46 protein-coding genes and 1 riboswitch are annotated in these 50635 nt (G+C 50.5%); of the genes, 31 read left to right on the top strand and 15 right to left on the bottom strand.

What is annotated here, in order from left to right; all coding sequences use genetic code 11:
- Positions 1-579 precede the first annotated feature (579 nt).
- Positions 580-1521: a polysaccharide deacetylase family protein gene (locus OEV59_08900; protein MDH4227845.1), complete on the top strand. Its 942-nt coding sequence runs from the start codon at positions 580-582 to the stop codon at positions 1519-1521.
- Positions 1518-2312: a formyltransferase family protein gene (locus OEV59_08895; GenBank protein ID MDH4227844.1), complete on the top strand. Its 795-nt coding sequence runs from the start codon at positions 1518-1520 to the stop codon at positions 2310-2312. The genes OEV59_08900 and OEV59_08895 overlap by 4 nt, the downstream gene beginning before the upstream one ends.
- Before the next feature lie 229 nt (positions 2313-2541).
- Here the strand turns inward: OEV59_08895 and OEV59_08890 are convergent, their stop codons facing one another.
- The 3 genes from OEV59_08890 to OEV59_08880 all read right to left on the bottom strand — a co-directional run bounded on the left by OEV59_08890 (position 2542) and on the right by OEV59_08880 (position 5301).
- Complete coding sequence (locus tag OEV59_08890) at positions 2542-3093, bottom strand: hypothetical protein (GenBank protein MDH4227843.1); 552 nt, start codon at positions 3091-3093, stop codon at positions 2542-2544.
- Positions 3090-4532, bottom strand: a complete 1443-nt coding sequence (locus OEV59_08885) for a hypothetical protein (protein MDH4227842.1) — start codon at positions 4530-4532, stop codon at positions 3090-3092. Before OEV59_08885 ends, OEV59_08890 begins: the two co-directional genes overlap by 4 nt.
- A 94-nt stretch (positions 4533-4626) precedes the next feature.
- The gene (locus OEV59_08880) at positions 4627-5301 is read right to left on the bottom strand and encodes a M15 family metallopeptidase (protein MDH4227841.1); all 675 of its coding nucleotides are present in this window, start codon (positions 5299-5301) and stop codon (positions 4627-4629) included.
- A 202-nt stretch (positions 5302-5503) separates the two neighbouring features.
- Positions 5504-5583, top strand: a riboswitch (cyclic di-GMP riboswitch).
- A 118-nt stretch (positions 5584-5701) separates the two neighbouring features.
- Between OEV59_08880 and OEV59_08875 the strand changes: the two genes are divergently transcribed.
- The 4 genes from OEV59_08875 (at position 5702) to OEV59_08860 (ending at position 18033) form a co-directional block, all read left to right on the top strand.
- Positions 5702-8311, top strand: a complete 2610-nt coding sequence (locus tag OEV59_08875; GenBank protein ID MDH4227840.1) for a putative metal-binding motif-containing protein — start codon at positions 5702-5704, stop codon at positions 8309-8311.
- A 370-nt stretch (positions 8312-8681) separates the two neighbouring features.
- Positions 8682-9266 carry a hypothetical protein gene (locus OEV59_08870; GenBank protein ID MDH4227839.1) on the top strand — a complete coding sequence of 195 codons (585 nt, stop codon included), beginning with the start codon at positions 8682-8684 and terminating at the stop codon, positions 9264-9266.
- 312 nt (positions 9267-9578) lie between these two features.
- Positions 9579-11090, top strand: coding sequence for a hypothetical protein (locus tag OEV59_08865; GenBank protein ID MDH4227838.1), 1512 nt, complete (start codon positions 9579-9581; stop codon positions 11088-11090).
- A 208-nt stretch (positions 11091-11298) separates the two neighbouring features.
- Entirely contained in the window at positions 11299-18033 is a 6735-nt protein-coding gene (locus OEV59_08860) for a FecR family protein (protein MDH4227837.1), read from the top strand.
- Positions 18034-18160: 127 nt separating this feature from the next.
- Here the strand turns inward: OEV59_08860 and OEV59_08855 are convergent, their stop codons facing one another.
- Positions 18161-18811, bottom strand: coding sequence for a porin family protein (locus OEV59_08855; GenBank protein MDH4227836.1), 651 nt, complete (start codon positions 18809-18811; stop codon positions 18161-18163).
- Between the two features lie 162 nt (positions 18812-18973).
- On the opposite strand from OEV59_08855, the gene OEV59_08850 reads away from it, so the two are divergent.
- The 3 genes from OEV59_08850 to OEV59_08840 are packed head-to-tail and all read left to right on the top strand — an operon-like array spanning position 18974 to position 21031.
- Complete coding sequence (locus tag OEV59_08850; protein MDH4227835.1) at positions 18974-19273, top strand: cupin domain-containing protein; 300 nt, start codon at positions 18974-18976, stop codon at positions 19271-19273.
- A gap of 17 nt (positions 19274-19290) precedes the next feature.
- Complete coding sequence (locus tag OEV59_08845; protein ID MDH4227834.1) at positions 19291-20013, top strand: DUF1571 domain-containing protein; 723 nt, start codon at positions 19291-19293, stop codon at positions 20011-20013.
- A 34-nt stretch (positions 20014-20047) separates the two neighbouring features.
- A complete protein-coding gene (locus tag OEV59_08840; GenBank protein ID MDH4227833.1) occupies positions 20048-21031 on the top strand; it encodes a diguanylate cyclase in 984 nt (327 codons plus the stop codon).
- 2 nt (positions 21032-21033) lie between these two features.
- On the opposite strand, the gene OEV59_08835 is transcribed toward OEV59_08840, so the two are convergent.
- The 7 genes from OEV59_08835 to OEV59_08805 form a co-directional block, all read right to left on the bottom strand.
- Positions 21034-21954, bottom strand: coding sequence for a DMT family transporter (locus OEV59_08835; GenBank protein MDH4227832.1), 921 nt, complete (start codon positions 21952-21954; stop codon positions 21034-21036).
- 103 nt (positions 21955-22057) lie between these two features.
- Positions 22058-22387 (bottom strand): hypothetical protein, encoded by a 330-nt coding sequence (locus tag OEV59_08830; protein ID MDH4227831.1) that lies wholly within the window; start codon positions 22385-22387, stop codon positions 22058-22060.
- Between the two features lie 27 nt (positions 22388-22414).
- Positions 22415-23341, bottom strand: coding sequence for an NAD(P)H-binding protein (locus OEV59_08825; protein MDH4227830.1), 927 nt, complete (start codon positions 23339-23341; stop codon positions 22415-22417).
- 24 nt (positions 23342-23365) lie between these two features.
- On the bottom strand, positions 23366-24286 hold the full coding sequence (locus tag OEV59_08820) for an NAD(P)H-binding protein (GenBank protein ID MDH4227829.1): 921 nt from the start codon (positions 24284-24286) through the stop codon (positions 23366-23368).
- A 103-nt stretch (positions 24287-24389) separates the two neighbouring features.
- Complete coding sequence (locus tag OEV59_08815; GenBank protein ID MDH4227828.1) at positions 24390-24911, bottom strand: MarR family transcriptional regulator; 522 nt, start codon at positions 24909-24911, stop codon at positions 24390-24392.
- A 188-nt stretch (positions 24912-25099) separates the two neighbouring features.
- A complete protein-coding gene (locus OEV59_08810; protein ID MDH4227827.1) occupies positions 25100-26161 on the bottom strand; it encodes a hypothetical protein in 1062 nt (353 codons plus the stop codon).
- A gap of 106 nt (positions 26162-26267) precedes the next feature.
- Positions 26268-27290: a hypothetical protein gene (locus OEV59_08805; protein ID MDH4227826.1), complete on the bottom strand. Its 1023-nt coding sequence runs from the start codon at positions 27288-27290 to the stop codon at positions 26268-26270.
- Between the two features lie 185 nt (positions 27291-27475).
- On the opposite strand from OEV59_08805, the gene OEV59_08800 reads away from it, so the two are divergent.
- From OEV59_08800 to OEV59_08770, 7 genes are all read left to right on the top strand, one after another.
- Entirely contained in the window at positions 27476-27805 is a 330-nt protein-coding gene (locus OEV59_08800) for a DMT family protein (GenBank protein MDH4227825.1), read from the top strand.
- A gap of 88 nt (positions 27806-27893) precedes the next feature.
- Positions 27894-28133 carry a UXV-star family (seleno)protein gene (locus OEV59_08795; protein ID MDH4227824.1) on the top strand — a complete coding sequence of 80 codons (240 nt, stop codon included), beginning with the start codon at positions 27894-27896 and terminating at the stop codon, positions 28131-28133.
- A gap of 97 nt (positions 28134-28230) precedes the next feature.
- Positions 28231-28650, top strand: coding sequence for a nucleoside-diphosphate kinase (gene ndk / locus OEV59_08790; protein ID MDH4227823.1), 420 nt, complete (start codon positions 28231-28233; stop codon positions 28648-28650).
- A 17-nt stretch (positions 28651-28667) separates the two neighbouring features.
- Complete coding sequence (locus OEV59_08785; GenBank protein MDH4227822.1) at positions 28668-29555, top strand: protoglobin domain-containing protein; 888 nt, start codon at positions 28668-28670, stop codon at positions 29553-29555.
- Between the two features lie 34 nt (positions 29556-29589).
- A complete protein-coding gene (gene rlmN, locus OEV59_08780; protein ID MDH4227821.1) occupies positions 29590-30657 on the top strand; it encodes a 23S rRNA (adenine(2503)-C(2))-methyltransferase RlmN in 1068 nt (355 codons plus the stop codon).
- An 80-nt stretch (positions 30658-30737) separates the two neighbouring features.
- The gene (locus OEV59_08775) at positions 30738-32801 is read left to right on the top strand and encodes an ankyrin repeat domain-containing protein (protein ID MDH4227820.1); all 2064 of its coding nucleotides are present in this window, start codon (positions 30738-30740) and stop codon (positions 32799-32801) included.
- A 136-nt stretch (positions 32802-32937) separates the two neighbouring features.
- The gene (locus OEV59_08770; GenBank protein MDH4227819.1) at positions 32938-33618 is read left to right on the top strand and encodes an ankyrin repeat domain-containing protein; all 681 of its coding nucleotides are present in this window, start codon (positions 32938-32940) and stop codon (positions 33616-33618) included.
- A 5-nt stretch (positions 33619-33623) separates the two neighbouring features.
- On the opposite strand, the gene OEV59_08765 is transcribed toward OEV59_08770, so the two are convergent.
- Positions 33624-34352, bottom strand: a complete 729-nt coding sequence (locus tag OEV59_08765; protein MDH4227818.1) for a 16S rRNA (uracil(1498)-N(3))-methyltransferase — start codon at positions 34350-34352, stop codon at positions 33624-33626.
- 78 nt (positions 34353-34430) lie between these two features.
- Between OEV59_08765 and dinB the strand changes: the two genes are divergently transcribed.
- Together dinB and OEV59_08755 are read left to right on the top strand one after the other, a co-directional pair.
- On the top strand, positions 34431-35483 hold the full coding sequence (gene dinB / locus OEV59_08760; protein ID MDH4227817.1) for a DNA polymerase IV: 1053 nt from the start codon (positions 34431-34433) through the stop codon (positions 35481-35483).
- 264 nt (positions 35484-35747) lie between these two features.
- Positions 35748-36104 (top strand): helix-turn-helix domain-containing protein, encoded by a 357-nt coding sequence (locus OEV59_08755; protein MDH4227816.1) that lies wholly within the window; start codon positions 35748-35750, stop codon positions 36102-36104.
- A 17-nt stretch (positions 36105-36121) separates the two neighbouring features.
- Here OEV59_08755 and OEV59_08750 read toward each other — a convergent pair whose 3' ends face one another.
- From OEV59_08750 to hflX, 3 genes are all read right to left on the bottom strand, one after another.
- Positions 36122-36484 carry a response regulator gene (locus tag OEV59_08750; GenBank protein ID MDH4227815.1) on the bottom strand — a complete coding sequence of 121 codons (363 nt, stop codon included), beginning with the start codon at positions 36482-36484 and terminating at the stop codon, positions 36122-36124.
- Between the two features lie 278 nt (positions 36485-36762).
- Positions 36763-37116: a response regulator gene (locus OEV59_08745; protein MDH4227814.1), complete on the bottom strand. Its 354-nt coding sequence runs from the start codon at positions 37114-37116 to the stop codon at positions 36763-36765.
- Positions 37117-37353: 237 nt separating this feature from the next.
- Positions 37354-39099: a GTPase HflX gene (gene hflX, locus OEV59_08740; GenBank protein ID MDH4227813.1), complete on the bottom strand. Its 1746-nt coding sequence runs from the start codon at positions 39097-39099 to the stop codon at positions 37354-37356.
- A gap of 767 nt (positions 39100-39866) precedes the next feature.
- Between hflX and OEV59_08735 the strand changes: the two genes are divergently transcribed.
- From OEV59_08735 to OEV59_08675, 13 genes are all read left to right on the top strand, one after another.
- Positions 39867-41285 (top strand): aldehyde dehydrogenase family protein, encoded by a 1419-nt coding sequence (locus OEV59_08735; protein ID MDH4227812.1) that lies wholly within the window; start codon positions 39867-39869, stop codon positions 41283-41285.
- A 313-nt stretch (positions 41286-41598) separates the two neighbouring features.
- Complete coding sequence (locus OEV59_08730) at positions 41599-42150, top strand: hypothetical protein (protein ID MDH4227811.1); 552 nt, start codon at positions 41599-41601, stop codon at positions 42148-42150.
- Between the two features lie 42 nt (positions 42151-42192).
- Complete coding sequence (locus tag OEV59_08725; GenBank protein MDH4227810.1) at positions 42193-42468, top strand: hypothetical protein; 276 nt, start codon at positions 42193-42195, stop codon at positions 42466-42468.
- 35 nt (positions 42469-42503) lie between these two features.
- Positions 42504-43322, top strand: coding sequence for a DUF4846 domain-containing protein (locus tag OEV59_08720; protein MDH4227809.1), 819 nt, complete (start codon positions 42504-42506; stop codon positions 43320-43322).
- 42 nt (positions 43323-43364) lie between these two features.
- Complete coding sequence (locus tag OEV59_08715; protein ID MDH4227808.1) at positions 43365-44306, top strand: ankyrin repeat domain-containing protein; 942 nt, start codon at positions 43365-43367, stop codon at positions 44304-44306.
- Positions 44307-44365: 59 nt separating this feature from the next.
- The gene (locus OEV59_08710) at positions 44366-45220 is read left to right on the top strand and encodes a hypothetical protein (protein ID MDH4227807.1); all 855 of its coding nucleotides are present in this window, start codon (positions 44366-44368) and stop codon (positions 45218-45220) included.
- Positions 45221-45274: 54 nt separating this feature from the next.
- On the top strand, positions 45275-46087 hold the full coding sequence (locus OEV59_08705) for a hypothetical protein (protein MDH4227806.1): 813 nt from the start codon (positions 45275-45277) through the stop codon (positions 46085-46087).
- Between the two features lie 162 nt (positions 46088-46249).
- Complete coding sequence (locus OEV59_08700) at positions 46250-46684, top strand: cytochrome c (protein ID MDH4227805.1); 435 nt, start codon at positions 46250-46252, stop codon at positions 46682-46684.
- 181 nt (positions 46685-46865) lie between these two features.
- The gene (locus OEV59_08695) at positions 46866-47420 is read left to right on the top strand and encodes a transposase (protein ID MDH4227804.1); all 555 of its coding nucleotides are present in this window, start codon (positions 46866-46868) and stop codon (positions 47418-47420) included.
- Positions 47421-47762: 342 nt separating this feature from the next.
- On the top strand, positions 47763-48584 hold the full coding sequence (locus tag OEV59_08690; protein ID MDH4227803.1) for a hypothetical protein: 822 nt from the start codon (positions 47763-47765) through the stop codon (positions 48582-48584).
- Between the two features lie 140 nt (positions 48585-48724).
- The gene (locus OEV59_08685) at positions 48725-48853 is read left to right on the top strand and encodes a hypothetical protein (protein ID MDH4227802.1); all 129 of its coding nucleotides are present in this window, start codon (positions 48725-48727) and stop codon (positions 48851-48853) included.
- A 223-nt stretch (positions 48854-49076) separates the two neighbouring features.
- Complete coding sequence (locus OEV59_08680; protein ID MDH4227801.1) at positions 49077-49943, top strand: hypothetical protein; 867 nt, start codon at positions 49077-49079, stop codon at positions 49941-49943.
- 41 nt (positions 49944-49984) lie between these two features.
- Positions 49985-50635 (top strand): hypothetical protein (locus tag OEV59_08675; GenBank protein ID MDH4227800.1); only part of this gene is annotated, 651 nt, incomplete at its 3' end.

The following is a 50635-nucleotide window of genomic DNA, read 5'->3' as shown; positions in this document are numbered from 1 at the left end:
TGCTTTTGATGGGTGATAGATAGTAAAACGTGAAGTAAACCGACACAATGTATATGACGAATGCGGAAAAAGAGGTTTACGAATTATTTGCTTGTTACGGCATTATTCCTGCTTCCGGCAGTTGCCGCAGGTTTTGCAATCGAGGTCAGCGGGTAGGTCGGGTTAGCGAAGCGTAATCAGACGGAAAAATCCACGGAGCTTACGAAATGCAAAACAAGCCCGGTGTCCCTCTCCCTTTCTCCCTCTCCCCGTTGCAATTGGGGAGAGGGAGTTTTATTTGAGCACTAGTAGTTATTCTCGACCTCTGGCATTGGCAGTTTCCTCAAAATTCTCTCCCCAATTGTATTGGGGAGAGGATTAAGGTGAGGGGTTACGGCGCTTGTTGTAGGCGGTTTTTGTGTTAGAATAATTTGGCGTGAAGCACGGTGCAGTGTCAATCTGCGGACTTGAACAGCAAAGGTTCGTTCTCTTTTGCAGGGGGAAAATGCTTGAAAAACCGACCGTATACTGTAAAATAAAGCGAGTGTAATATATCCGGCATCGCTTCGCACCGGAATGGTGTTACTGGCATAAAAACGCATGTCGAATAACGGCAGATATACGCACTCGGTGATGTTCCACCATTTTCATGACTCCGTACATCCCGAGGGGCAAGGTTCTCTTTCGGCAAACGATCTTGAGGAAATGCTCGACTGGCTGTCGAGGGAGCATCAAATATTAAATGCCGGGGAATACCTGTTCCGCCTCGAAAAAAACACGCTGGAAAGCCATCAGATATGCCTGAGTTTCGATGACGCGTTATGCTGCCAGGTGGATGTGGCGCTACCTGTTCTGGATGGCCGGAAGATCGAGGCGTTCTTTTTCGTTTATTCATCGCCATTTTGCGGCGACCCCGACCTTTTGGAAATTTATCGATATTTCAGAACGACAAAATTCGCCCGAATGGACGACTTCTATAAAGAGTTTTTTTCCAAAGCCAAATCCCTTCACGAACAAATATATTCGAATGCCCTGAAGAGCTATGATGAAAGCAGTTATCTCCTGGCATGTCCTTTTTATACGAAAAACGATAAATGGTTCAGGTTTTTGAGGGACCAGGTTCTTGGAAAGCTTGAGTATGAAAAAATCATGGAGCAGATGATGTCCAGGCATGGATTTGACAAGGAGGCTGCTTCAAGAAATCTTTGGATGAACGACCAGGATATCCGAGAGTTGCACGGAAGCGGGCATATCGTCGGGATGCATTCGTACTCGCATCCGACCGTCATGCATAAGTTGACCGCAGCGCAGCAGCAACTCGAGTACGAAAAAAACTTCGAGCATCTTCGCTCGGTACTGGCCTCGGACCCGATTGCGATGTCGCATCCTTGCGGTAATTATAACGAGGACACCTTGAACATACTGAAAAAATTGGGAATAAGAATAGGGTTTAGGAGCAATAACAGCATAACCGGCATCAGGTCCAGGCTGGAGGTCCCGAGGAATAATCACGCCAACGTATATAGAGAGATGAAGAAATGAAAATTACCGTGTTTACGAGTAATCAGCCGAGACATCTGGCCCTGGTGAACAGGCTTGCTGACGTTTCCAGCACAACGTATGCCGTTTTGGAGTGCAGTACTGTTTTTCCGGGGAAGGTGGAAGATTCATACAAGAAGACGGATGTCATGCGGCGCTACTTCGAAAAAGTAATCGCCGCCGAAAATGCGTTATACGGAAATATTTCCTTTTCGAAGTCCAATGTCAGGACACTGGCGATAAAAAAAGGCGATCTGAGCATGCTTGGCAACGAGCATTTAAAGGAGGCATTATGTTCGGACCTCTATGTGGTGTTCGGCGCCAGCTACATCAAGGGGTGGCTTATCGATTATCTGGTAAGCAAGAAGGCCATCAATATTCATATGGGTGTGTCTCCGTACTACCGGGGCAGTGCGTGCAACTTTTGGGCTCTTTACGATAATAAACCCGAATACGTCGGCGCAACAGTGCATCTTTTGTCGAAAGGGCTCGATAGCGGGCCGGTGCTTTATCACGCACTGCCTGTCTTGAAGGGCGATACCCCGTTTGAGTTCACCATGAGAGCCGTAGAGGCGGCGCAGGAATCGCTGGTAGAGAGGATTTCGAGCAATCAGATTTTTGATTTTCAGCCGCAAGAGCAGGATAGGTCGCAAGAAATCAGATATGCAAAAAAGTCGGATTTTACCGATGAGGTGGCCGACGAATTCCTAAAACGGAATTTAGACGGCGGCAATCTGGCTTCGCTGCTCGATAAAGCCGTTAAACCGCAATTGATCGCACCTTTCTATCGTTAATCGGCCATTCTTTCAGTAGAGAGGTTCTTCATTGATGGTTAGCCTGTTGCGGCGTGCCTATCGTATTGCAAGCCAGGCGGTGTTTCTTCGTTGCGGCCGGTTTTTTTGAAGAACGTCGAATTCCGATTCGGCGCATTTCCGAAGTAACAATCTTTTATATTCCGGTGTAGGCCTTACGGCCTGTGAGATTGCTTCTACATCAGGTTGCAGGCGTCACGCCCGCTAACCCCTAATCGTGTCCCTCGTGCTCTCCGCCGCCGTGCGAGGCGCCAAAGGCCTTTGCCCGTTCCTTGTCTATGGCGATGATGGTGTGCGTTATGGCGATCTCTTCGCCGACAAAATCCTTTGATAGCTTGAACTCAACGACTCTGTACCATGTCTCCCCGGACTTCGCAAGAAATGAATTGTTTACGCAAAGGCACTTGAACTTGAACCCGAGAGAGTGCTCGACCGGGTTTACGGTGTGCGGGCCGGAGAAGAAGTAGATGTCGTTTGGGGTCGTGTTCTTTGTAGCGAGCACAAAGCGCTTTGTCTCGCCGGGCTTTAGCGTAAATGACGAGCCTTCTATGTGCGCGCCAAGCGGTGCGCTTTCGTTCTTGACGCTTTTCGTATCCCAGAGCTTTGCCTTGCCCTTTAGCTCATAGAGCTCGATAGCTGCCGGAAAGTCCTTATACTCCCATGCGATGTTGATTTTTACCTTGCCGGGTCCTGCAAGGGCGGCATGCGCGGTTATGAGCGCGAGGGCCGCTATCAGTACGGCAATGTATTGTTTTTTTGTCATTCGCTGTCGTCCTCGCGCGAGAATGTAAGCTTCTTGAACTTCAAATTGTCCGACTTGCCGGTATTCGTTATCTCGAAGGTGCTTTCCTTCGAGGCCTTTATCGAAAGTGTTGTCGAGAATATCTTGTACTCGGTAAAGCCGTCGGGCGGCGCGCTTGAGTTGCAGTCCCTGCCGCAGCCGTTACAGTCGCCGATTATTTCGTCCTCGTACTCGTAGTAAAGTCCGCCGATACGAAGCCTCAGGTCGTTTGGCGACGCCTCGAGCACCTCGTAGTTGCCTATGACAAAGCTTTGGTAGCTCATGCCTTCTTCATCTTCGCTTGCGCTGCCGGAGGAGCCGGATATGTACGCGCTGCCGTCGGCGCGAAGCCTTATGGTCGAGGATATCCAATAGGGAGGCTTATCGAGCTCCATGCTCCCAGTGAATGAGTCGTTTAGCATGGCCAGCGCGCCCGACTTCTCGAAGGCGTCCCGGTTTGCCTTGATGGCCTCTCTCATGGTCTTATCAGGGTCTATAAGGAACCACGACTTGCCGTCGAAAAATCTTAGTTCGCTTAGGACAAGGTCCTCGAATTTTTTGCCCTTATATGAATCGGTTATCTCGAATACGAGCCTTTTGCCTGTAAAGGGCTTTGGCAGCTCTATCGTTTGTGAGCCCATTGCGTCCTTTATATCTACGATGGCGAGGTAGTTGCCGTCGCCTGTGATGCGGATTTTTTTCACCCTGCCGTTTGAGTAGCAGTGCGTTGCCGACCTCTGGTAGCCGTTCCAGACGCGGATTTTTTCAATCCTTTTTTCCGTGTTAAAGCCGAAGCTAAGTGTCGGATTGGTGTCCCCGTCGGTTGCGTACGCGTACTCGAAGCGCGAATCGAATAGAAAGTACGGCGTGTACGCGGCCCTGGGGCTAAGCACGCTCGAAGCCACCACCGAGCCGCGCTCGATGTCCGGAGTTCTTATTTTATACGGTTTGTCTGCCTCGTCCTTGATTGTCAGGCCGCAGAGCTTGAAGCCTTTGTTATTTTCGAAGTTTATGGTGATTGAGCGCACATCTATGGGCTCGTCGAACCCGGAGAGCGTTAGCGTGTCGTCTTTTGTGTCGGTGTAGCGCGGGTAGGGCTTGGATTCGGCGTATTCGGGGTCGAGGAACACGACCCAGTCGTTGAAGTTGAAGAACACGGGGATGGAGCCGGTTATTGGCTTGCCGCAGCTTTTTATCTCGAGCTCTTTGACTTTTATCGCCTCATCGAAGTACATGTGGAGCTTTACAAATCTTGCCTCAGGGTTTGGCGCCCACGAGCCTTTTGAGAAGAGCGAGAACGGGTGCTCTTCTCCGAGCGCGTTCGTGTGTACCATGGAGAGGAAGGCGTCCTTTGCGTGGGCTGTGGCGGATGTAGCGATTATTGCAAGTGTAACGGCTGCTGCGATAAGGTGTTTACGCATCTTGTTCCTCCGTGTGTTGGTTGTTGGTGCGGCCGCGCTACGCCATGTATTTTCCGACAATCAATGGCTGCTGTCAACGGGGATTTTTCGCGCCTTATTCGAATATCTCGTAACTGCTCTTGATGTCTTTTTTCAGCATTGCGTCGTAGTGCCACCACTCAAGGGGCTGCTGGATAAAGCCGGCCTTTGTCATCGCGTTTCTAAGTATTTTTCTGTTTGCGATCTGCGCGGCGCTTAGGCGGCCGTTCTTTAGAAAGCCGTCTTCCTTTTGCGGCTCGGAAAGAGGGCTAAAGTCGTCGAAGCCAGTGCCCATGTCTATTTCCCTTGAGTCCGGGCCGATGACGGTCAAGTCAACCGCAAGGCCGTAGTTATGCACCGAGCCCTTGTCAGGGTCTGCGACGTAGGGCTGCATGGCGCTGCCTTTTACGTGCGCGTAGAGGGCGCGCTGCACGGACCTTGGCCGAAGGGCGTCGAGTATCAGGAGCTTATGGCCCGGGTGCGATGCGCCGAGGTTCTCTGAGGCCTTGAGCAGTTTTAGCGCCGCGTCTTTATGAAGGTATGCCTTGTTGAACTCGCCGTAGAGGTTCGTTTTAGTAAAGTTGTTTGTGGAGGCGTAGCGCAGGTCTATTGCGATTTGCCCGCCTGGCTGTATCTCTATGAAGTCTTTTGATTGGGCAAGGTTACGCATGGATTCGGTTATAGTGGCTGCTGCTGCGAGCGAGGCCGTAAGTATACATAGCGCCGTCAGTGCGAACAGCCGCTTTCCCATGATGCGTATTTTCCGATAATACGGGGCCGTTGTCAATTGGGGAGTTTGGCAGGGGGCCTGGATATGGAGATAGTCCGCGGAAATTCACGAGAATTTCAGGTTACGCAAATTCGTAAACAGGTATTTTACAGTAAACATCAAAAAATAGTTGACAGGGGGGTAGCGTGTGCTATAAGAGCAATAACAGTTGAATAGCGAGTTTCACCGATAAGGGCAAAGCATGGGTAACCATGCGACGCAAAGCCACCTGTCCTGAATAAAAAGGATAGAGGGGCTGTCGAAGTGAAGTTAGCATCAAAGGGCCAATGCGTAAGCCCGCCGATTTATCGGCGGGCTTTTTGTTTTGATAGCGGGATTTTAGAATTTAACGGTCGTGATTTTAGACGGAGGGTTTGCCATCATGAGAGAGCAGCGTAGCGCCAAAGAAATTGTAAAAATACTTTTTGAACGGGTTTTTTCGAACATGCGAAGGCTGCTTACAGGGCGCATAGGCATGGTCGTGAAGATGGCGGCCGTGGTCGCGGCAATATGGGCATTAAGTACACCTGGCAGAGCGGAAGCTGGTATAACATTTACTCCGGATAGGTTGGACTATACACTCGTGCAGGACACGTATGCATGGAAGCTGGTAGACATTAAATTTACCGATGGGACTGTTCGAATAATTAAGGTTATTAGTGCTCCAAAGTGGGTTTATATAGGGTCGATATGGTGTCATCCTTGTTATATGTTGCTTCAAATTGAAGCAATAGACGAATATTCCGGTGCTTATTCTGGAGACATTGTGTTGGAGACCGAGCGTTCCATAAAGCAATCTGATGGCAGTTATGTGTCGGTTCTGGAGCAGGTTAGTTATTCGATTACAATGACTGTGGTGAACCCTGTAATAAAGTATAACAAAAGCGAAGTGCATCTCGCATCTGACAGCTCATGTCCTGGCGGACAAAATAAAACAGAGCAATCTTTTGTGACAGCGGAACTCGTCAATCCGATGCAAGAGGATTCAAATACGTACACGGAGATATTTCTTTTTGGAGACGGACAGGCTGGGCTAGGAGCGTATTGGCACGATCATCAATATTCGCCTGCTGTTTTCACGTTGAGCCGTAATCGTGTTTATAATATAGTGGTAAAGTGGCCTAATGTTTCGACTGTGTCAGGAGCTTATGCCGGAGCAGTTTATTTTAAAACAAAACCGGCTAGCTATTCCCATACCATCCCCGTCACCTACACAGTCAACCAAAAGCCAAAGGTAACGTATTCAAACGGCGCGTTTGACGGATGCGATAAGTACAAAATAAACGCCACTGTCCAGCCTAACACTTCCTGCTCTTCGAGTTATAAGATTTATTTTGGCATGAGCCCCGAACCTACCACCATGACCGAGGTTTCCTCGTACCCTGACGGCAACGCAAAGACCGGAGCAGAGCCGTATACGGTTACGCATACGTTACCGGGTCTCGCCGCAAATATGGATTACTACTACCGCGTGGACGCGATAAACGGCCATGGCACGACAACAGGAGAGGTGCAGCATATAAATAAAGAAGGGTTCCCTGTTGAGTGCACCCCTTGTATTGACAAGGACGGTGATGGGGTGTATGCGGTTGCGCCGCTTTGCTACGCCGGGTATGATTGTGATGACAATAATAGGGCAGTAGCAGAGAAATCATGGTGGTATAAGGACGTTGACCAGGATAAGTACGCTTTTAAGAGCGCAAGCGGCGGTTATGACAGCACATACGCCTGCAATAAGCCAGATGATTACACTTCCGCAGACCTCGTCTATAGAGACAGCGAGAAAAATGTTGTCTATGACTGTGACGATGGAGATATGGCTGTAAAGGATACGAAAACGTGGTATAAGGATTATGACGGCGATGATTATGTGGATTTTGTTACCGATGCTGCCGGAAATAAAAAGGCTGCTTCGATAGAGGCGTGCGATCAGCCCGAGGGATACAAGGCCGCGGATTATGCCGGGTTTAAGAAGGACGGCGCTAATTTTATCTTCGATTGCATGGATGGTTCGACAATTGACGAACAAATATCCAAAGATTCCTATCCCGGCGCCGAGGAAAAATGTGACGGCGAGGACAACAACTGCAACGGCAAAAAGGACGAAACGTGCTGTGAGCCGACGATTAAGATAGTGAAGGATTCGATATGGCCAAAAATTCCGACAACACAGTTGTTGGTTACTTCGCATTATGCCGTGACGGAGGTTAAGGTTGGCTTGACGAAGCCTGCGCCGCCGCAGAAGTGCAAAATAAAGTTGAGGGAAGAGCAGGAAGCAGACAGCGGTGGTCATTTTCATAATGAGAAAAGGCCTCTGGGTACGTTGTCTGCATCAGAAGTGATATTTGCGTATGGCGAGAACGAGTCGAAGATAGTAAAATATACCGGTTCCGAGGCGTCGGGCGTGGACAGGATATACGCGACAACCGAGATGAACGGTGAAAAGAAAGAGGTTTTTGACAGTGTGACGGTGATGGTGCCGGATTTACAGCCGCTGGCAAGCGGGCCTGATTATAAACTCAAGTGCGATTTGTTCCCGACTATCGACCGGTGTGATGCGCGGTATCAACATAAGAATTTTTATAGCGTTCGCGAGGAGGTTGGGCGGGCAATGGTAGCAATTAGCTGCATGTATAATAATCTCTTCTCTAAGTCTAAGACGTTTTTGCTTATGGTAAATGACGCAAGCCTTGAATCTGGGGGATTGTATGACGTGAATAAAAACTGGAAAACGCCTCACACGACACACAGACTCGGAACGGATGTGGATATAAGGAGTTGGCCACTTACAGTCAGGATGAATGGAGAGAATGTTGAAGTAGGTATCCCGAAGGAGAATCGCTGGATGTTTAACAGGATTGTTTGTGCTGCCGGAGGGTATCCGAAGTTAGAGCACGAAAATATAGAAGGTGAAGAACATTATCATCTATATTTTTATTTATATAGTAATGACAAGAAGGACTTGTGTAGTAAATCTACGAATAAAAAGTAGGAGGTTCTATATGTTGCGGTGTCTATGGCTTTTCTTGATGGGGATTGGTTTGTTGATGGCGTTTGAACCGAGAATGGTTAATGCTCAAGACAAATCTGCTTATGTCAATATTTACTATGATGCCAAAAACCAGTGGTTCGTGTACGAGTGGGAAAACGAAGGTGAAATAGTCAGGGGCGGCTATGATCCGCCAAACAAAGTTAAACCGTTTGTAAAGGCGACAGTTGTTTTCGATGGACGTGATACATATAGCTATAGATATGAGGTTGGGAATCAGGAAGGCGCGGTGCAGGTTTTGGAGGATATTTTTATCAGTCATAAATCTCCGGTGTTTGATGCTACCGCGCCTTTTCCGGAAAAGGATTGGTTTATGGGAGAATATCGGGATTATAACGAGTGGGAGTGGGCTAAGGAAAGTGCTTTGCCTGCAGGAGAGGTTGCGAAGGGTTTTTCTTTTAGTAGCAAAGGATTGCCTGCTGTAGTAGAAGCTTCTTTTTATGGAGCGCAACGGGTTAGAACCAATATGCCAGGAGACTATGATTCTTTGGAGGTAAATGATGCTTTTAGCGAGTTATATGACAAGATAGAAGAGCAATATGCTGATAAATTCAAAGATGTTGTTGTGAAGGTTGTCGGCCCTGGCGAGGTTCCAAAGGACTTCAATGCGCTTACCTTCGTCGACTCCATCATCAAGATGAAGCACGAGGCAGCGGATTTGGGTTGGATTACCAATGACGGCATAGTCAAGAGCCTTGACGCGAAGCTCGACAGCGCGAAAAAGGCCATACAGGGCGGCAATATGACCACAGCCAAGAATGTGCTCGAGGCTTTTATAAAAGAGGTCGAGGCGCAGGGCTGCGAGTCTTACGATTCCTGCAACAAAGGCAAACACATCAAGCCCGAGGCATGGGCTCTGCTCAAGTTCAATGCAGAGTACCTGCTCTCAAAGCTGTAGCCGCGCTCGGCGCGTTTCGGTGATGTTCTCCGTGCGTTTCGCCGATGCTGTGTGTGCTCCGCGCCGATGTTTCCTTTCTCCCCGCTTCCCCCGCCCCCCTCGCCCGTTTGGGTTGAGGGGGTTTTTGTTTTGAGCGGCAACTGTAATGGCGCAGATTTTGCCCTCCTTCCATCGTAACATTCTATGCGCTGGGTGCGCGGACAGGGTTACTTCAGCGTAATTGACTTTTTCAAGCCGCCGTGGTAATCTCGACTTATTCCTTTCAAATATCATCGGTCAGGCGGCCTTGCTGCCGCAGGGGAGGTTCGTTAGATGAAGCGTCATGCCGTTGTGTTTGCCGTTTTACTTGTGCCCGTATTTATCCTTCTTTGTCCGCCAAAGGCCTTTTCAGAAGAGAGCTCGAATACGCTCACTGAACAGGGCATAAAGTTCTACAGGGCCGAGGAGTATGAAGAGGCCATAACCGTGCTAACCAGGGCGCGTTCCATGAATGCAAATAACACTGTCGCGGCCTTTTATCTCGGGCTCGCGTATAAGCAAAGCATAGAGCTCGATAAGGCCGCCGAGAGCTTCAAGGACGCCTTTTACTCGACCCCGAGGATAAACGACGCGGGGCTCGAGCTTGTCGAGGTTTATTATCTCCAGGGCAAGTGGCAGGAGTGTGTTGACGCGGCAACGGACGCAGAGAAGATAAACTTCAAGCCAGGGCACGTTGCCATGTACAAGGGGCTCGCGCTCTCGAAGCTTGGCAGGCACGACGAGGCCGTAACATCGTTTGAGCTTGCGCGTAACCTAGACCCAACGCTTGGGCAGACAGCGCTCTTTCATATAGCGAGCGTTACCGCGGCAAAGGGGGATCTAAAGACCGCGAGAAGCCGCTTCGAGGACCTGCTTTTGCAGAACCCAGGAGCATCGCTTGCCGAGGCTGCAAGAAAGCACGTCGAGATGATAGAGGACAGGATCGACACGCTTCGCCCCATACACCTTACCCTCGACGTCAACTACGAGTACGACGACAACGTCGTGCTAAAACCAAACGACAACATCGCGTCCGCCGGTGTAGCCGACGACAACGACGACCGCCTGACTACCTCGCTATCCGTCGACTACGCGGCCAAGACCTCCGGGGCCTTCGGCTTCAGGGCCAATTACTTCTTTTTCTTTAGCGACCACGAGGAGTTGGATACCTACGACATCCTTAGCCACAGCATAGTGCTCATGCCAAGCTACGCAACCAACAAGACCATTACGACATTTACTCTTGGCTATAACCACACCGATGTGGATTTTTATAACTATATGGATATGTACTTTGCCGCGCCAAGCATAATGTATGTAAAGAGCGCGTCTTTTCTCTTGAACTTCGGCTTAAGGTACCAGCATAAGGAGATAAGGGCGCCGCTTATCGTGTGGGAGGACAGGGACGCCGAGAACTACGCGGCATCTATTTCTCTTAGCGGCTATCTCTCGGTGCCGGGGCGTTATTATAACGTAAAGTACGAGTATGAGAGAGAGGACACGCAGGGCAAGCACTGGCCCTTCGAGGCCAACCGCTTGAGCCTTGTGTTCACGACCCCGCTTTTCTGGAAGCTGGGGGTAAGCTTGTCGGGCGATGCGTACTACCAGAACTTCCTTAACAAGAACACCTTTGCCAGCAAGACGAGGGAGGATTTTACCGTCACCGGCACCGGGGTGCTCAGCTTGAAGCTTACGAAGCGGTTTGAGCTTAGCACAAGGTATACGCAGATACGCGCTGATTCGAACCTTGCCCAGTACGATTATAACAAGTACATATTCGGCGCCGGGTTCGAGTTCAAGTACTAAGTATCTCTTGATGCCGCTTTGCGCCGCCCTAAATATAGGGTCTTATGTTACGTCGGCGCGTAAAAGCTTCGGGTGTTGATTTTTATATTAAATTGGTGTATAATCAGTTCGCTATCCAAATTGGCAGTTTAGCCTGTTGCATCGTTATTATGATTCAAATGGGCCGGTAATCCGCCGGCCAATGTGCTCATACCTGGGGAGGTATATTATGCAGAGACTGTCTTTGGCGCTTGGTGCGGCGTTATTTCTTTTTCTTTCGATTGTAATCATTCAAACTCGAGACTCTTATGCAGCCAGTACGAGCCTGAAGGCCGTTGGCAAGGTTACCTCTGTTTCCGGAAAGGCCGATATAGTGAAGAATTCCGGCGCCGAGTCATCGACGCCGCTAAGACGTGGCACACTTGTTTACGAAAAAGACATTATACGTACGGCGTCAGGGGCAAAGGCCGAGGTAACGTTTAACGACGGCAGCGTAATAAGCGTAGCCCCGGAAAGTAAGATTGAGGTAAGCCAGTACGTCTTTGGCGCGGACAATACCACGAGGAAAAAAGGTGTTGTAAAGGTATACCGCGGCAAGATGAGGTCGATAGTCAGCACCTCCAAGGGGCTACTTAGCCTGGCCAAACTTTCCTCCGGCGATAGTACATTCGAGACCAGGACCCCGGTTGCAATAGCGGGAGTTAAGGGCACGGACTACGTGACGTCGTACGGACTAAACGGTGCGGCGTTTTTCGTTAACAACGGAACCGTTGTGGTAACCAACCCCAACTTCCCTGATAAAGTCATTGTTCTTGGCGCCGGTAAGGTGACATATGTTGTTAGTGAAAAAACCCCTCCAAGCAAGGCCAAGGACGCAAGCTCAAGCGAGAATGCGGCGTTTAATAAGGACACCGACGGCGGCGACGACGGCAGTGACGACGGCACCGACGAAGGTAATAAGGATGAAGGCGGCGGTGACGAAGGTAATAAGGATGAAGGCGGCGGCGACGAAGGTACAGGGGGCGATAACAATTTTTCAGAAAACGGCGGTGATGGCGACGGCACAGGCGACGGCACAGGCGGCACCGGCGATAATAATAAAGACCTATTCTATAACGGCAACTTCATGCCGTTTGACGATACCCCTCCGACGATAACTTATACAGGGTTGCCGGCGATATTTAGTAACCAGAACACTGCTACGATAACCGTTGGTGTTAACGAGCAAAGTGATGTCACATATACATTTGACGGCGGCGCAGCGATTACGCTTGGTTCGGGACAGACGTTTAGTATAGTGCTGTCTCCGGCCGATCTTACCGAGGCCGTGCATACGCTTACCGTAACGGCCGTTGATGCGGGCAAGAACACCACGATATCGACGTATTCATGGGTGAGCGACTATACGCCGCCTTCGTTAAGTGTTACGACAGGCACGCCTCTTTTGACGAATGTCAAGACCGCGTCCTTTGACATGACAGGCTCGACCGATTTTTCTCCTGTCACGTTCGATATCACCCTGAACAGCCCGACAGGAACAACAACGTATTCGACCTCGTCACTTGGCTATACGCTTTCAATACCCGAGGGGGCAAATACCGTTACCATAGTGGCAATCGATGCGGCAGGAAACGTTTCTGCGCCTGCAGCTCCGGCGTATACATTCTCATGGACGACTGACTACACGCCGCCGACGGCGACAGAGACCAGCTCTCTGCCAGCGCTGATTGTCAGCACAGCGGGCATTAACTTTGGCGTTACGCCTTCTGAGACAGTGACGTATAATGCCATAAGCACCACAGGCACTTCCGGCGCGTTTGCAGGGCCGGTGCTGAATTACGTGCCCACTGCCGAAGGCTATCAGAACTTCCAGATAGAGATTACAGACCTTGCCGGCAACACGACGCTGCTCTATCCGTACCAGTGGTTTTACGGAGCGGATGCAAGGGGTCTTAGCGGACAGTTCTACGGCACAGGCGGCCTTGCCGGTATAACAGGAATTGCCGGCGGAGAGATTGACCTCCTTAGCACAGGCGGCATGGGCAATTACCTGCTTTATACAAGCGGCGCGTACGCGGGTGCCGGGCCAAGCGGGGCCTGGAGCGTTTATAGCGGCGGCCAGGGCACTACAATGATAGGTTTTGACGGTTACTGGCTCTCCAGCGCATCCGGCACCGGGTCTTCTGCAGGGTATGCCTCCGGCACGACGCAGTTTAAGTACCTCTCTCTCAATGAATACATAACAGGCACTAACGGATGGTACGGAAGCGTTTCAACAGGCGCAGTACTTAGCGGAAGCGAGGACAGCTATTATAGCCCGCTTACCTCGACGCCTCTTGTTGCAAGCGGCACGGCCGCTAATCCGTCGTGGGCCTTTGGTTTCTGGGATTATAACATGGGCATTGAAGTGAAGAGTGGTTCTCTATCTGGAACGGCCGGTTCGACCGCTGATATATTTGCCGGTAGCGGCCAGGTCGTATCCATAGGTGAGTTCTCAAACCCGAATTTCGCCTTTGTCTGGGGCGGAGACCTTGATATGACGACAGCTGCGGGCTCGGTATTTAGCGGCGGCATGGGCGGCGTGACAACGGCAAGCGGTGTCTCCGACGCCATGATGGGCGGTATGTTTATAAATCCTGACGGTTCTACAGGCTATCTGTTCGCTAAGCCGTCGAGCGCGACAGTGGATTTCTATTCGCCAACAGACATGTTCTCGACGTGGGGCATGTATGATTTCAGCGCTAACGTAACGCCGGTTGTCATGGGCACGACACTCGTACAGCCCGTTAACCTTGGTCTGGCCACTATTTATACCCAGGCACTTGGCAGTATCGTCGGAACAAACGCGCTTAGCGGCAATACCCTTATGGAGTATACCCGCATAGGTGATCAGAATTGGGGCACTGAGTTCGTGCGCATGGGCGGCACGTATGACAATACGACTGGTATGCCGCAGAAGTGGACTGCGAGCGCAGGAGGCCTGGTATCGGACGGGTTTGGCACGATAGGTTATACGCTCCTTGCCTTTAACGGCTCAAGCTGGACAAACGGCATGTTTGACGGCACAATGACCGACATAACGCTTACCCGCGATACCCTCTCAACACTTGTCGATTCGACGTTCATAGGCGTGTATGACCATACGATGCCGGGCGTGTGGGAGGGCTTTGGCTACGGCGCCTATACCTCGGCGCCCATTACCGCCGCGACGCTGGCCGGCGCAGGCTCCTTTGAGACATCGAGGAGCCTCTACGGGGAATATGCTTATCCAACTTCTCCGGACAGCTACGGTTACAGGTACGAGATATATACGAACCCGAATGATGTCATGCTGTATGGTCATGTGGCCAAGACCGCTGTCTGCGCGTGGGGCTGTGAAGGAGTATTAGAGGTGACATTTTATTACGCCGACGGAACAACGATGACGAACGTCGCGGATCCCGCCACATGGGTTGTCACCACCACCTACGGCACGTGGGACCCGGCAACATTCGATCTTATGAGCCTTACAAATCCGCCGTTGGCGTATGATGGCTATGTTGTGGACCCTCAGCCGCTTTGGTACTCTGATACGGCGAATACGTTATGGGAGAATTACTGGGTGGATTACATAGTCGGAACGCCGGATTCGCTTTGGGATACCACCGTCAATCCGGCAGGTCTTACGTATCTTGGCAATGTGTGGGGCGCTACACCGGGGAAACCTTTTAGCGCGTTCTTTATCGATCAATGGTTTGTGCCGGTGTATGATCCTGTGGCAATGGCAAACACCACCAATGACGGCGGCTCGTACAACGGGGCTCTGATGGTTTCAGTGGTCGACGGGGTGGCCAAGGGAATTGGCATAGCGCTCTACGTGGATAACGGGGCAACAGGCTCGTACCAGGCAGGGTATCTCGATATGACGCTTTCCGGCAATTATTATGCCGATACGATGATGATATCCATGACAGGCACCTCTACGCCGACAATAAAGAATGGTGCAACACAAGTGCTCCCGGCGGACCTTTCCTTGGTAATCGGCAATGATGTGTTTAACACAAGGATGTTCGGCGCCTTTGGCACAGGCGGCGATTTTTACGCCGACAGCAATGCTTTTAACGGCGGCACCGCGTGGATACCGGGCGAGAACTGGGGCATACTCGGCGCCGGCCTTAATGCCTCTCTTGGCACTGTAAGCGGAGCCTGGAGCGGTACTGCGGCAGGCGCGGGTTCGTTTGGCGTGTATACAGATGTATTGTTGGCGCAGGCGTCTGATAATGGTTTCTATGTCGCCTCCGCAAGCGGCGGGTATTCAAACGGGTTTATCACAGGCACGTTTAACGGAAACTATATTACGATGACATCGATGGGTACGCTCGGCGGCGATGTGCTCCTTGGCATGGAGGATTATAATGTCACGGCTACGGGAGGTGTTGTCGGCGTGTGGGAGCAGACGAATTTGCTCTCGTATTCCGCAGCGGCAAACACGGCGCAATGGAGTAACGGCGTATTTAACGCATACAGTGTGGACGCAGGCACATATCTTTATCTCTCCGGCGCGACTTACGACTATAATATCTACGATTCGCCAAGTGTTGCCATAGCGGCAAATACGCTTCTTACGAGGGCTGATTTGACTACGCTCGAGACACGGTATTACCTCGACGGCACGAAGATAGTGTGCGATTCGGCAACGGGCGTTTGCACTGCATCCACATGGAACCCGGCTGTATTTTCGCTCTGGGACTTGACCGCGCCCATAACGCTTGCAGGAGATACGGTAACGGGTTTTTGGCCTCCTGAGTGGAGCGGCACGTCGGTTTCCGAGTATATGACAATGAGCGCGATACTTGGAGGCGTTGGTTCTCTCTGGGCGTTAACACCGGCAGATATCACGGTCATGGGCCAGATGGGGACAACGGGCGGCGCTATGCCGGAGGATTTCGGTTTCATTGTGCCGATAGTAAGCTTGAACCCGTACACGTCTGAAAATATCACTCTGGAAAATATTGACTTCGGCGCGTTCAAAGGTTATTTAGGCGGCGCGGCAGCAAACGGCATAATGAAGGGCGGGGTCATGGCTATTTATATGGCTCCGGACGGCGGTGTCGGCGTTTTGAGGGCCGGGCTTGACGGTACGTATTATCCGGAAATCATGTCCTTTGACATGACAGGTTCAACGGTAAAATACCAGAAGGGCACGATCGGGGCTTACGGGCCCGCGGCGCTTTCCGCCGATGTTTTAACGTCCTCGAACGGATGGCTCGGCATAGGCGCCACTGCCGGAGCTTCCGGGTGGTTAAGCGGCGGTACGAATTTTATAGGGGATACGCAGACAAGCTGGATAACAGGCGCTGATTGGGGCATATTCGTGGCAAGGGTGGTTGGAGGCGCGTATCTTGTCGGCGACGGCTCGTGGACAGCTGATCTTGGCGGTAGCGCCACCTTTGGTTCGTATATGGCCGATAACGACGGTTATTATTTAGCGCAAGTGACCACCGGCGTTTCAAACGGCGGCGTGCTTACCGGGCAGGCCCTTGGCGATATAATGACATACCTGTATCTTGGTACTATCGATGCCGATATATTCTTTGCCGAGAACCAGACAGGTACTAGCTTCGAGGGCTCGGTGCTTGGCATGTGGGAGGCGGTAACTCCGCTTAATCATTCGGCCAAGATGACGATGTATGAGACAGTAAGCCAATTTCAAACAGGTTATGAGGCCGTGTTTGGCGGTATAGATTCTATATGGGACGGTCTTGCGCATAATGTTACAAGCCTTGGCGCTTACTACGGCACAGGGTATTGGGGAACCCAGTACCCGAAGGCGTTGTTATCTAACGGGTACTTGTCGTCCTATACCTATAGCTTCAATGCCCTTGACGGCACGCAGACCACCAACGACGGCGGGGCCTACAGGCTTATGTTCGCAGGCATCGACCTTTACGGCAGCGTAACTCTTATGGGCAAAGGTATTTATATAGACCCAACTGGCACCAAGATAGGTATACTGACGACAGTCACCGACCTTACCGGAACGGCCGTGAGTACGTATGACGATACCGAGGGCATGCTAACCCTAAACGGCACGATGAAGGCAGTTGAGATAGCGACGATAGCTACAACTTTGCCGTCATCGTTTGGCACGATTTCCGGTTACAGCCCACCCATGTATGTGGCATCGGGCGCAGGTTCGTTCGGGGCAGGCGGCACCATAAGTGTGAACGCGACGAACAGCTATGTTGTCAGTGTCGATATGCCGTCCTTTGGCGTGTGGGGCGCGACTATAAACGGCGATTATAGCGGCTCTACATCGGCCAACTGGGCGCTTAATCTTACTATGTCCGATGCAACCGTCATCCTTATAGACGGCACATCATGGAATGGAACGACATTTGCGGGCACGGCGCGCGGATATTGGGACGATACTGTATCAGGCGACACGGGAATCATGATAGGCGAGGTGGTTGGTGTTGCCGACGCCGGAACGATAGGGGCAATCGAGGCTGCTGCCATAGGCACGGGCTTCACTACGCAGCAGTACCTTATGATGGTAGCAAGCGGCGCAGGACAGACGGCGCTTGCGGCCCTGAATGTCCCGTTTGCAGAGGTCGGCGTGGATACGCTTAGCGGCGGCAACGGCAACATTAACATGACGCTTACTGACGTTAAGTTCTTTGCTTATCAGAGCGGCGCTAAGCCGCTTATCTGGGCAACAGATAGCGTATCCGGCACCTATGCAACGACGCCTACCGGAGGCAATACCGTCAGCCTTGCAGGCTCGCAGATCACGACAGCGACGTTTACCGTGAACACGTGGGATAACGTCGTTAATAACACGTGGTCAGGAAGCATAACGGGCGGCATGGGTACGCTAAGCGGCATCGCCTATACCGGCCCGGTAGGTTTCGAGGGCGCTGCTGCAGGAACGATAGACACGGCAACAACCTTCTCAGGCACTGCAGCAGGTATCGTGCATTAATAGCGGCGTCTTACGTATAGTAAGCATCAAAGCCCCTGCCTCTAAAGAGGCAGGGGCTTTTTATTTGTCTGGAGGTTGAGTGGGATATGCTGCCGGGCCGTGTTCTCGATGCTCTTATCGGTTCTTCTTAGAACCGAAGGTTCACGCCGCCATATATCTGCGTTGACTTGTATTCCATGTCTATCCACCAATCTCCCTGGAACTCGAAGTCAGCGGAGCTTCTCTTTATCTCGAAGAACATGGAGGCAATCTCCGTTAGCTCGATATCGATGCCGAGGAAAAGCTGCGTTATGGAGGAGGTGTCGTCATCCCCGGTCATGTATATGGGCACGCCGATGACCGTTACGTAGCCGTCGTCTATGACAGCTGAGGCGAAACCGAAGCCAATGCCCGCGTAGGGTTTTACCTTGCCCTCGGGAAGCCTCAGTGCGGCATTGGCCGTGAATGAGGCCACGACAAAGCCCGCTTCCGCAGGAAACGTGATAGCCGGGTATTTTACCGCGCTGATGTTCGATACCCGGATGTCATAGTCGAGCAGGAGCCCTAAGTATGGAAGGTTTTGTTTGTCGAACCACATGCCTCCGTGAAGGCCAAGCCCGATGCCAGGGTCCATGTCAAGGGATGCGGTTGGCGCGCCAAAGCCGCTTATGTCGGCTGCGTCCGCGTCGTCTGGAAGGTTAAAGCCAAGATAGGCGCCTACAAACCCCTCCGAGCGCGCAATGGACGGTGTGAGCACGAATGCCGCTGTAATGAGCGCCAGTACGAATGCTTTTTTCATGGAATTCCTCCTTGGGCGCGGCTCTGCAATGCCCTTTTTTTAAAATAGCACTGAATCCGGCTATTGTCAATGGCGCCAAGGAAGCCCTCAAAAGCGGTTGCTTATCATGTCTTGTTTTGATATCTTTAATAAAGGTCTGACCACCGGAGGGGAGTTTTTTTCATGGAAATAATCGATGTAAACGCCAAGACCGGATTTTCAGAAACCTTTATCCCGAGGATTTTAAGGGTAAAGCCCGAGTATAAGATTCCTCTAATCTGCATGGAGCCCGGGCAGCAGATTGCCCCGCATCCGGGCGGGGTGGGCATATTCTACGTGCTTAGCGGCAAGGCCGTGATGACAGTCGAAGGCAAAGACTACGAAGCTACGGCCGGGATGATGCTCATAGTGGATAAGGGCGAGACACGGGGCATAAGGGCAATCGAGAGGTTTGTTGCCTTTGCCGTGCACATGACGGCATGATGCGTAGCGCTAGAGGGATGAAGAGATTTCTTTTACATATCACTGCTCTGTTGCTTGGCGTCTTGCTCCTGCCAGGCGCCCCTGTTGCAGCGGATAAGCAGCGCGACTTCGGCAGCGCCCTCGAGGCAGCGGAGAAGGCGTATGCGGCGGTAAACGATTATACCTCCGTCATCCGCAAAAAGGTCGTGGTCAAAGGCACGCTTAAGGAAGAGCGCAATACGATATATAAGTTCATGAAGCCCGGGTCTTTTTATCTTAAGTGGACAGAGGGCAAAAGGGCCGGCACCGAGGTCATATATGTCGAGGGCGCCAACAATAATAAGATACGCGCGCATACCGGTGGCATGCTGAGCTTCATGAATACCTCCCTGGACCCGAAGGGCTCCCTGGCCATGAAGGACAATTTGCATCCCATATACGACTCCGGGTTCGGTTTCATGCTAAAGGTGCTGAGAAACGATTATAACCGTCATCTGAAAAACCGCGATGCCGTGATAACATACGAGGGCCTCTCCGACGACGGCAGAGAGATATACAAGGGCGTATTCCCGGCGGCAAAGGGTTACTACGGCCACATCGTGGTCGTTTATATTGCCGAGGATACGCGGATTCCGACAGGCATAGCGGTTTACGGATGGAACGACGAATTTATCGAAGAGTATCATTTCGAGAAGGTTAAACTGAATGCCGGGCTTACTGCCTTTGATTTCGATCCGAAAAATCCGGCCTACGGGTATTGATATGGCAAGGGGTATGTTCTAAGGGGGATTGGACGTGAGCGTACTTGTGATAGACGCATCAAAAGAATTTTGCACGATAGTTGAGCGGGCCCTTGCCTCGCAGCGCGTGCACACCGTGCTCTTTGCCGCGAGCGCAGAAGAGGCCTTTGATGTCGCGGGATTTAATTCGAAGGCAGGGATAAGAAAGAACATAGACCTTGTGGTCGTAGATACCGCGCTTCCGGACATAAGCGGCATAGAGGTGTGCAGGAGGTTCAAGGCCGTGTCCCACTTCGTGGATACGCCGTTTATCGTGGTTGCTTCCGTCGACGACGTAAACGTCTTAAAGGAGGCCTTTGATGCCGGGGCCCACGACTTTATCGCAAAACCCGTAAGTGAAATAGAGCTTTTGGCAAGGATAAGGGCGGCTCTCTCGCTTAAAAAGGAAATAGACAGGAGAAACGAGCAGGCCGATGAGCTTTTGCGCATAGGCATAGAGCTTAGCGAGGCAAATGAAAAGTTAAAGCACCTGTCTTTATTGGACGGCCTCACAGGCATATCCAACAGGCGTGGGTTCGATGAGGCAATCGAGGTCCTTTTCGCCCACAGTATCAGGGCGAAAAAGCCCATCTCAATGATACTTATCGACATCGATTACTTTAAGCTCTATAACGACACGCACGGCCACCTTGCGGGGGACGACTGCCTAAGGATGGTCGCGAAGACCATAAGGGCAACGGTCAGGCGTAAAAGCGATATGGTAGCGAGGTACGGCGGCGAGGAGTTCGTGGTTGTTATGCCCGATACAGGCGTCGATAACGCAACGTCCGCTGCCGAAGACATAAGGGCTGCCGTGGAGGGCAAAAAACTTCCGCACGGAAGCTCGCGCGCAAGCGATTATGTCACCATAAGTTCCGGCGTTGCCTCTATACTGCCGGCCCCGAAGGACAGCGCGGACGCGCTCTTTGCCCTTGCAGACGAGGCCCTCTACGACGCAAAGCACAACGGAAGAAACAGGGTCGAAACTATCGAGAGGTAGCCCTAAAGGGCCGCGTCGAGGGCTTTGCGCTTTTTGCGTTCTGCTATTGCCAGTAGTTCAAGCATAATAATCCCGCCTATAACCACAAGCATCCCGATTATCTGTGTAGCGGACAATGTCTCAGAGAGCGCAAAGTACGCCCATGTTGCAGTAAATACCGGGCCAAGCGAGCTTATGAGCGCTGTTTTTGCCGCGCCAAGCTCCTTTAGGCCAAACTGGAATGCGAGCATCGAGAGAAACCCGCACACGCTTCCGAGTATAAGAGCTATGGCCCAGAGCCCCGAGTCCAGCGGGTATGTCCTGATGCCGAGGATAACCGTCAGGAACACCGTAAGCATCAGCATGTTCATGGAGAGGACTTTTAATGGCGCGCTCTTTTTCATCGCCTGTTCGCAGTATATGTGGTAAAGAGCGAAAAGAAAGGCCGCGGTAAGCGCAAGAAGGATGCCTGTCCTGTTTATGGGGTGCCCGGAGCCTCCGACGTTAAGGACAAGCAGCAATCCGATAAAGACGATGAACGCGGCAATGAACTTCGTTGCCGACCCCTTTTCCTTGAAGAAAAAAGTGCCAAGCGCTACCGTCATGGCAGGGTAGGTGAATATAAGTACCGTTGAGACGGATGCGCCGACGAACTCGACGGAGTGAAAGGCAAAAAGCATCGAGAGGCCGCCGCACACCGCGCCAAGGAAGGCGTAGAATGCCAGTTCCTTTAGTGTTATCTTGAAGACGTTTGAGCCCTCGGTCGTAGCAAGCGCTATGGCAAAGAACGGCAACGCAACGTACGTGCGCATCAGCGCAAGGGTAGTGGGGTCTACGCTGTAGCGTGTGTAGGCAAAGGACGCCAGCACCGGGATAAACGAGAATCCGAGAGATGACAGTATCACAAGCGCGTAGCCTTTTATGGATGCGTTGTCGCTATGCATGGTTTTTCAGTAAAAAACGCCGCGGGCCTTTCTTTCCCCCGCGGCGTTTGAATCATCTGCTTTTATTATATCGCCCGCATGTCAGGTGTGTCAAAGGAAATGCTTACTCTCTTTTCGGTGTGAAGCTTACGAGAATCATGCCCATCACAAATACCGCTACAAGAAGCGCGAATACGCCGAACTTGAACTGCGCCATGATTTCCATAAAGGCGTTTGTATCGGGCTTATTGTCCGGCGTGCGGCAAAGAGTTATGAAGAGGGGCGTAAGTACCAGCATTATACTCGTAAATGTCGTCCAGAAAGACGCCTTCTCGTGAGTGCCGCAAAGATCTGAGAGTAGGCTCGTAAGAGGCTTTTTCATGTACCATATCACGATAAGGCTTGCCGCCATCGTTATGCCGGTTCCAATCAGAAACATCTCCGTTGAGCCCATATCCGTATCCTCCTTTTGCAGTTTTATTTATTTAAAATGCCGTTCGAGTTCCGATGAGTACTTTACGCCTACACTACCGCCGTTTGCCCGTATCCACTCGCTAAAGCGCGTGGAACATAGAGGAGGGTGCCTGGAGACGAGCCGCTCCTCCATAAGGCGTGTTACCTCGCCCCAGATGAGCACGACGTCCTTTACAAGCGGGTCGAGCATTCTGGAGCAAAGATACGCCGCAATGCGAGGGGCCTTTAATACGATTGCGCGGCCACCCGTATGCTTCTTGATAGAGTGCACGAGCTCTCTGAAGGAATATATCTCCGGCCCTACGGCGTCGCATACGACGTTATCTTTACTTTCCGAGAGCTCCACCGCAAGCCTTGCAACGTCCTCTATATACACGGGCTGCACCCTGTAGGAGCCGTCCCCCGGCACTGCGAAGAACGGAAAGCGGCGTAGAAAGTACGCGATGTTGTTTATGAGGATGTCCTCAGGGCCATATATCAGTGTCGGCCGTATTATCGCGTAATCGAGCCCTGACTCCTTTAGCGCGTTCTCCATCACCCATTTCCCCGTATAGTAGTCGAGGGAGCCGGGCTCTGGCTCCACTGGGTTTGCGATGCTTATGTGCACGAACTTCTTTACCTTTGCCTCCACTGCCGCGCGTATCAGGTTCTCGACGTTGGCAACGGCCTGGCCGTAGCTTGTTCTGCCGTAGTTGAACCTCACCCAGTAGGTGTTGTACACGGTGTGGGCGCCCCGCATTGCTTCTACCATTTTTCCTGGCTCATCGAAGTTATACGGGAAGACCTCGACCGGGCTTCCAAACGGATTTGGCTTATTTGGGTGGTTCGTTAGCGTGCGCACCCTGATGCCTTTCTCGAGGAGGAGCCTTGTGATGTATCTTCCGGTAAAACCGAACGAGCCTGTTACTATGTCGAAACGTCCGTTATCTTCCATTTTGGCTTCCTCCTTTCGCAGTGTCTATTTGAAGTGCATTTTTATTTCCGAGAAGTATTTCCTGCCGACGATATCGCTATTCTCCAGCAGCCATTCACTAAGCCTCGTCTTGCACCTTGGCGCCGAGAATGAAGACAGGCAATCCAGCGCGATTTTGTCGACCTCTGTTTTGTGTATCACTATGTCGCCGACAAGCGGGTTTATAAGTGTTGATAGATAGTACGCGATCTTCGGGTGCGTACGGAATACGACGGTGCGGCTCCCGACCGCCTTTTTTATCAGGTTTACGAGCCCTGTAAACGAGTACGTCTCCGGGCCTACGGCGTCGGTTATGATGTTTTCCGTTTTTTCGCCAAGCGCTACTGCAAGTTTTGCAACATCCATCGCGTGCACGGGCTGTATCCTGTATTCGCCGCTTCCGGGTATTGCGAATACGGGGCACCTTCTAAGGAGCCACGCGATGTTGTTTATGAGTATGCCCTTATCTCCAAAGAGCACCGTTGGCCTAAGTATTGCGTACGAGAGCCCTGACTCTATCAATGTTCTCTCCATCAGCGCCTTGCCGCGAAAATACCCTGACGGCGAGTTCTTATCCGGGTTCACGATACTAAGGTGCACGAACCTCTTTACCCCGGCCTCTATTGCCGCGCGTATGAGGTTTTGCGCGTTCGCAACCCCCTGGCCAAAGGTGGCGTCCTTGTGGTTGTACCTTACCCAGTAGGTGTTGTACACGGTGTGGGCGCCCCGCATTGCCTCGACCATCTTTCCGGGGCTGTCGAAGCTGTAGGGAAATACCTCGACAGTGTTCCCGAACGGATTGGGCCTTTTTGGGTGGTTTGTTAGCGTGCGCACCCTGATGCCCTTTTCAAGGAGGAGCCCGGTGATGTAGCTGCCGGTGAATCCGAATGCGCCTGTTACCACGTCTACTCTTTTCTCTTCTTTCATGGCATGGTTCCTCCTTTCGGTTTTGGCCGCCTGCTTTTTTTGAGAGTTGAGGCGGCTGTGTTTTCTGCGTTCAGTATTTTCTGAACGCTTGCGGCAAAAAATTTTACTTTTTCCCTCTTAGCGTTTTTGCCACCTTCGTAAAGCTCGAGACAAAGGCCAGTATGCTCTTTGCAACCGTCTCGCTCTCGAGAAACTTTTCTCCAAGCGTGTCGAGGGTTGTGAGTAGCTCATCCATGTCCTTGAACCGTTTTGCCACCAACGCGCCGTCTTTTTCGATTAACGGCAGCGACTCCCTGACAAGCTTTAATACCGGGTCGAACTCGCGCCTTTTTCTTTCTTTTGCGATAGCGATGAATATCTTCCAGATGTCTGGGTCGGTGACGTAGTAGTCTTGCCTGTCGCCAGGCTCCTTTATAAGTGTTACGACCCCCCAGTTCTTAAGCTCCTTGAGGCTCATGCTGGCGTTACCTTTGCTTATGCCAAGACGCTCGGCAATATCCTCGAGGCTTATGGGCTCGCTGCTGGCTATGAGGAGCGCGTGCACTCTTGCAACAGAGGCGTTTATGCCCCACACAGGCCCCATCATGCCCCATGAGTCTACGAATTTTTTAGTGCCTGAGTCCATCGGCTGCCCCTTAGGATTTTCTGCGTTCTGTACGTTCTGAATTTAGCATAAGATGACCGCTTTGTCAAGACTCTAATATTCGTGAGTTTTTTTCGGATAGACGTGAGTATCGAAAAGTCTACGAAAAACAAAGAGTTGCGATGGTCTCAAGATTGTTGCTGGCTATGCGATTTTTAAGGCGAGAGTGTTTAGAAGCCGATATTTACGAGCGGCATAAACTTTAGCGGGCCGGAGCGGTTGATGTTTAGCGCTCCTATTTGCACGCCTTTAAGGCTTACTGCCGAGTTTACAAATCCTATCTGAAGGCCGCGAATCGATTCTGCGTGGTTTATAAGTCCCAACTGTACGCCTTTGACTTTTGCATAGTCCTTGTCATGACGGTCTGCAAAAATGGTTATGTCGGCAATATTAATTAAACCTACTTGTAAGCCGCCCAGGTCCGATATGGCGATGTTAACGACTCCGGCTTGAACTCCTGAGAGTTTGTCTGCAATGTTTAGCACTCCTATCCCCTGGAATAAACCGACATTCGTCGCATAGTTGCCGATTAATCCGCCAAGCTGCACAAAGACATTGCGTTCTTCAAGGTCGAATAAAATATTTGAAAATATGCTTGCCTGTACAAGGGCTTCTCTGGCGGCGGATACGCCGCCGATTTGAACGCTTGATGTTCCGGCAAGATTCACTAAGCCGGCCTGCACGCCGCGTAAATCGGCGAAGTTGATAAGCCCGAGCTGGACGCCGTAAGCAACGTTATCGTCGGTACCGGCAATGTTTAGTATCGGAGCAATTTGTATGCCGGTGAATTCGTTGGTGACGTTGTAGATGCCGCCAAGTTGCAATCCGCTAAATTTGTTCAATAAAATGTTGCCAATCAGGGATAAATGTATGCCAGTTACCTCCTTGCCAACCGAAAAGGGAAGGCCGATGTCCAGTCCGACCACTTTAGGAGCGGTTACACTTAGGCTGTTGCCGATACGCAGTCCGTATACGTCGCGGCAGAGCAGGATGCCTGTTGCCGGCATTGTTTGCCTAAGTTGGAATACAAGCTGTAATGGGGTCTTTTGCGCGGGGGGCAGGGTCTCTACGGGAGCGTTTTCAGGAGTGCAGCTTTTTATCTCTGCCGAGGCTGCGGTTGCCATGGCCATAATAATGAATACTGTCGCAGCGACAGTGTGCAGGGCAGGCGCGAAAATACTGCTCATGTTGTATCCCTGCGGTTGGCTCTTGGGCATATGTTCCCGTAGCATCTTGAAAGAGTGTGCACGTAAGTAAGGCGCGTTTATTGTGTCAAGTGTGAGATCTGTGCAAGGGTAAGGCAGAGACGGAGTGCGTTATTATTCTTGCAGGCGGGTATTAGAATCCCACGTTTAAGATAGGCATGAATTTAATTGGCCCGTCGTAGTGTAGGTTGATAAGGCCTATCTGCACGCCTTTTAGCTTGTATGTGGTGTTTATGACGCCTATTTGCACGCCCCTGACTTCGTCTGCCATGTTGATGATGCCAAGCTGCATGCCGGTCAGTCTTCCGTTTGGTGCGTCTTTTTGTTTAGTCCCCACGCTGTTGAAAAATACCTTGTTTATAAGGCCTACCTGAAGGCCGTCCAATGATGAGGATGCCAGATTGAGTATGCCGCCTATCTGCGCGCCGCGTACAGAATCGGCATAATTGAATATGAGGCCGCCAAACTGGATGCCGTTAGTGCCGGTATCCTTGGTCCATGCTATGTTTGCCAATGCGCTTATCTGCAGGGTGTTTTTTGCCGTCGTGAAGTTGCCAACTCCAAACTGCAGCGATTGCCTTGCGGTGCAGTTGTTTGCCAGTCCTGCCTGCGCGCATATGGACGTAAGCGAGGTCTTGTCCTTATCGTTCATGGTCAGGTTATAGATTGGGGATATCTGTATGCCGCTAAAGTTCTGTTTGGCCACGTTGGCCACCGCGGCGATTTGAATGGCAACCGAGGTGCCAAGGGAATAGTTCATAAACGGCGCCAACTGGAGGCCTACGGTGCCGTGGTTTACCGAGTTAGGCAGGCCTATGTCGAGGCCTGAAACGCTTGTGCCTTCATCTGAGTATTTTTCGTGAGAATAGTTGAGGCCGAGCCTTAGCCCTATGACGTTCTTTGTAAGGAATACGCCGAAGGCCCTTGTGCCGTCTGCCGACGGCCTTTGTATCAGCAGTTGTATCGGAGCCCATTTTTTGTTGCTGCCAGCCGACTGGCTTGCGGCGGCGGATGCGTTTTCGAGCGGAACATCGGCGGCCTCTACAGCCGGGGCGCCGGAAGAAGCATCCTCGGCACGGAGCGTGTCAGCGCCAAGCAGCAGTATTGCGGACACAGCCGTCGTAATTGCCAATTTCCTTAAAAAAGATGTGTGCATGCTATGGAGTATATCGTTTTGAGGTATGCCGTGTCAATTATAAAATCAAGTTGCAGGGGGCTTTCAGCGGCGTTTTACGCGCCGCTAACCCATAGTTTTCGTTGGTTTGTTTTGCGCAAAGTCTTATGTTAGAATTCTCCTTGACCGGGGTTTTGTAGACCGGACAGAAAGGCTGGGATATACGTATGAAGACGATAGTTCTTTTGACCGTTTCGAACATCTTTATGACGATTGCCTGGTACGGGCATCTTAAGTACAAGAGCTCGCCGCTTTGGATGGCAATACTTTTTAGCTGGCTCATCGCAAGTGTCGAGTACTGCTTCCAGGTGCCGGCAAACAGGATTGGGTACGGGCAGTTTAGCGCAGCCGAGCTTAAGACCATTCAGGAGGTCATAACGCTTATAGTGTTTTGCGTGTTCTCGGTGCTCTATCTCAAGGAGGAGCTAAAGTGGAACCACCTTGCCGGGTTTGCAATGATAGCAGGGGCAGTGTTCGTGATATTCAAGAAGTGGTAGGTCCTCAATTTGCTTGTCAAGGCATTGTTTAGGTGGTATATTTTTACAGTGCCGCGAGGTGCGGCAATTTTAGAAAAGGAGTGATCTTATGGTCGACAAGGACGCTAAAAAAGTGCTTATATTCGGCAAGGATACTTGCCCGTACACGACAGCCGCAAGAGAGGACTACGCAAAACGCGGCTATCAGGTCGAGTACTTGAACGTCAAGGGTAACGAGAATTTTTTAAAAAAGATGCTTGCCTTTAGCGGCGGCGACAGAAACGTGCCCGTAATCGTCGAGGACACGCCAAAGGGCGCTGTTGTTACCGTTGGTTTTGGCGGCACCTGAGGCATCTAAATTGCCCGCAGGTCTGCGGGTTTCGGAGTGAAAGTAGCGCGCTACGGCGCGCTTAAAACAAAAACACGAGAGGAGTCACATTTTAAAAATGGAAAGAACACTTAGTATCGTAAAACCCGACGGCGTAAAGAAGAACCTCGTAGGCGAGGTTGTGGGAAGGTTCGAAAAGGCGGGGATGAAGGTCGTCGGCATAAAGATGGTATACATGACCAGGAAGGTCGCGGAGGGCTTCTACGCCGTGCATAAGGAGAGGCCGTTTTTCGGAAGTCTTACAGAGTTCATGAGCTCAGGCCCGGCGGTCGTGATGGCCCTTGAGGGTGAAGGCGCGATAAAGAAGGTCAGGGACCTTATGGGCGCGACAAACCCGGCAAACGCGGCCCCCGGCACCATAAGAAAGGACTTCGCGGATTCGGTAGAGAGTAACATCGTCCACGGCTCCGATGCCCCGGAGACCGCGGCATTCGAGATAGGGTACTTCTTCAACGCATTCGAGCTGTTTGGGAAATAACTTTTGCCAGGAGCCCGATGGAGCGCATAGAAAAAATAAAGATACACTATAACTTCACCTCGAGCGACGCAAAGAACCTCTCCGAGCTGCGCCCTGTCATGGAGAAGGAGCAGGAGAGGTTCGTTCGCGAGTTCTATGAGTACGTAAAGAACTTCGAGGATACGCCGAAGTTCCTCAAAAACGACGAGATAGTGAGAAAGCACCAGGACGCGATAGGCAAGTGGTTCATGGCTATGTTTTCGGGCGAGTACGGCACGCAGTACTTCCATATGCTCGAGCGTGTTGGCGAGGCGCACGTGAAGATAAACCTTAACGCGCACTACGTCAACGCCTCCATGCACTTTGTGAAGCGGTTTGCCTTTGACATACTAAGAAGCGCCGTAACCGACCCCAAAGAGCTTATCTATATCTCCCATTCGGTTGAGAAGATACTCGATATCAACCTCGACATCTTTACGAGTTCGTATATCGAAGAGGAAAAAAAGGAACTCTTCCTTTCTTATAAGATAGAGAGTTTCCTTGTTGAGTTCTCCAAGCGTTTTTCCTACGGCCTCAATCTCATACTTGTGATAGGGCTCGTTATCATGGGGCTTCTTGTCATAGGGCTTTTTATATACGACCTTACGCACATCTACCACGGCGAGATAGAAAGGGGCATCCTCTCAACACTCGGTTCGCTTCTCATGCTGTGGGTGGTCATAGAGCTTATGGACACGGAGATAGACCATCTGCGCGGCGGAAAGTTCGCGGTCAAGGTGTTCATAAGTGTTGCCCTGGTCGCTGTCATACGAAAGATCCTCGTTACCTCGCTCTCCAGCGAGGCCGTTGACACGCAGATAACCCTTGTTGCCGCGCTCGCGGTGCTTGGCGGTGTGTACTGGCTCATAGCAAGGCTCGATAAGTAGTATTGCGGCGGCGCGCCCCTGCCGCCCTTTTCATATGTCTCCTAAAAAAATATCCCTGGACCTTAGAAACTATTCCTTGAAGGACATGGAGGCCCTTGTGGCCGACATGGATGAGCGGCCTTTCAGGGCCGGGCAGCTCTATGCGTGGACATTTTTCAAGCGTGCCGCCGCCATCGACGACATGACGGATGTGTCCAAGTCCTTTCGCGCCGCGCTTAAGGAAAGGTCTTTTTATCTCTCGTTTCCCAAAATAAAGACCGTGCTTAAATCTGCCGACGGCACGGTGAAGATGCTTCTCGAAATGGAGGACTCGGAGCCTGTTGAGTGCGTGCTCATACCCGAAAAAGAACGCCTCACGCTTTGCATATCCACACAGTGCGGCTGCTCGCTTAAATGCGCCTTTTGCCTGACCGGAGAGGGCGGGGCAGGCAGGAACTTGACCGTTGCCGAGCTTGTCGGCGAGGTGATGGCAGCAGAGCAGCTTGTGCGCGAGGGCGGCGTAAAAGGGCGCGAGGCCGTGACCAATATCGTTTTGATGGGCATGGGCGAGCCGCTTCTTAATTACGATAACGTCATAAAGTTCTTAAACATCTTGATAGACCCGTCCGGCATGGCCTACGGCGCAAGAAAGGTCACTGTCTCGACTGCAGGTGTCGCGCCTGCGCTCGAAAAGCTCGGTTACGATACAGCGGCAAACCTTGCCGTATCGTTAAACGCCACAACCGACGATGTCAGGAATAAGGTCATGCCGATCAATAAAAAATACCCGCTAAAGGAGCTTTTCGCCGCGCTAAGGCGCTACCCCTTGAAGCCAAGACGGCGCATTACCTTCGAGTACGTGCTCTTGAAAGGCGTAAACGATTCTATCGAGGACGCGAGGCGGCTCTGTAAGCTCCTGGAGGACGTTCCGTCGAAGATAAACCTGATTGCCTTTAATCCGTTCCCCGGCGCCGCCTTCAAGAGGCCCGAAAGGGCCGATGTGCTAAAGTTCCAGAAGGTTTTACTCGACGCCGGGTACACGGCAGTGATACGCGAATCACGGGGCTCGGACATACTTGCGGCCTGCGGACAATTAAAGGCGCGAAAGGAAAAGGCATCGTGAGGAATGGTTTATTAGTTATTGCCATAGTTTTTATTTTAGCCGCTATTCCGGCGCTTGTTCGCGCCGTCGGCCCCTTTGAGTTGCATCGCGCAGTCGGTAACGAGGATAAGGCCGAGGTCAGCAGGCTTATCAAGGGCGGCGCAAATGTCAATGGATTCGATGCCGGCGGGTTCACGCCGCTGTACCTGGCGATATCCAAGGAGAACCTCGCTATCATAAAACTGCTTGTCGAGAACGGCGCCAATGTCAACCTTTCGATGAGTCCTTCAAATTTCGAGTCTAGGAGAGGCCCAGGGCCGCGTTATCCCGGTTTTGAAAGCGGTCCGTGGTTAGGGCCGGGGCCGTCGCATGGCATGCCGCCCGGTAAATCTCCGGTATATGGGGGGGCGCCGCGCAGCGTGGCTGCTACGCCTTTGTACGGGGCGGTTTCGAAGGGGAATGTCGAGGTGGTGAAGTTTTTACTTAAAAGCGGCGCAGATGCCAATGCAGCGAGTGTCGGCGGGGCCACTCCGCTTTTTCGGGCAGCAAGCGAGAATAATGCCGCGATGGTGCAGGCGCTGCTTGATGCAAATGCAAAGGCCGACGTTGTCGACGATATCGGCAAAACCCCGCTTCACTATGCGGCAAGGGCTAAAAATTCGGTGGAGGTTATGAAGGCTCTCGCGGCCGCAGGAGCGAATATGAACGTCAGAGATAAAGACGGCATGACGCCGCTTTTCGACGCATGGTCGCCCGAAGCGGTAAAGTTCCTCGTCTCAAAGGGCGCGGATGTGAACGTCAAGAATAATTTTGGCGAAACACCGTTATGGAAAGCTGCCTCAAATGCCGTGTCACCCGATACAGATGCCGTACTCACAGCCCTTATTGCCAGTGGCGCCCATATAAAAGATAAAAACGGCAATACTCTTATGCACAGGTTCTTGATGCCGGAGAAGTTCGCTCTCTTTTTGTCCAACGGTCTGGATGTAAACGCCAAAAACAAGGCCGGTGAGACCCCGCTCCATGTCGTGGCAGGGTCGGCGTATGTTGAGTCGGCCAGGTTCCTTGTGGACAAGGGAGCGGATATCAAGGCGCGAAATCTCAAGGGAGAAACGCCGCTTCACTATGCTGCTAAGGCAGGAAAAAGCGAGATGGCGAAGTTTCTTATGGAAAAAGGGGCCTCGGCCGATGCCGCTGACAAGGATGGAGTCACGCCGGCGCAGGTAGCCCTGGATTACGGGAAAAAAGATACGATAGCGCTTGTTGCCGTAAAAAGCTCGAGCTTGAACAAAAGGGACCGGGAAGGGTTTACGCCGCTGCACCGCGCTGTGCAGAAAAGGGACAAGGACCTTATTTCCGCCATTCTTGCAGGAGGTGCAGATGTCAGTGCAAAGGATAACGAAGGGTTTACGCCGCTGCACCGCGCTGCGATGGGCGGCGCTACCGACATCGCTGCGTTGCTTCTCTCTGGTGGCGCAAACGTCAACGCAAAGGACAGGCTCGGATGGGCGCCGCTGCACCTTGTCGCAGCCGGGACAAGGGCGGAGATGGCCGAGTTTCTTTTGAAAAAGGGCGCGGCCGTAGATGCCAGGGATAATACCGGGGAAACACCGCTACATAAGAGCACGTTTTTTTCCGTAATTGATTTGCTGATAGCCAATGGCGCTGACGTCGATTCGAAAAATAATAACGGCTCTACCACGCTGCATAACGCCGCGCTGTGGAATAAATACAAAGATACGGTGCAAACGCTGATACATAGGGGCGCGGATGTGAACGCAGTTGATAACAAAGGCCTGACGCCGCTGCACGTGGCATCGAAAAAGGGCAATCAGGATATAATAAAAGCGCTCATGCAGGGCGACGTTTCGATGGATATAAAGGACGTAAACGGGCAGACCCCGCTACATCTGGCGGTAGTATCGGGCAAGGAGGCTGTAGTCGCCCTGCTTCTTGAATACGAGCCTGATATGGACGCAAAGGACGCAAGCTTAAATACGCCGCTTCATCTGGCTGCCGCATCCGGGAATGCGGCAGTTGTAAAGGTTCTTCTAAAGTACGGAGCAAATGCCAAGTTGAAGAATAAGGCAGGAAAAAGGCCTCTGGACCTGGCTTTAAGCGGAGGCCATAAAGAAGCCGCAGCGCTCCTTCAAAAGAGCAAGTAGCAGGGGGCGTTTAATGTTCGAATAATGTTGTGACTGTAACTGCTCGATCGCTCGTTGTAGATACTGATAACCGAGGCGTTTGTCGATGTGTTGAGTTGCGGTTAAAGGGAGACAACTGCAAACTTGGGAGGATGTCATGAAAGGGCTTTGGTTAGCATTGATGTCAGGAGTGATGTTTATTTGTTTAGTGCAATTAGCCTGTGCCGGTGAAATTCAGGAGGCTGCAAGGAATGGCGATAAGGCCAGGGTGAGTAAACTTTTGAATTCGGGCACGGATATTAACGAGAGGGACGAAGACGGCGCTACCGCGTTGCATGGAGCAGCTTTTCGTGGCGACAAGGATCTGGTTTCCTTACTGCTTTCCAAAGGCGCAGATATGAATGCGCGTGACAATAGAGGCTATACCCCACTGCATTCCGCGGCTTATAAGGCCGATAATGCCGAAATGTTTCTGCAGTTTTTTCCGGGCGGCAATGTCGTGGAAGTGGCCAAAATGCTGTTTTCCAAAGGAGTCCAAGTGGATGCGGTAGATAATGACGGCGCTACGCCGCTGCACTTGGCGGCTTTTGGCGGCAATAATGAACTGGCCGAATTGTTGCTTTCAAAGGGGGCTGATGTAAATTTGCTTGATAAAGAAAAGTTTACGCCATTGCATGCGGCAGTTGTCGGAGGACATGTCAAGATGGTTGCTCTGTTGCTTTCCAAGGGGGCTGACGTAAATATAAAGATGCGGGAGGGGCACACCGTATTGGAGGAGGCGCGTAGAAGAAATCACGTGGAAGTGGTCGAGCTTTTGAAGAAGTATATGAAAAATTGAGTTGGCTACTTTATTTTGAAACTTGCCGCCGTAACTGCCGCAATCGCAGCTGTTTCCGTCCTTAGAACATTTGAGCCAAGCGTTACGGGCGTAAACCCCGAGGCCTCGGCTTTTTTTTGCTCTTCGTCTGTAAAACCGCCTTCCGGTCCAACGAGCACGCAGATGTCTTGTCTTTTATCCGTAGAAAGCGCTTCCTTTATGTGCTTGAACCCGTGGCCTTCCTTTAGCATGAGCTTTAGTGCCACGGAAGGCGCGGCCTTTAGTGCGTCCTCGAATGAGACATACGGCGCAATCACAGGTATCGAGGCCCTTCTCGATTGCTTTGCTGCCTTTAGCGCGATAGCTTCCCATTTGTGCGATTTCTTCTGTTTGGAATTCCGTTCGTCAAGCGTTATGGAGCGCGTTGATTTTAGCGGCACGATAGTGTCCACGCCAAGCTCCGTTGTCTTCTGTATGATAAGTTCCATGCGTTCTTTCTCGGGAAGCGCCTGGAGAAGGGTGATGTTGCCAGGGCGGCGCACAAACCCCGTGTCCTCGAACACGGTAAGCACGGCAGCGTCTTCCTTAAGCGATGTTATCCTTACCCGAAAGAGGCGACCGTCGTTATCCGATACGGTAACGGCCTCGCCGCCTCTTGGAAGCCACTTGGCAAGCTCGCTAAAAAGCGCGCCGCGGGCCTCTATCTCCATGCCCACGGTAACCTTGCTCCCTACGGTAAGCTCTCCGTTCTTCATGCCTTAGATTGTAGGGTAAGCCCTATCTTATTGTCAATTGTCTTGACCGCTGCTGCCAATAGCCGTTACAATCGATGGGTGGAAAAGAGAGCTGTAATACACATGGACATGGACGCGTTCTTTGCTTCCGTGGAACTTAAAAAACGCCCTGAGCTTAAGGGCAGGCCCGTTATTGTCGGCGGCAGCGGGGATTCTTCGAAAAGAGGGGTTGTATCGGCAGCTTCTTATGAAGCCAGGAAGTTTGGCGTATCCTCCGGTATGCCGCTAAAGAAGGCAAAGCAGCTTTGCCCGGCGGCAACGTTTTTGCCCGTCGACTTCGAGGCGTATGAAAAGGAATCCGAGCGGTTTATGGAAATACTTCGTGGTCACGGCGAGCTTGTCGAGAGCTTTGGCCTAGACGAGGCCTTTCTGGAACTAAGGCTCGTTCCCGGCGCAGACCCGTTCGAGGCATCCATAGCAGCAGCGCGCGAGATAAAGGACACGGTAAAAAAAGAGCTTGGCCTTACCATATCCGTTGGTATCGGCCCGAATAAGCTTGTAGCCAAGATGGCAAGCGACATGAACAAGCCCGACGGCTTTACCGTTATACGCACAAAGGAAGTAGAGGGGGTATTTAGCGCGCTTGCTGTACGTAAAATCTTTGGCATAGGCGCAAAGACCGAGGAGCGGCTTAAAAAGCTTGGCATCAATACCGCAGGCGACCTTAGAAAGCTTACCTCCAAGTACCTTGAGGCAACGTTTGGCAAATCCTTTGGCACCATGCTCTACGACCACTGCCGCGGCATCGATTCGAGCCCCGTGGTGCCGTTCCATGAGCCAAGCTCGTTTTCAAGGGAGGTAACCTTTGAGTCCGACACGCGCGATAAGTATTTTATCAAGGAAACCGTTGCCGAACTCACAAAAGACCTTGCGGCAACCTTAAGGAATGATGGCTACCTTGCAAAGACCGTCACGGTAAAGGCCAGGTTCTCGGACTTTAAGACAATCACAAGGGCCGTTTCCCTGGAGGCGGAGACCGATTCTTTTGATGAGCTTCTTCGCGCTGCCTTCGATGCGCTTACGAAGGTGGAGCTTTCTGCCAGGCTAAGGCTTGTTGGCGTCAAACTGTCCGCGCTCAAAAAATCACGGTAGGCTGTCAAACGCGGATTTTCAGATTCAGGACACGCGAGTTTCGAATTTTCATGGAGCGTGATTTTTATTGCACCACATAATCCTAATCCCGTTTCTAATTTTTCGATAACATGTATGTTGTATGGTGTTCAGAGGCTTTTGTCCATGTCCGGCTGATAGCTATATCAGCACGTCTTTATTTAAAATTGCGCTGTGCAATTGCATAATGTATGCCGGTGTTATAAAATAAAAGCATCCGGCGCGTTACTGTAGTAGGAGCTGTCAATGGGTTGTAAGAAGAATATGGTCGGCGATAATATCAGAAGGCTTCGTATTGTTGCCGGGTTTACGCAGGAGGAGCTTGCTCTAAGAAGCGGCCTTTCCCAGGGGTATATAAATCAACTGGAAAACGGAAAGAGGAGATTCACCCAGAAGTCCCTTGAACTCGTAAGCGAGGCACTGGGCGTTGGACTGGGGAAGTTTTTCGGAGGCGATGACGAGCCGTCTCTATCAGGGCCGCAGCTTCCGGTAATAAAGAAAAACCCGGAAAAGAAGGATTTTCTCGAACTTCTGGAAACGCTTCCCGATGACATCAGGGAGCGTTATTATATGATGCTGTCCATAGAAAAATCTTTGCTATAGACAGCTGTATGCGGTTTTTATTGTTTTGCGGCCAGTATCTTTTTTAGTATTATGTTCTGTACCGGCTTGAGAAACGCCGGGTTTCCGGTTGCCTTGTAGAGCTCCATTAATTCCTCGCCGCTGTTGTTTCCCATGAATACGAGGTGTTTGCAATTGCTTTTAAGCATGGACACCTTGCTCGAGAGGGCCGTGACGGACGTGTCCGGCAGAGTCGTGTCGCATAGTATCAGATGGTATTCGGTGTTGCATATCATCTCGATAATTTCCTTTGTCGTGCGGGCTGTTTCGACGGCGTAGCCCTCTCTTAAAAAAAATAGTGTGAGTTCTTTGGTGTGCGCGCTGTCGTTGTCCGCTATAAGGACTTTTTTTATTGGTGTCATTAAAAACCCCTATCCCATTCAGGCATGAATGAATTTTGATGGTGCATTTTTTTAGGACAACGCTGTCTTGTTTGCATTATAGCAACGTGTCACTGATGTGTCAATACTGATTTTATTTGTTGCAATGTTTGAATTATACTTATTCCAATTGGCATGGCAATTGGAAATTGGAATGGTATGATTCTGCTATTGGTTAAGCGAAAAGTGTGCTTTTTAAAGACGAGCTATGTGTCGATTGCCGTGCTGTTTGCGCTGGCGGGTGCGTTCTACGATATGCTCTACTTAATGAGTCTTTTTAGAACAGTACTCTGCACGGGTTTGGCGAATGCCGGTCTGCCAGTGGCCCTGTAGAACTCCATCAGGTCTGTTTTGCGGTTATTGCCCATGAATATCAGGTTCTTTGTTGTGTTTTGAAGCTTCGATATCTTGCTAAGTAGCGCCATGCCGGTAGAGTCGGGAAGGTCGATATCGGAGAGCACAAGCGTGTAGTCGTTTGTGCCGAGTAGCGTAAGCATCTCGGCAGCGGTATTTGCGCTGTCTATTATAAACCCTTCTTCTCTAAGGTATCGGGTCAGGCTCTCGATGTGAGCTTTGTCCCGGTCTGCGATAAGTATTTTACGCGCTGTGCTCACTACTGTCTCCCCTTATGTAGCATCTTGCCCCAAGGCTTAGAATCGAGACAGGTAACTCCTAATTCCTGATTTCTTTATAGCACTCCGCGGTTTTTATGTCAATGTATATTAATGCCGCGCAATGTTAGATTGATTTTGGCTGCTAGTCTGGAATGTTTTTAAATGCAAGAGGTATTTGTTTAGTGCGATTCTAAATGGATGTATAAATATGATGCCGCGTGGTGTCCAGATTTTTTATTACCCTTCGGGCCAGAGCTTCTCTTTTACGCGTTCGAGTAAAGGGGCGAATGTGGCAGGGTTTGCCGCGCTTATCGCAACGCCGTCGAACCTCTTTGCAAGGTTTAGAGCATAGTCGGCGTCAACAAGGTCGGCTTTATTGAACACAACGAGCTTTGGTATTGCGCCAAGCTCCATCTCGGCAAGGATTTTTTCGACCGTCTCCATCTTCGCTGAAAAATCCTCGTCGCCGGAATCCACCACGTGAAGAAGAAGGTTCGCGTCCTTCATCTCCTCGAGTGTGCTCTTGAAGGCTTTCTTTAATTCTTCTGGCATGTCCTTTATGAACCCGACTGTGTCGGTGATGACAGCGTCGCGTTCCTTTGGAAATCTTAGCCTCCGGCTTGCGGTGTCGAGGGTTGCGAAGAGTTTATTTTCGGTAAGGGTGGTGCTACGCGTAAGCGCGTTTAAGAGCGTTGACTTTCCGGCGTTCGTGTACCCGACAATTGAGATAATGGGCACGCCGCTCTCGCCTCTTCTCTGCCGTCTCTGAAGGCGGCCGAGGCTTAGTGTTTTAAGCTCTTTCTCAAGATGCGTTATCCTGTCCTGCACTCTTCTTCTGTCAACCTCGAGCTTTGTCTCTCCTGGGCCTCTTCCGCCGATTCCGCCCATGAGCCTCGACATCATAACGCCCTTGCCGGTGAGCTTTGGAAGCCTGTACCTTAACTGCGCAAGCTCGACCTGCACCTTGCCGTCCCTTGAGTGCGCTCTCCTTGCGAATATGTCGAGGATTAGCTGCGTTCTGTCGATTACCTTAAGCTCCGTTATGTCGCCGATTTCCCTTATTTGCGCCGGCGAGAGCTCCTGGTCGAAGATGAGAAGTGTTGCCTCGCGCTGCAAAGACGTAATGATAAGCTCCTTGATCTTCCCGGAGCCCATCATGTACCTCGGGTCTATTTGTTTGATCCTCTGGCACACGGAATCAAGCACAAGGACGTCGTTAGTTTCGGCAAGGCTCTTGAGTTCTTTAAGCGACTCCTCCTGCTCGTAAACCGGTTTCATGGAAACGCTTACAAGCACGGCGCGTTCTCTTTTGTCGGCAACATTTCGCACAAGCGCTCTGCCCATCTCGCCCTCAAGCGAGGTAACGAATGCGTTAAAGTCCTTGTACTCGGGCGTCTCTGAGGGGAAACGCTGGAACGGGACAGGCGCGGCCACTTCGTATGCCTTAGCCTCGGGGCTGTAGGGAACAAGGTGCGCTGTGTATATGGTTCCCGGAAGGCCGTCTTCTCTGGCCTCGATTGCGGCCATTGCGTCGAGCCTTAGAAGAGCAAGGTCAGTTAAGTCGTCTTGCGTAAGGGCTTCGCCCTTTATGTGCGTATGCACGCACCTGATGCCCCTAAGCGCGCTCCTTCCGAGCCGGTAGTCCTCGAGCGCGGGAATAAATATTTCCTTTTCGTCTCCGAGTATGGCAGCGACGATTGCGCCCTTACGGTTTATGATGACGCCGATTTGGCGCTTCATCTCCCTTGAAAGCTCGGTCATGTAGCGGGCAAGCTCTGGCGTGACGAGGGCCTCTCTGGGCACTTTACGGCGGTAGATGCGTTCTAAGTTCTTTAGCTCGCTGGCTTTTAGGCCGGAGGTATTTCCAAAGATTTGGGGGATGGGCGTGGTCCTCTGCTTTCGTGGTTTGTGTGGGTAGTAATATAACATCAAATTGCCTTCGGCGGCAAGGGGCTGGTGGCAAAGCGGCGATTTGGCCGCCATGCTTCGTTGCGCGAAAATTTTTGATCCTCGACGTATCAGAGCAAATACGCCTGCGGTCAAAAATTTCGCGCGCCTCGCCTTGCGGCCAACTGGCCGCTTTGAATATGGGTCGGCCTCTGCCTCGTCTGGCGCAAAACCCCGAATCAAGTTCGGGGCAGGCTTGGCGGTTTATGATGGGTTAGTGGGGGTGTCATTGCGAGGAGGCCGAAGGCCGACGAAGCAATCTCATGAGGGGTCATTCCCGCTCTCTTCTGGGCGGGAATCCAGCGTCTTACCTTATTTCCTCTCCTTTACAAGGGGAGGCGGGGTGGGGTAGACGATGCCGGGCAAGAAATAAGGAAGTGTGGCTTTTGTAAACCTCCCCCAGACCCCTCCTTGCTAAGGAGGGGAGTTTTTTGAGGCAGGCGTGACGCCTGCACCCGCATATAAAAGATCGTTATTCCCGCTCTCTTCTGGGCGGGAATCCAGTGTCTTTTTACCAGTCATTGCGAGGCCGCAGCGTGGGATGATGCGCAGACCGAAGCAATCTCACCGCTACTGTCATCCCGAACTTGTTTCGGGATCTCGTTTCCGTAAAAACAGAGATGCTGAAATAAATTCAGCATGACAAAATTTTCGTCATTCCCGCTTTCTTCTGGGCAGGAATCCAGCGTCTTTTGCCGCGCAGGTGGCCGGTATTTTTTTGGTTGAACCTTTGTTTGAATGGACGGATAATATGGTAAATAGAAGACGGTAGCGTAAATAATATCTTGCTACGGGAGGAAGCAATGGCACAGGATTACCCAATCATCATCGCCGGCGAGAAGAAGACCACCGCCGACAAATTCGAGGTCAAAAGCCCGTACGACGGCAAGGTCGTGGCAACAACCTACAACGCCTCCATGGAGGATTTTAACTACGCACTAAATAAGGGTGTCGAGGCGTTCGAGACCTTGAAGCAAAGCGGCGCTGCCGAGAAGGCCGCCATACTCGGTAACGTCGTGCTTGGGCTAAAGGACAGGGCCGAGGATTTTGCCAAGATGATAGCCTTGGAAGCAGGCAAGCCCATTACCGACGCCAGGACCGAGGTAAAGCGCGCAATACTTACCTTTGAAATCGCCATAGAGGAGGCGGTTAGGCTCGGCAATCCCGAGCATATCGCGCCGCGTCTTCTCGAAGGCGCTCCGAAAAAGACAGGGCTTATAAAGAGATTTCCCGTGGGTATCGTCTACGCAATCACGCCTTTTAATTTTCCCTTGAACCTTGTTAGCCACAAGGTCGCGCCCGCAATGGCAGCAGGCAACCCGCTCCTTATAAAGCCTTCGCCAAAGACTCCCATCACAGCGCTAATGCTTGCGGACGTGATGCTCGAAGCAGGGTGGCCAAAGGGCGCGCTCACGGTCGCATGCTGCTCTAACGACATCGCAGGCCGCCTTGCAGAGGATGAACGCGTTAAAAAGTTTACATTCACCGGAAGCGCTGCAGTTGGATGGGAGCTAAAAAAACGCGCCAACAAAAAGAAGGTTACATTGGAGCTTGGCGGCAATGCCGGAGTTATTGTAGATGACGGCGCTGACATCGACTTCGCTGTAAAGCGCTCTGTGCTTGGAGGGTTTGCATTCGCAGGCCAGGTCTGCATATCCGTTCAGCGTATATTCGTGCATAAGAATATTTTTGCAGAGTTTAGAGACAAGCTCGTCAAAGGCGTTAATGCGCTAAAGGCCGGGGACCCGCTTGATGAATCCACGCAAATCGGGCCCATGATAGAGCGGGCAGCAATTGAGCGTACGCTAAAGCTCGTGGAAGAGGCAGTTAAGGAAGGTGCTACTCTCCTTTGCGGCGGAATTGCAGAAGGCTCGATTTTGAAGCCAACGATTGTCACGAACGTAAAGCCCAGGATGAAGGTGTGCACTGACGAACTATTTGCGCCGGTAGTAACACTTGCCGAGTTCACGGACTTTAAGGCGGCTGTAGATGAGGTCAATAACTCGCATTACGGGCTTCAGGCAGGGGTGTTTACCACTGACGAAAGTAAAATCTCTTATGCCTTCGAAACCCTCGATGTCGGCGGAGTTGTAGTAAATGATGTCCCGACCTTTCGCGCTGATAACCTTCCTTACGGTGGCTTAAAGGACAGCGGCTTTGGCAGAGAAGGAGTACGCTACGCAATCGAGGAGATGACGGAGATAAAGGTGCTGGTGCGGTAGAGTAAACCTGCGATTTTTGCGCCATGCTTCGTTGCGCGAAGATTTTTGCTCCTCGACGTATATTCCATATACGCCTGCGGTCAAAAATTTCGCGCGCCTCGCCTGACGCAAAACTTGCGGGTTTGTTGGGTGAGGGAATTTGGTGCGCTTAGACTTGCGGTCAACTTACCGACTTGAAGGTAAGTTGTTTTGTCGCGCGCAAAATTTTACGGCTCGAATGTGATTTTGCCGGTATTGTTTGCTTGAATGAAGCTATAAAGATTTGTGGGGGTAAGAATGGGTGAGAAAAAGGTTATAATAAAAAAAGAGAGAGTTGAAGACTTATATAGAGTTGTGGAGCAGCGCCCAATTCTTTTATGAAACGGCGAAGGCTGAACCACGTGGTAGTGCACATCAGTTTAAAGGGTGTGTTATATTTGCGGCTTTTACATTTGAAGCATACTTAAATCACGTAGGCGCTCTTACTTTTAAGAATTGGGATAGTTATGAGCGGAAACTCGGTTACAGAGAAAAACTGGGTTTGATAGACGATAAACTTAAATTTGGTGTAGACCATGGTAAACCTCCTTTCCAGGTGATAGACAAGCTTTTTAAAGTACGGAATGCTATGGCGCACGGTAAGACGGAATTACTTAATGAAGAGAAAGAGGTGCACGAAAGTCAGGTTGAACAAGAGATATCATTTCTTTTGAGTGAGTGGGAAGAGTATAGCAATGAGAAAAATGTGGAGAAGGTTATGGAATCCGTAGAGAATGCGATGAAGCTGATTTGGGATTTTGGGAAAAAGTATAATTCAGAAATATTCAAACATGTCTGGGACGCGCACAATTTTCAGATGCGTAGTATTGAAAGAACGCCGAGTTAGTTGAGAAAGAAAAGGCTCTACTAACGGTTTTATGGAAAGAAAATGGCGCATACCGCACAAAATCCGGTTGGTGGCGACGAGCACAAGGTTTCCGTAGAGAACTTTATAAACGGCTCGGCGCGCCGAGGCAAGGATAGCGAAGACACGAAAGGACGTCTTTGCGAGGCCTATTATTATGCAGGGGAAGAGCGCCTGTGGAAAGGCGATAAAGAAGGGGCTGCCGAGTTTTTCCAAAAGAGCGTTGACAGCGGGGCTACCGGGTTGCACGAGTACGGGCTCGCAAAGGCCATGTTAAGGAAGCTTAAAGGCGCAAGGTAAGCGCTGTAATGTCTGGCGCTTCTGGTGAGGTATACATGGGAAGATTTATTCGACATGTTGTTTGGATGGTGGCCTCCTTTGTTTTCCTGTGTTGCGTCTCCGTTGTCTTTGCCGCAGGGCCTTCCAAGGTCTCCGAGATACCCGTGCCAGACGGGTTCGAGCTTGTAGCCCATGACAAGGGAAGTTTTGGCGAGTTTTTATCGAGCCTGCCTCTTAAGAAAAACGGAACGCCCGTATATCTCCATAACGGAAAAAAGAAAAGAAATCAGGACGCGCACTATGCTGTCGTTGATCTGAAGATCGGCAAAAACGACCTTGAGCAGTGCGCCGATGCGGTGATGCGGCTACGCGCCGATTACCTCTATTCTTCGGGCAGGAAAAACGACATAGCTTTTCGTTACACATCAGGGCATCTTGTAAAGTACTCGGACTGGGCCAAAGGCATAAGGCCGGTTGTAAGCGGCAATAAGGTGACCTTTACTAAGTCCGCTTCTCCTGCCTCTGACGAAGGTAACTACAGGGCGTACCTTGACAGCATCTATACATACGCCGGAAGTTTTTCCCTTTCAAAGGAGCTTAAGCCTGTCACCGATATAAATGATATTCGCGCAGGGGACGTGTTCATACAGGGCGGTTTTCCCGGGCACGCGGTGATAGTCGTGGCAATTGCGGTTAACAAAAAAAACGGCAAAAAGCTATTCATGCTCGCGCAAAGCTACATGCCCGCGCAGGAGATACACGTGCTGAAAAACAATGAGGACGCGCGCCTAAGTCCGTGGTATGATACAGCTTTCGGGGAAACTCTTTATACTCCCGAATGGACATTCAAGAAGGGCGATCTGAAGAGGTTTTAGTGGTGGCGCGAAGGTCTTAATCCGGTTACGGAGGCGATGACTATGAAAATGGTTTTTGTGCTTTGTGTTGCGGTTGTTTGCGCGCTGTTTCTTTCGGGTTTGGAGAGTAAGCAGCTTGGAGGCGCGCCAGGTGAGGCTGCCGGGGCGGCCGTGCAGCGTATCGATAACGAAGCGCGCATTGCTGGCGATGTTTCTGCATCCTCGACAAACGGTGCTGCGCTTCGAGGCGCTGCGCTTAACGGAAACCTGGCCGAGGCAAGGCGGCTTATCGGTTCGGGCGTTAATATAGACGAGAAGGACGGTATCGGCAATACGGCCCTGCACCTTGCCGCGAGTGCCGGCAATGCCGCCATAGTCCGCGTTCTCCTGGATGCGGGCGCCAAGGTGGATGCGCAAAATAACAGCCTCATGACGCCGCTGCATATGGCCGTACGGCATCCGGATAAGGAAAAGCACGAGGCAGCCTACGTGCTCATGGCTCGCGGCGCTAACGTGGATGCGAAAAACATCCAGGGGAACGCGCCCGTGGACATGGTAGATGAGCGGGTCGATAAGGAGCTCTTCGATTATATGAAACGTATCTCCAAGAAAAAGCCCGTTACCCCGGAGTCTACGGCGGCGTTGTATGCGAAGGAATGCGCCTCGTGTCACGGTGTGACAGGCGAGGGCGGGGCCAAGGGTCCGCCTCTTAAGGGCACGGACTTCATGCTGAAAAACGGTGTTGACGAAGTAGCATACGTGATACTTTACGGGCGCGGCGTGGTTTACAAAAAGTATGGCAATATCGACGGCGCTATGCCAGGGTTCGAGAGGCTCGGCAGCGAGGAGGTATGGGCCATTGCCTGGCATGTCAAGGCATTTGGCGGCGCCATCCCGCTTGGCGGCAGCGTTGTCGTGGAAGAAGATAATTCTTCCGAGGAAGACTCCGGCGAAGAAGGCGACGGCGGCGATGAAGAGTCGGACGGCGAAGAAGAAGGCGATTAGCAATAAAGAGCTTGTCGATATGGCCGGGCATTCGCGGACCTTTATGGCGGAGGAATAATATGCAAAGGACGAATTTGCTGGCTGTGGTTATCATCTTGTTTTTTGCGGTATTTTTCTTTCAGAGCCATGCGCACGGAGAGACAGAAGAAGCGCAGGACAACCGTGGTTTTATCGAAAATAAAAAATATGCAATTGAAGTCAATATCAGCCGGGGCGGGGCCACGATAGACGAGCATGGCGATATAACGGTTGGCGTGAAGAATAAGAATACGGGAAAAGAATTTGGCGCAAAAACTAAAGCAGGATATGTTACGAATATACAAAAAATATTTTTTGTGGAAGACGATATTTTTTTGGTGGAAGCGTATTTTGGCGCAGCCAGAGGGTTGCTTATAGGGTTTGTCGGTAAGGATTCTGTCAAGTTGATTCAAATAAGATTAGGGCACTATTTGATAAGCCCGGATAATTCCGGTTTTGTATATACGGAGTGGCGAATACCGACGGAAGGGCCGGAAGTTTTATATTTATTTAATTTTAAAGAAGCGAGAAAAGTTGGAGGTGATTACAAAGGGAAAATAAGTTTCGACACGTACAAGTACAAGGATGTTGCCGAACATTTGATAATAAATGGTTTTGTATGGGGCAAAGGAGCCGGGGGCTTGTTCCTGCTTTGTCAGAGAACGACAAGGCCTGATTTTACGGTGTCCGATTATCTTGTACGGCATAATATAGCAACGGGAAAATCGATTATGTTTAAAGACCCTGTAATAGCCTCATCAAAAATGGGTAGATTGGCATTTTCGTGGAATGACAAGGAAAAATCCGTAGATATAGTATATGTCGATAGAGACAGTAGAAACGAATACAGTTATCGCTTTTATGATGTGAATGATTTGAAGATGATTGAGAGGTGATATGGTACCCCGGTCCATGCAAGGCTTGTGATGTCGGCGGCATGTTGACGGGCAATGCCTGCCACGCAAATTGTAAAACAATACGGAATGCTAATGTTTTTAGCAGTAAGCTTTGTTCAAAGGAGGTTTTTTTTGGATTATAAGCAAAAGATAATAGAGATATTGAAAAATAAAAAAGATCGATATCCTCTTGATAGCGTTGTTGACTTTAAAAAGTGCACCAGCAAAGATGAAGCCGCTAAAATTGATGATGCTATTATAGAGTTGCTTGACTCTGACGACCCTTGGTTGTTGGATTGTGCCATATCACTTTGTGGTTTTGATCTTAAAATATATACTGCAAAACAGAAGTTGCTTTCGCTGGCTGCTGGCGAAAAGATTAGAAAACATGAACACGCTTTGGGTTCATTATTTGCAGCGTTTAGTGCTTTGGAGGTTAAGGAAAGTCTCGAGTATGCAGTTGATTATCTGGACTCTGCTGTCGAAGATATAGATGCTGCTTCTCATTGGATTGCTGCGCTTAGCGCGTTGATTTCATGTGCGCCGGACAGAGCTCCTTTTTATATTAAAAGAATATTTGTTATTTATTATATCAAAAGTGAGTGGAACGAAAATTTCGGTGCGGGTTGGCTTATGAGTACGTTTGTTTATCCGATATGGTGGTGTTTATCCAGACTTGACATTGACGGGTTGAAAGCGTTGGAGCAAGAGTTCGATTCTGTGAGCGGCAGATGCAAGGAAATATATGAGAGCACATTAAAATATGCAGTAGATACTAATGAAAATTTTAAATGGATTTGTGGACAACATGGCATCAATGGCTTGTCTGCTGAAGTGATGGCTGCGATATTGCAGAGATTGCGATAGTGGTGGAGGCATGCAGGTTTGGCGATGTCCGTTGAAGAGTTATATTGCGGGCGGCGACACCCCTGCGAGTTATCGTATGTTGACGCATAGTGGCGATATGATACAATCAGACATGATAGTGTCTGGGCAGTCCGTGTCAACCCTTAAATAGCCGGAGGTAATATGAGAATTCTTGGAGTGTTGTGTGCTTTGGCAGTGATAGCGGTTTTTGCGTCGGAGTCGGTTGCAGCGGACCAGGGCGAGGCGAAGTTCCAGGCAATGTGCGCTTCGTGCCACGGTAAGGCTGGTGTAGGAACTACGATGGCCCCTGCCCTTGTCAAAAACGAATTTGTAAAGACAAGTAAGCCCGAGGACATAACGAAGGTTATACTCGAGGGCCGCACTGGGAAGGACAAGAAGTACCCGAAGATGCCCATGGCCATGCCCGCACAGAAGGGCAAGTTGAAGGACGACGAGACAAAGGCCCTGGTCGATTATCTAAAGAAACTTTCTCCTGAAGATGCTGCGGCAAAACCGGCAGCAGCCAAACCCGCGGCGGCAAAGCCTGCGACCAAGCCGGCAGCTAAACCGGCGGCCAAACCAACAACAACCAAATAGCGCGCGTTTTGCGACGGTTTCTTTGCGGCGGACTTCAGTAACCGAAGTCCGCCGCAATCCGTATGGTGGCCTTGCCACTTTACGGATTAAACAGCCATATATCGCGTAGGGCGGGCACTGCCCGCCATTTGGGGTAGGGTGGGCAGCGCCCACCGAAAGAAAGCGCCTTAGCATATAGAGAATGTCAAATTACCGTAGAGCAAGAAGCGGCAGCACGTATTTTTTTACGGTCGTTACGTATAAGCGGAGGCCTATTCTTTGTCACGAAAAAAGCAGGGCGGTTTTGAGGGCTGTGATTAATAAGGTTCGCGCGGCAATGCCTTTCAATATCGAGGCATGGGTATTGCTGCCAGACCATATTCATTGTATCTGGACGCTTCCGGAAGGAGACGTCGATTATTCGAAAAGATGGGGTCTTATAAAAGCAGGTTTTACGAAGATGATTAAAGATACGCCTTTGCCCGACGGACCGGAGAAAAGCGTTTCGCGAACGAAGCACAGGGAAGGAACCGTATGGCAGAGGAGATTTTGGGAACATTGTGTCCGGGATGAAAGGGATTTTGCGCGGCATTGCGATTATATACATTATAACCCCGTGAAGCATGGATTGGCGAGAACGCCCGGCGAGTGGGTGTATTCGACATTTTTGAGATACGTTGATAAAGGCGTTTATCCGCGTAATTGGTGTGGAGAAGAAGATGTATCCGGGTTGCAGGATAAGATTGGTATGGAATGATGAGAATGGTGGGCTGTGCCCACCCTACTAACTTATCCCGTGCGAGGAGCAGCCAAGAAAGTGCTGGATAAAGTAAAAGACTCGAATAAACCGTAGGATGTAGTTCGTAAGGTGGCAAGGACGTGTAGGGGGGCACACCGTAATTGGTGTGGGGAAGAAGATGTATCCGGGTTGCAGGATAAGATTGGTATGGAATGATGATAATGGTGGGCTGTGCCCACCCTACTAACTGGAGAGGCACTTGTAAGGCGGGTTGGTGATTAAAAATAAAAAGTCTGGAGAGTTGATTGTATGAATAAAATTTTGTTAGTTATTGGGTGCGGGTTGATAGTGTTTTATTGTATGAATACACGCGCGCTTTTTGCTGAAGAGGGCAATAATGGAAATCAGGGGCAGAATGGCGCTGTTGATAAGATTAGTTATGAGGAAAGATTGAAAAAGGTTAAAAATCTCGGATGGAAAGAGCGTAATAAAATTGTTAGCGAGATATTCGAAAAGAAGCCGGCGCTTACAATAAAAGAAAAAGATCTGCTGATAGATTTATACGCAGACGAGGTTGGGTTTCGAGATAGAGATATTGAGAAACTAAAGAAAAAGGGTCTTAAAGAGTTTGATGCGCTTGTCAAGTTAAATGATGATGTAAGGAGGGAAAATAAAGATTTTTACTACGAAGATTTTACAATGTTAGTTTCGTCCTTCGATGATCCAAAAGCTATTCCGGCAATGTTGGATATTATGAGTGCTTTTCCGTGGGATCTTACGCCATATTGGATAATACGTATGGGGGAAGATGTGGCGGTCGAACCGTTATTAAAAATTGCCGCCTCGAAAGATCAGAGTATAAATGGGTATGCGACTTATATTTTGTCGGTCTGGGTGGTAGCGCCGAGCCCGGAAGATGGCGGTGATGTTAGTGTGGCACCTGAGCAAAAAATACGGGATCAAAAGAAACTTAATAGGATTAAGAAGTTTTTTCTTGACGCTGTTAAAAATAGAAGTACGCCGCCCAATGTGAGAGATAGGGCATTTTTCGGCCTAGAAGCATTTCCGGATGAGGATACTGTTAATTTGCTTGAGGGAATTTTAAAAGATGATACCGATGCGGTTGGCATAAAAATGGCACGCGAAGTTTTGAATATAATTAGAATTAAGCGTAAAAATTAATATTGTAGAACGAAAAGGGGACAGGACGAAAAGGGGATGGCGCCTATTTTTGGTTAGTTCGTAGGGCGGGTCACACTCGCCGATTTGAGGTAAATGTAAAAACGGCACTAAACATATGACGCATGCGACAAAAGAGATTTTTGAAATACTTACTTATTACGGCACGATTCCTGCTTCCGGCAGTTGCCGCAGGCAAGGGCGCGGAGCTTGAGGAGCGGTTAAAAGGGCTTTTGCGCGGCATTGCGATTATATACATTATAACCCCGTGAAGCACGGATTGGCGAGAACGCCCGGCGAGTGGGTGTATTCGACATTTTTGAGATACGTTGATAAAGGCGTTTATCCGCGTAATTGGTGTGGGGAAGAAGATGTATCCGGGTTGCAGGATAAGATTGGTATGGAATGATGATAATGGTGGGCTGTGCCCACCCTACTAACTGCAAAAAAGACAAGTTGCAGCATAGAATAGAACGATAAAAAATCGAGGTGTTGATGAAGAGAGCGATTCTTGTATTTTTGTTTTGTTTGTTGCTCCCGGCTGCTGCGTGGGGCGATGATTTCGATTTTTTACAAGACGGAATGTCCGGTACCTATGCGTGCGGCCTGTTCTCGGAAGTGGCAGGGATTAAAGAAAATAGTAGTGATATTGGGAAAAAATCGAATCCGTCGATAATGTGCTATGCGTTCCTTGGCCCAAAGGATTTATATTTTCTCGGTCTGAAGCAAGTGCCGTATGGAGCGGTATCGGTTGTTGGTACCATGGCATTCGATAATAAGGGAATACGGAGGTTTTCCGATATGTTGGACAAGGAGTATCATGTGGATACCATGTGGTCACAATTGATAACATATAAGCCCAAAAAACAAGAGCAACCGTTGATTGTTGTGCTGGCAGCATATGATTTTCGTTTTCATGCCTACCATGCAGGCAGATATGCTTTGGATGTTATTAGGGCCGAGCCGGATGGCTCGATGCCTATTATTCTTCATATGGATTTAGGAGAATGGGGGGATGCGGCGGCGGGTAGCGGAGAATATAAATATTCGCATCCTAGTAGCGAAGAGCCTGCGAAAGTTTTTATAATCATGGGCTTTGCAGTTGACTTCGAGCCAAAGGATGGGTATGGGGATATTCTGCTTTGGAAGAATAATTATATCTCTGCAAAGGTCGGGGATGAAAAATTTAATTTTATAAAGGAAGGGGAAGAGTTTCTTGTCATGTACTATGATAAGAATATGAAAACGCTCAAAGAGCCCAAGAATGTTAAAATCGATAACAGCAAAGAGCTGAAGATGAAACTCCTTTGGAGCAAGTTTGCGGAGTTTAGTCATAATCACGGATTTACATTAAGTGAGTAATGCGGGGGCATGCGGTAAAAACCGTTTTAGATGGAGGTGGAATGCTTAGGCAAGCGATAAAAATAGTGGCGGTAATAATTATATTGGCCATGCCGTCCTTTGCGTATGCTGGTAAAGAGTTTATTTATTATGCAGATAATACATATGAGGGAATTCCTGTTGAAGAAGACATAGGTAAACCCGTTACCGTTGTTGCCGGGCTGGATGTTGCCAAATCAGGGTATACGAAGGTATTACGGTATGCGCTTACAGAAGGCAGGCACCTTTACTTTATAGCCACGAAAAAGGCAGGTAAGGGCGAGGAGCTTGCGTTTGTTGAGCATGACTTCGAGACCGGAGAGCAGATTGTGATATGGACGTCTCCGCGCGCCGAGGGACCGGGAAAGTCGGGCATCTATTCGCCGAATTTTATGGTTCAAAATGATTCTGCTCCCGATGTAGTGTTGATGTATACTGATGAAACATTTACGGAGAAATACTATACGGCAGAGACGTATATAAAAGTTTTTCAAAAAAACCGGCTTGCCGGAGTGTATGATCCCTTTGGCGAGCGTGTTGTCGGCGAGTCGAGCGTGTCGCTTGAAAAAAAGAAAGATATGAAGTACCGTTATCTTGCGGTTAGCGGAGATATAAATACTCCTGCAATAATAGTGGAGCCGAAGATTGTTGTTTTATATTTTCAGTCTTCCAGC

The organism is Deltaproteobacteria bacterium (assembly GCA_029858205.1).
Taxonomy (GTDB): domain Bacteria; phylum Desulfobacterota; class GWC2-55-46; order GWC2-55-46; family DRQE01; genus JAOUFM01.
Note: the sequence above shows the minus strand (reverse complement) of the source record. Positions and strands in the feature narration are given on the sequence as shown.

Bases quoted from the DNA above. Each gene is read 5' to 3' on its own strand.
- OEV59_08715 (MDH4227808.1), top strand. From the start codon at position 43,365: ATGAAAATGGTTTTTGTGCTTTGTGTTGCGGTTGTTTGCGCGCTGTTT.
- OEV59_08820 (MDH4227829.1), bottom strand. From the start codon at position 24,286: ATGAAAGAAGAGAAAAGAGTAGACGTGGTAACAGGCGCATTCGGATTC.
- rlmN (MDH4227821.1), top strand. From the start codon at position 29,590: ATGTCTCCTAAAAAAATATCCCTGGACCTTAGAAACTATTCCTTGAAG.
- OEV59_08700 (MDH4227805.1), top strand. From the start codon at position 46,250: ATGAGAATTCTTGGAGTGTTGTGTGCTTTGGCAGTGATAGCGGTTTTT.
- OEV59_08810 (MDH4227827.1), bottom strand. From the start codon at position 26,161: ATGCTACGGGAACATATGCCCAAGAGCCAACCGCAGGGATACAACATG.
- OEV59_08770 (MDH4227819.1), top strand. From the start codon at position 32,938: ATGAAAGGGCTTTGGTTAGCATTGATGTCAGGAGTGATGTTTATTTGT.
- ndk (MDH4227823.1), top strand. From the start codon at position 28,231: ATGGAAAGAACACTTAGTATCGTAAAACCCGACGGCGTAAAGAAGAAC.
- OEV59_08705 (MDH4227806.1), top strand. From the start codon at position 45,275: ATGCCTGCCACGCAAATTGTAAAACAATACGGAATGCTAATGTTTTTA.
- OEV59_08890 (MDH4227843.1), bottom strand. From the start codon at position 3,093: ATGACAAAAAAACAATACATTGCCGTACTGATAGCGGCCCTCGCGCTC.
- OEV59_08695 (MDH4227804.1), top strand. From the start codon at position 46,866: ATGTCAAATTACCGTAGAGCAAGAAGCGGCAGCACGTATTTTTTTACG.
- OEV59_08795 (MDH4227824.1), top strand. From the start codon at position 27,894: ATGGTCGACAAGGACGCTAAAAAAGTGCTTATATTCGGCAAGGATACT.
- OEV59_08765 (MDH4227818.1), bottom strand. From the start codon at position 34,352: ATGAAGAACGGAGAGCTTACCGTAGGGAGCAAGGTTACCGTGGGCATG.
- OEV59_08805 (MDH4227826.1), bottom strand. From the start codon at position 27,290: ATGCACACATCTTTTTTAAGGAAATTGGCAATTACGACGGCTGTGTCC.
- OEV59_08785 (MDH4227822.1), top strand. From the start codon at position 28,668: ATGGAGCGCATAGAAAAAATAAAGATACACTATAACTTCACCTCGAGC.
- OEV59_08870 (MDH4227839.1), top strand. From the start codon at position 8,682: ATGGGAGAATATCGGGATTATAACGAGTGGGAGTGGGCTAAGGAAAGT.
- OEV59_08725 (MDH4227810.1), top strand. From the start codon at position 42,193: ATGGCGCATACCGCACAAAATCCGGTTGGTGGCGACGAGCACAAGGTT.
- OEV59_08850 (MDH4227835.1), top strand. From the start codon at position 18,974: ATGGAAATAATCGATGTAAACGCCAAGACCGGATTTTCAGAAACCTTT.
- OEV59_08855 (MDH4227836.1), bottom strand. From the start codon at position 18,811: ATGAAAAAAGCATTCGTACTGGCGCTCATTACAGCGGCATTCGTGCTC.
- OEV59_08860 (MDH4227837.1), top strand. From the start codon at position 11,299: ATGCAGAGACTGTCTTTGGCGCTTGGTGCGGCGTTATTTCTTTTTCTT.
- OEV59_08845 (MDH4227834.1), top strand. From the start codon at position 19,291: ATGAAGAGATTTCTTTTACATATCACTGCTCTGTTGCTTGGCGTCTTG.
- OEV59_08720 (MDH4227809.1), top strand. From the start codon at position 42,504: ATGGGAAGATTTATTCGACATGTTGTTTGGATGGTGGCCTCCTTTGTT.
- OEV59_08830 (MDH4227831.1), bottom strand. From the start codon at position 22,387: ATGGGCTCAACGGAGATGTTTCTGATTGGAACCGGCATAACGATGGCG.
- OEV59_08865 (MDH4227838.1), top strand. From the start codon at position 9,579: ATGAAGCGTCATGCCGTTGTGTTTGCCGTTTTACTTGTGCCCGTATTT.
- OEV59_08710 (MDH4227807.1), top strand. From the start codon at position 44,366: ATGCAAAGGACGAATTTGCTGGCTGTGGTTATCATCTTGTTTTTTGCG.
- OEV59_08880 (MDH4227841.1), bottom strand. From the start codon at position 5,301: ATGGGAAAGCGGCTGTTCGCACTGACGGCGCTATGTATACTTACGGCC.
- OEV59_08825 (MDH4227830.1), bottom strand. From the start codon at position 23,341: ATGGAAGATAACGGACGTTTCGACATAGTAACAGGCTCGTTCGGTTTT.
- OEV59_08900 (MDH4227845.1), top strand. From the start codon at position 580: ATGTCGAATAACGGCAGATATACGCACTCGGTGATGTTCCACCATTTT.
- OEV59_08750 (MDH4227815.1), bottom strand. From the start codon at position 36,484: ATGACACCAATAAAAAAAGTCCTTATAGCGGACAACGACAGCGCGCAC.
- OEV59_08800 (MDH4227825.1), top strand. From the start codon at position 27,476: ATGAAGACGATAGTTCTTTTGACCGTTTCGAACATCTTTATGACGATT.
- OEV59_08735 (MDH4227812.1), top strand. From the start codon at position 39,867: ATGGCACAGGATTACCCAATCATCATCGCCGGCGAGAAGAAGACCACC.
- OEV59_08680 (MDH4227801.1), top strand. From the start codon at position 49,077: ATGAAGAGAGCGATTCTTGTATTTTTGTTTTGTTTGTTGCTCCCGGCT.
- OEV59_08895 (MDH4227844.1), top strand. From the start codon at position 1,518: ATGAAAATTACCGTGTTTACGAGTAATCAGCCGAGACATCTGGCCCTG.
- OEV59_08815 (MDH4227828.1), bottom strand. From the start codon at position 24,911: ATGGACTCAGGCACTAAAAAATTCGTAGACTCATGGGGCATGATGGGG.
- OEV59_08875 (MDH4227840.1), top strand. From the start codon at position 5,702: ATGAGAGAGCAGCGTAGCGCCAAAGAAATTGTAAAAATACTTTTTGAA.
- OEV59_08690 (MDH4227803.1), top strand. From the start codon at position 47,763: ATGAATACACGCGCGCTTTTTGCTGAAGAGGGCAATAATGGAAATCAG.
- OEV59_08835 (MDH4227832.1), bottom strand. From the start codon at position 21,954: ATGCATAGCGACAACGCATCCATAAAAGGCTACGCGCTTGTGATACTG.
- OEV59_08755 (MDH4227816.1), top strand. From the start codon at position 35,748: ATGGGTTGTAAGAAGAATATGGTCGGCGATAATATCAGAAGGCTTCGT.
- hflX (MDH4227813.1), bottom strand. From the start codon at position 39,099: ATGGCGGCCAAATCGCCGCTTTGCCACCAGCCCCTTGCCGCCGAAGGC.
- OEV59_08885 (MDH4227842.1), bottom strand. From the start codon at position 4,532: ATGCGTAAACACCTTATCGCAGCAGCCGTTACACTTGCAATAATCGCT.